At 67.1% G+C, this 56,685-nt stretch carries 52 protein-coding genes, 2 tRNA genes and 1 pseudogene (2 of these 55 only partly in view); 34 read left to right on the forward strand and 21 right to left on the reverse strand.

Annotation, left to right across the window (positions count from 1 at the left end; translation table 11 throughout):
- Both crtI and MAAFP003_RS07945 read right to left on the reverse strand, forming a co-directional pair.
- Positions 1-47 carry the 5' end (the start) of a phytoene desaturase family protein gene (gene crtI, locus MAAFP003_RS07940; protein ID WP_096285880.1) on the reverse strand. 1,477 nt of this gene lie to the left of the window's left edge, so 47 of the gene's 1,524 nt are visible here — the first part of the coding sequence; the start codon lies at positions 45-47; the stop codon falls past the left edge of the window.
- Positions 44-1,135 carry a polyprenyl synthetase family protein gene (locus tag MAAFP003_RS07945; protein WP_096290965.1) on the reverse strand — a complete coding sequence of 364 codons (1,092 nt, stop codon included), beginning with the start codon at positions 1,133-1,135 and terminating at the stop codon, positions 44-46. The genes crtI and MAAFP003_RS07945 overlap by 4 nt, the downstream gene beginning before the upstream one ends.
- 346 nt (positions 1,136-1,481) lie before the next feature.
- Here MAAFP003_RS07945 and MAAFP003_RS07950 point away from each other — a divergent pair, with 346 nt between their 5' ends.
- Complete coding sequence (locus MAAFP003_RS07950) at positions 1,482-2,216, forward strand: catalase family protein (RefSeq protein ID WP_423790864.1); 735 nt, start codon at positions 1,482-1,484, stop codon at positions 2,214-2,216.
- On the opposite strand, the gene MAAFP003_RS07955 is transcribed toward MAAFP003_RS07950, so the two are convergent.
- A complete protein-coding gene (locus MAAFP003_RS07955) occupies positions 2,213-3,577 on the reverse strand; it encodes a TIGR01777 family oxidoreductase (protein ID WP_096285884.1) in 1,365 nt (454 codons plus the stop codon). The genes MAAFP003_RS07950 and MAAFP003_RS07955 overlap by 4 nt on opposite strands.
- A gap of 64 nt (positions 3,578-3,641) precedes the next feature.
- Here MAAFP003_RS07955 and MAAFP003_RS07960 point away from each other — a divergent pair, with 64 nt between their 5' ends.
- Positions 3,642-4,616, forward strand: coding sequence for an SDR family NAD(P)-dependent oxidoreductase (locus tag MAAFP003_RS07960; RefSeq protein ID WP_096290966.1), 975 nt, complete (start codon positions 3,642-3,644; stop codon positions 4,614-4,616).
- 3 nt (positions 4,617-4,619) lie between these two features.
- Here MAAFP003_RS07960 and MAAFP003_RS07965 read toward each other — a convergent pair whose 3' ends face one another.
- The 3 genes from MAAFP003_RS07965 to MAAFP003_RS07975 all read right to left on the reverse strand — a co-directional run bounded on the left by MAAFP003_RS07965 (position 4,620) and on the right by MAAFP003_RS07975 (position 8,381).
- On the reverse strand, positions 4,620-5,864 hold the full coding sequence (locus MAAFP003_RS07965) for a glycosyltransferase family 4 protein (protein WP_096285886.1): 1,245 nt from the start codon (positions 5,862-5,864) through the stop codon (positions 4,620-4,622).
- Positions 5,865-5,970: 106 nt separating this feature from the next.
- A complete protein-coding gene (locus tag MAAFP003_RS07970) occupies positions 5,971-7,545 on the reverse strand; it encodes a 1,4-alpha-glucan branching protein domain-containing protein (RefSeq protein WP_096285888.1) in 1,575 nt (524 codons plus the stop codon).
- Positions 7,542-8,381, reverse strand: coding sequence for a class I SAM-dependent methyltransferase (locus tag MAAFP003_RS07975; RefSeq protein WP_096285890.1), 840 nt, complete (start codon positions 8,379-8,381; stop codon positions 7,542-7,544). The genes MAAFP003_RS07970 and MAAFP003_RS07975 overlap by 4 nt, the downstream gene beginning before the upstream one ends.
- 229 nt (positions 8,382-8,610) lie before the next feature.
- On the opposite strand from MAAFP003_RS07975, the gene MAAFP003_RS07980 reads away from it, so the two are divergent.
- Together MAAFP003_RS07980 and MAAFP003_RS07985 are read left to right on the forward strand one after the other, a co-directional pair.
- Positions 8,611-9,402 carry an electron transfer flavoprotein subunit beta/FixA family protein gene (locus MAAFP003_RS07980; RefSeq protein WP_096285892.1) on the forward strand — a complete coding sequence of 264 codons (792 nt, stop codon included), beginning with the start codon at positions 8,611-8,613 and terminating at the stop codon, positions 9,400-9,402.
- Between the two features lie 41 nt (positions 9,403-9,443).
- Entirely contained in the window at positions 9,444-10,400 is a 957-nt protein-coding gene (locus MAAFP003_RS07985) for an electron transfer flavoprotein subunit alpha/FixB family protein (RefSeq protein WP_096285894.1), read from the forward strand.
- A gap of 61 nt (positions 10,401-10,461) precedes the next feature.
- Here the strand turns inward: MAAFP003_RS07985 and MAAFP003_RS07990 are convergent, their stop codons facing one another.
- From MAAFP003_RS07990 to MAAFP003_RS08010, 5 genes are read right to left on the reverse strand one after another with little or no spacing between them, the layout of a single operon-like run.
- Positions 10,462-10,839 (reverse strand): SRPBCC family protein, encoded by a 378-nt coding sequence (locus MAAFP003_RS07990; RefSeq protein WP_243393825.1) that lies wholly within the window; start codon positions 10,837-10,839, stop codon positions 10,462-10,464.
- A gap of 1 nt (position 10,840) precedes the next feature.
- Positions 10,841-12,331 (reverse strand): cryptochrome/photolyase family protein, encoded by a 1,491-nt coding sequence (locus MAAFP003_RS07995; protein WP_096285898.1) that lies wholly within the window; start codon positions 12,329-12,331, stop codon positions 10,841-10,843.
- A gap of 29 nt (positions 12,332-12,360) precedes the next feature.
- The gene (locus tag MAAFP003_RS08000) at positions 12,361-12,597 is read right to left on the reverse strand and encodes an acyl carrier protein (RefSeq protein ID WP_096285900.1); all 237 of its coding nucleotides are present in this window, start codon (positions 12,595-12,597) and stop codon (positions 12,361-12,363) included.
- Positions 12,594-14,291 carry a fatty acyl-AMP ligase gene (locus MAAFP003_RS08005; protein ID WP_096285902.1) on the reverse strand — a complete coding sequence of 566 codons (1,698 nt, stop codon included), beginning with the start codon at positions 14,289-14,291 and terminating at the stop codon, positions 12,594-12,596. Before MAAFP003_RS08005 ends, MAAFP003_RS08000 begins: the two co-directional genes overlap by 4 nt.
- A gap of 5 nt (positions 14,292-14,296) precedes the next feature.
- The gene (locus MAAFP003_RS08010) at positions 14,297-15,571 is read right to left on the reverse strand and encodes an aminotransferase class I/II-fold pyridoxal phosphate-dependent enzyme (RefSeq protein WP_243393828.1); all 1,275 of its coding nucleotides are present in this window, start codon (positions 15,569-15,571) and stop codon (positions 14,297-14,299) included.
- 278 nt (positions 15,572-15,849) lie between these two features.
- Here MAAFP003_RS08010 and MAAFP003_RS08015 point away from each other — a divergent pair, with 278 nt between their 5' ends.
- The 5 genes from MAAFP003_RS08015 (at position 15,850) to MAAFP003_RS08035 (ending at position 20,227) form a co-directional block, all read left to right on the forward strand.
- Positions 15,850-16,710 (forward strand): GNAT family N-acetyltransferase, encoded by an 861-nt coding sequence (locus MAAFP003_RS08015; protein ID WP_096285906.1) that lies wholly within the window; start codon positions 15,850-15,852, stop codon positions 16,708-16,710.
- On the forward strand, positions 16,707-17,549 hold the full coding sequence (locus MAAFP003_RS08020; protein ID WP_096285908.1) for a lysophospholipid acyltransferase family protein: 843 nt from the start codon (positions 16,707-16,709) through the stop codon (positions 17,547-17,549). Before MAAFP003_RS08015 ends, MAAFP003_RS08020 begins: the two co-directional genes overlap by 4 nt.
- Before the next feature lie 34 nt (positions 17,550-17,583).
- Positions 17,584-18,762, forward strand: coding sequence for a cysteine desulfurase family protein (locus MAAFP003_RS08025; protein WP_096285910.1), 1,179 nt, complete (start codon positions 17,584-17,586; stop codon positions 18,760-18,762).
- Positions 18,759-19,835 carry a tRNA 2-thiouridine(34) synthase MnmA gene (gene mnmA / locus MAAFP003_RS08030; protein WP_096285912.1) on the forward strand — a complete coding sequence of 359 codons (1,077 nt, stop codon included), beginning with the start codon at positions 18,759-18,761 and terminating at the stop codon, positions 19,833-19,835. Before MAAFP003_RS08025 ends, mnmA begins: the two co-directional genes overlap by 4 nt.
- 104 nt (positions 19,836-19,939) lie before the next feature.
- On the forward strand, positions 19,940-20,227 hold the full coding sequence (locus MAAFP003_RS08035) for a DUF4190 domain-containing protein (RefSeq protein WP_096285914.1): 288 nt from the start codon (positions 19,940-19,942) through the stop codon (positions 20,225-20,227).
- Positions 20,228-20,259: 32 nt separating this feature from the next.
- Here the strand turns inward: MAAFP003_RS08035 and MAAFP003_RS08040 are convergent, their stop codons facing one another.
- Positions 20,260-20,868, reverse strand: coding sequence for a sensor domain-containing protein (locus tag MAAFP003_RS08040; protein ID WP_096290967.1), 609 nt, complete (start codon positions 20,866-20,868; stop codon positions 20,260-20,262).
- A gap of 136 nt (positions 20,869-21,004) precedes the next feature.
- Here MAAFP003_RS08040 and MAAFP003_RS08045 point away from each other — a divergent pair, with 136 nt between their 5' ends.
- The 5 genes from MAAFP003_RS08045 (at position 21,005) to MAAFP003_RS08065 (ending at position 28,507) form a co-directional block, all read left to right on the forward strand.
- A complete protein-coding gene (locus tag MAAFP003_RS08045) occupies positions 21,005-22,030 on the forward strand; it encodes a uroporphyrinogen decarboxylase/cobalamine-independent methonine synthase family protein (protein ID WP_096285916.1) in 1,026 nt (341 codons plus the stop codon).
- A gap of 223 nt (positions 22,031-22,253) precedes the next feature.
- Positions 22,254-24,338: an NAD-dependent DNA ligase LigA gene (gene ligA / locus MAAFP003_RS08050; RefSeq protein WP_096285918.1), complete on the forward strand. Its 2,085-nt coding sequence runs from the start codon at positions 22,254-22,256 to the stop codon at positions 24,336-24,338.
- Positions 24,339-24,374: 36 nt separating this feature from the next.
- Positions 24,375-24,983, forward strand: a complete 609-nt coding sequence (locus MAAFP003_RS08055) for a TetR/AcrR family transcriptional regulator (RefSeq protein ID WP_207768484.1) — start codon at positions 24,375-24,377, stop codon at positions 24,981-24,983.
- A gap of 180 nt (positions 24,984-25,163) precedes the next feature.
- A complete protein-coding gene (locus MAAFP003_RS08060) occupies positions 25,164-25,595 on the forward strand; it encodes an MmpS family transport accessory protein (RefSeq protein ID WP_207768485.1) in 432 nt (143 codons plus the stop codon).
- Positions 25,592-28,507: an MMPL/RND family transporter gene (locus MAAFP003_RS08065; RefSeq protein ID WP_096285922.1), complete on the forward strand. Its 2,916-nt coding sequence runs from the start codon at positions 25,592-25,594 to the stop codon at positions 28,505-28,507. The genes MAAFP003_RS08060 and MAAFP003_RS08065 overlap by 4 nt, the downstream gene beginning before the upstream one ends.
- 1 nt (position 28,508) lies before the next feature.
- Here MAAFP003_RS08065 and MAAFP003_RS08070 read toward each other — a convergent pair whose 3' ends face one another.
- Positions 28,509-29,165 carry an ACT domain-containing protein gene (locus MAAFP003_RS08070; protein ID WP_096285924.1) on the reverse strand — a complete coding sequence of 219 codons (657 nt, stop codon included), beginning with the start codon at positions 29,163-29,165 and terminating at the stop codon, positions 28,509-28,511.
- 95 nt (positions 29,166-29,260) lie between these two features.
- Here MAAFP003_RS08070 and gatC point away from each other — a divergent pair, with 95 nt between their 5' ends.
- From gatC to gatB, 7 genes are all read left to right on the forward strand, one after another.
- Positions 29,261-29,572 (forward strand): Asp-tRNA(Asn)/Glu-tRNA(Gln) amidotransferase subunit GatC, encoded by a 312-nt coding sequence (gatC, locus tag MAAFP003_RS08075; protein ID WP_096285926.1) that lies wholly within the window; start codon positions 29,261-29,263, stop codon positions 29,570-29,572.
- On the forward strand, positions 29,569-31,056 hold the full coding sequence (gene gatA / locus MAAFP003_RS08080; RefSeq protein WP_096285928.1) for an Asp-tRNA(Asn)/Glu-tRNA(Gln) amidotransferase subunit GatA: 1,488 nt from the start codon (positions 29,569-29,571) through the stop codon (positions 31,054-31,056). The genes gatC and gatA overlap by 4 nt, the downstream gene beginning before the upstream one ends.
- Positions 31,057-31,110: 54 nt before the next feature.
- On the forward strand, positions 31,111-32,142 hold the full coding sequence (locus MAAFP003_RS08085) for an ATP-dependent 6-phosphofructokinase (RefSeq protein ID WP_096285930.1): 1,032 nt from the start codon (positions 31,111-31,113) through the stop codon (positions 32,140-32,142).
- Positions 32,143-32,214: 72 nt separating this feature from the next.
- A complete protein-coding gene (locus MAAFP003_RS08090; RefSeq protein WP_096285932.1) occupies positions 32,215-33,255 on the forward strand; it encodes an AraC-like ligand-binding domain-containing protein in 1,041 nt (346 codons plus the stop codon).
- 29 nt (positions 33,256-33,284) lie between these two features.
- Positions 33,285-34,910, forward strand: a complete 1,626-nt coding sequence (locus tag MAAFP003_RS08095; protein ID WP_096285934.1) for a GMC family oxidoreductase — start codon at positions 33,285-33,287, stop codon at positions 34,908-34,910.
- Positions 34,911-35,047: 137 nt separating this feature from the next.
- Entirely contained in the window at positions 35,048-36,223 is a 1,176-nt protein-coding gene (locus tag MAAFP003_RS08100; protein WP_096285936.1) for a MinD/ParA family ATP-binding protein, read from the forward strand.
- A 61-nt stretch (positions 36,224-36,284) separates the two neighbouring features.
- Entirely contained in the window at positions 36,285-37,799 is a 1,515-nt protein-coding gene (gatB, locus tag MAAFP003_RS08105; protein WP_096285938.1) for an Asp-tRNA(Asn)/Glu-tRNA(Gln) amidotransferase subunit GatB, read from the forward strand.
- Between the two features lie 28 nt (positions 37,800-37,827).
- Here gatB and MAAFP003_RS08110 read toward each other — a convergent pair whose 3' ends face one another.
- A complete protein-coding gene (locus tag MAAFP003_RS08110) occupies positions 37,828-38,907 on the reverse strand; it encodes a PQQ-dependent sugar dehydrogenase (RefSeq protein ID WP_096285940.1) in 1,080 nt (359 codons plus the stop codon).
- A 238-nt stretch (positions 38,908-39,145) separates the two neighbouring features.
- Between MAAFP003_RS08110 and MAAFP003_RS08115 the strand changes: the two genes are divergently transcribed.
- On the forward strand, positions 39,146-39,988 hold the full coding sequence (locus MAAFP003_RS08115) for a DoxX family protein (RefSeq protein WP_096285942.1): 843 nt from the start codon (positions 39,146-39,148) through the stop codon (positions 39,986-39,988).
- Between the two features lie 16 nt (positions 39,989-40,004).
- Here the strand turns inward: MAAFP003_RS08115 and MAAFP003_RS08120 are convergent, their stop codons facing one another.
- Positions 40,005-40,343 (reverse strand): PH domain-containing protein, encoded by a 339-nt coding sequence (locus MAAFP003_RS08120; protein WP_096290969.1) that lies wholly within the window; start codon positions 40,341-40,343, stop codon positions 40,005-40,007.
- 379 nt (positions 40,344-40,722) lie between these two features.
- Between MAAFP003_RS08120 and MAAFP003_RS08125 the strand changes: the two genes are divergently transcribed.
- The 3 genes from MAAFP003_RS08125 to ilvC are packed head-to-tail and all read left to right on the forward strand — an operon-like array spanning position 40,723 to position 44,165.
- Positions 40,723-42,600 carry an acetolactate synthase large subunit gene (locus tag MAAFP003_RS08125; protein ID WP_096285944.1) on the forward strand — a complete coding sequence of 626 codons (1,878 nt, stop codon included), beginning with the start codon at positions 40,723-40,725 and terminating at the stop codon, positions 42,598-42,600.
- A 1-nt stretch (position 42,601) separates the two neighbouring features.
- The gene (gene ilvN / locus MAAFP003_RS08130) at positions 42,602-43,108 is read left to right on the forward strand and encodes an acetolactate synthase small subunit (RefSeq protein WP_090601096.1); all 507 of its coding nucleotides are present in this window, start codon (positions 42,602-42,604) and stop codon (positions 43,106-43,108) included.
- 55 nt (positions 43,109-43,163) lie between these two features.
- Positions 43,164-44,165, forward strand: coding sequence for a ketol-acid reductoisomerase (ilvC, locus tag MAAFP003_RS08135; RefSeq protein WP_096285946.1), 1,002 nt, complete (start codon positions 43,164-43,166; stop codon positions 44,163-44,165).
- A 70-nt stretch (positions 44,166-44,235) separates the two neighbouring features.
- Here the strand turns inward: ilvC and wrbA are convergent, their stop codons facing one another.
- Positions 44,236-44,835: an NAD(P)H:quinone oxidoreductase gene (gene wrbA / locus MAAFP003_RS08140; protein ID WP_096285948.1), complete on the reverse strand. Its 600-nt coding sequence runs from the start codon at positions 44,833-44,835 to the stop codon at positions 44,236-44,238.
- A gap of 205 nt (positions 44,836-45,040) precedes the next feature.
- Positions 45,041-45,764: pseudogene (locus MAAFP003_RS30095) on the reverse strand (phytoene desaturase family protein); the annotation flags it as partial.
- A gap of 41 nt (positions 45,765-45,805) precedes the next feature.
- Between MAAFP003_RS30095 and serA the strand changes: the two are divergent.
- Both serA and MAAFP003_RS08155 read left to right on the forward strand, forming a co-directional pair.
- Positions 45,806-47,392 carry a phosphoglycerate dehydrogenase gene (serA, locus tag MAAFP003_RS08150; RefSeq protein ID WP_096285950.1) on the forward strand — a complete coding sequence of 529 codons (1,587 nt, stop codon included), beginning with the start codon at positions 45,806-45,808 and terminating at the stop codon, positions 47,390-47,392.
- Positions 47,389-48,399, forward strand: coding sequence for a 3-isopropylmalate dehydrogenase (locus tag MAAFP003_RS08155; RefSeq protein WP_096285952.1), 1,011 nt, complete (start codon positions 47,389-47,391; stop codon positions 48,397-48,399). Before serA ends, MAAFP003_RS08155 begins: the two co-directional genes overlap by 4 nt.
- Here the strand turns inward: MAAFP003_RS08155 and MAAFP003_RS08160 are convergent.
- Positions 48,299-49,612, reverse strand: a complete 1,314-nt coding sequence (locus tag MAAFP003_RS08160) for an MFS transporter (protein ID WP_096285954.1) — start codon at positions 49,610-49,612, stop codon at positions 48,299-48,301. The two genes, MAAFP003_RS08155 and MAAFP003_RS08160, sit on opposite strands and share 101 nt — an antisense overlap.
- A gap of 71 nt (positions 49,613-49,683) precedes the next feature.
- Between MAAFP003_RS08160 and MAAFP003_RS08165 the strand changes: the two genes are divergently transcribed.
- From MAAFP003_RS08165 to MAAFP003_RS08180, 4 genes are all read left to right on the forward strand, one after another.
- Complete coding sequence (locus MAAFP003_RS08165) at positions 49,684-50,484, forward strand: fumarylacetoacetate hydrolase family protein (RefSeq protein WP_096285956.1); 801 nt, start codon at positions 49,684-49,686, stop codon at positions 50,482-50,484.
- Positions 50,481-51,947: a glutamate--tRNA ligase gene (gltX, locus tag MAAFP003_RS08170; RefSeq protein WP_096285958.1), complete on the forward strand. Its 1,467-nt coding sequence runs from the start codon at positions 50,481-50,483 to the stop codon at positions 51,945-51,947. The genes MAAFP003_RS08165 and gltX overlap by 4 nt, the downstream gene beginning before the upstream one ends.
- 126 nt (positions 51,948-52,073) lie before the next feature.
- Positions 52,074-52,145, forward strand: a tRNA-Gln gene (locus MAAFP003_RS08175).
- A 72-nt stretch (positions 52,146-52,217) separates the two neighbouring features.
- Positions 52,218-52,290, forward strand: a tRNA-Glu gene (locus tag MAAFP003_RS08180).
- A gap of 5 nt (positions 52,291-52,295) precedes the next feature.
- Here the strand turns inward: MAAFP003_RS08180 and MAAFP003_RS08185 are convergent.
- The gene (locus MAAFP003_RS08185) at positions 52,296-52,808 is read right to left on the reverse strand and encodes a pyridoxamine 5'-phosphate oxidase family protein (protein WP_096285960.1); all 513 of its coding nucleotides are present in this window, start codon (positions 52,806-52,808) and stop codon (positions 52,296-52,298) included.
- 78 nt (positions 52,809-52,886) lie between these two features.
- The gene (locus tag MAAFP003_RS08190) at positions 52,887-53,588 is read right to left on the reverse strand and encodes an IclR family transcriptional regulator (RefSeq protein WP_096285962.1); all 702 of its coding nucleotides are present in this window, start codon (positions 53,586-53,588) and stop codon (positions 52,887-52,889) included.
- An 81-nt stretch (positions 53,589-53,669) separates the two neighbouring features.
- On the opposite strand from MAAFP003_RS08190, the gene leuC reads away from it, so the two are divergent.
- The 3 genes from leuC (at position 53,670) to MAAFP003_RS08205 (ending at position 56,557) form a co-directional block, all read left to right on the forward strand.
- On the forward strand, positions 53,670-55,100 hold the full coding sequence (gene leuC, locus MAAFP003_RS08195) for a 3-isopropylmalate dehydratase large subunit (RefSeq protein WP_096290970.1): 1,431 nt from the start codon (positions 53,670-53,672) through the stop codon (positions 55,098-55,100).
- A gap of 20 nt (positions 55,101-55,120) precedes the next feature.
- Positions 55,121-55,717 carry a 3-isopropylmalate dehydratase small subunit gene (leuD, locus tag MAAFP003_RS08200; protein WP_096285964.1) on the forward strand — a complete coding sequence of 199 codons (597 nt, stop codon included), beginning with the start codon at positions 55,121-55,123 and terminating at the stop codon, positions 55,715-55,717.
- A 213-nt stretch (positions 55,718-55,930) separates the two neighbouring features.
- Positions 55,931-56,557, forward strand: coding sequence for an HU family DNA-binding protein (locus MAAFP003_RS08205; protein ID WP_096285966.1), 627 nt, complete (start codon positions 55,931-55,933; stop codon positions 56,555-56,557).
- A 66-nt stretch (positions 56,558-56,623) separates the two neighbouring features.
- Here MAAFP003_RS08205 and mutT1 read toward each other — a convergent pair whose 3' ends face one another.
- Positions 56,624-56,685, reverse strand: partial view of an 8-oxo-(d)GTP phosphatase MutT1 gene (mutT1, locus tag MAAFP003_RS08210; protein WP_096290971.1) — the 3' end only. The gene runs 886 nt beyond the window's last position; 62 of the gene's 948 nt are visible here — the last part of the coding sequence; its start codon lies beyond the right edge, outside the window; it ends in the stop codon at positions 56,624-56,626.

Below are 56,685 nucleotides of genomic sequence, written 5' to 3' on the forward strand. Positions count from 1 at the left end.
GCGAATCCGGCTCCGACCACGACGACGCGGTCGCTTCGTGCGCTCACGCGGCCCGCCTGGTGCAGACGCTGGCCATGTCGACCAGTGCGCTCATGATCAGATCGTCGATCGATCCACCGGTTAGGGCGTTACACGCGGTGGCGACGCTGTCATCGATCAAACCCTCGATGAATTGCACCGCCCCGGTGGCCAAGATCATGTTGCGCCAGTATTCCACCGCGGCCTCGTCAAGGCACTCGCAATTCATCAGCTCGCTGAACTGCCGTCGGGTGGCGGCATCGGCGAGTTGGTAAGCAGCCACCACGACGCTGGTCGCTTTGCGTTCGCTGAGATCGCCCCCGTTGGGCTTGCCCGTGACGGTGGGAGAGCCGAAGACGCCGAGGATGTCGTCGCGCAACTGGAACGCCTCGCCGATGGCCGCACCGTACTGGCCAAGGCTGGTCAATACCCGTTCGTCGCAGCCCGCCATCGCCGCACCGATCTCCAACGGTCGTCGTACCGTGTAGTTGCCGGACTTCATCCGGGCCACCCGCAGGACCGAATCCATCGTCGGCAGATCGCGCAGATCGGTTGCCAGGTCGGCGAATTGGCCTACCGCCAGCTCGGTACGCATGGCGTCGTAGCGCGGCCAGGCGCGCTGCAGCGGCTCGGCCGCCAGCCCGCTGTCGCGAAGCATCTGTTCGGCCCAGACCAGGCACAGGTCGCCGAGCAAGATCGCCGCGGATTCACCGAACCGCAGCGACGAACCGGCAAGGCCGCGCTGTCGATGCCAGTCGGCGAACTGGACGTGCGCCGCCGGACGGCCGCGCCGCGACGGCGAACAGTCCATCACGTCGTCCTGCAGTAAGGCGAACGCCTGCAGCAACTCTAGACTGGCTGTCGCCGACAGCGCCGCGCTGTCCGGCCCTGCGCCACACAGCCAGCCCAGATACATGAACGTCGAACGCAGGCATTTTCCGTCTGTGACGAATTCCAGCAAAACATCGCCGGCGACGTCGACGCCGGAGGGGGCCAAGTCGTCGGCGCAGCGCACGGCGACGAACCGCGTCAGCTCGGCGAGGACGGCTTCTCTCAGGCCGGTCCGCCACGCTCGCAGTTGACCCGGCTGGGGTGGCAGTAGAGCAATCGACGGCAGCGCTTCGACCGGTCGTACTTGCGGAAACGAACGCACCGTGCCCACCGAAGCACCCCCAGCACGGTTGGTCGGCCGCTGTTGCGAACGGCTCAGATTCACGCGTTGGTACCCCTTCGACGAGACAACAAACGGGCGACTGACGGTTCTAGGGCGAGGTCTGTCCACCGGTCAGTTGCATATGAGTTCTGGTTCATCTGCTTAAACATTAAATTATTGAACGACCGAGCGCATCCCCCACCCTACGGGTTTGATCGGCTTTAGGCCGGGTACCTGCAGCGACACGGCAATCACACGCACCGCAGGGCGTTATTCGCACAGCTCAGGCACTGTTTGTGTGGTTCCTTAGATGTTTCTAACAACCGAAAAAAGGAGTCCGCCGGTGAGTGTTTCCGACGTTGTCGCGCTGCCGTTCCGATTGGGATCGGCGGTGCGCGGTCGCCGGTTCTTTCATCCCGCCGGGGTACTGGCCAAAGGCCACGCGGAGCGGGTCGCACCGGCCCAATGCGGTCTGCCATTCCCGTCGGGTGACGTTGTCGTGCGCTGGTCTAAGGCCGTGGGCACACCCGGGTCTCTCCCCGATTTCATCGGCTTGGCCATCCGCATCGCGGACCCGCAGCCACGCGCCGGACTGTGGGACATTCTGCTCGTCTCGGCCGGTTCCGGAGTAGTGACGCGTGCGGTGGCGTTGCGGCCGGTCGCATCGTGGACTGGGCAGACGATGACCAATCTCATGCCCCTGCGCTACCGGGAAAGGCCCTGGTGGTTGCGCGCCCGCATCGATACCGAGATCGGTGGCACCGGCCTGTCCCTCACGGACGTGGCCGGCCGGATCCAGTCCGGCGGAATCGATGTCACCCTGGACCAGGCCGGGGGCAGAGGTGATTTCACACCGTTGGCACGGCTGCACGTGTCCGATCTCGTCGACGCGGGGCGCGCGGATGTCTCGTTCGATCCCGTCCTTAATACCGCGCCCGGCGTGACGCTGTATCCGGGCTGGCTTGCCGATCTTCGTGGCCGGGCTTACCAGCGCAGCCGGGAAGGCCGGTTCTCCGGGCTGTTCGCGGCACGCCGCGAGTCCTAATTGCGCACAGTTTCGCGACCGAGCAGGTGGCGTAGGGCGCCGTCCAGCTCGGGTTGGCGGAAGCGGTGCCCGGCGCGGTCCAGCTTCTCTGGCGCAACCCGCTGATTGGCCAGGGCGAGTTCCCGGGCCCCCTGCTCGCCGAGCAAGATTCGCGGCCCCAGCGGCGGAACCGGCAGTACCGCGGGCCGCCGCAGCACGTGGGCCAGCGTGCGGGTGTACTCACTGTTGCGAACCGGTTGCGGCGCAACAGCATTCACCGGACCAGAAAGCTTGGTGTCCCACAGTGCCCGGTGATAAACATCGATCAGGTCGTCGATCCCTATCCAGGACAACCACTGCCGGCCATTGCCGAGCCGGCCACCGAGACCGGCGCTGAACAGCGGACGCATCAGTTTCAGTGTGCCGCCGCGGGGCGATTGCACGATGCCGGTGCGCACCTGCACCACCCGCGCCCCGGCCTGGGCGGCCGGCGCGGTCGCATCCTCCCAGTCCGCGACGACGTCGGCCAGAAATCCGTCGCCACGCTCGCTTGCCTCGGTGAGGTTCTCGTCGTCGCGGTCGTATCCGTAGTAGCCAATGGCCGAAGCCGAGATCAGCATCGGGGGGCCGGCGGTTATGCTCGCCACCAGTTCGGCCAGCCGACGGGTTGGACCAATCCTGCTGTCGTGCACCGCTTTCCGGTGTTCTTCGGTGAACCGCCCGGCGATCGATGCGCCGGCCAGATGGATCACCGCGTCGACCCCGGTCAACAGATCCGGGTTGGGGTCGTCGGGATTCCACTGTCGTTCGTCGTCGCCACGCGCCCGGTGGCGGACGAGTCGCAGGACGCGATGGCCGCCGGTACTCAGGAACGCGCACAGCGCCGACCCGACCAGTCCCGACGACCCGGTGACCGCCACGGTCAGCGGGTTGAGCCCGCGCCGGGCCGCCAGCCGATGAGCCGCCAAATCGTCGGCCAGCTGGCGGTGCCGATAGACGAACATGGGCCGCAAAGCGGCGCCGGGCACCGGAGTCTGGACGCGGTCGATCACCTCGGTCCGGTTGTCGCCGAGGTCTTCGAATTCGTGGATGTGTCGCCACCGCACGGCGACGCGGGCGGGCAGCGAGGCCAGCCCGTCACTGCCGATGGAGTCGACGAACCGCCGTGGCGGGTCGTAGCCGTCGGCCTGGTGCTGGGCCACCCAGCGCAGCCCACCCGGCAGGGCGAGTTCGGCCCTTCCGTCTTCGAGTGAGGCCGCCTCGGTGACCAATCGCATCGGCGACCATGGGGGCGACAGCCGCTCGAAGGCGCCCGGGCGTGCGTACCAGGCGAACACGTCCTCGCGCGGCGCATCCACCACGCTTGAATATTCGAGTCCCATCGTTCGATTCTTACCCGATGACGACGAAGGCATGCCTTGCGCCGTGGTGGGTAACTCAGACGGCATGAGTATTAACGGCGCCCTGCGGTCCCTGCTCGACACCGCTCTGGACCGGTCGATCGTCGGAGGCTATACCCGTGTCGGCTATCAACTGCGCAGCCTGGGATGGCCAGACGACCCAGCGCCGCACGCGCTGAAGGGAAAAACGGCGCTCGTCACCGGGGCCAACCGGGGCATCGGCAAGGCGATTGCGACAGGCCTGGCGGAGTTGGGAGCGAGCGTGCTGTTGACGGTGCGCGACGAGACGAGCGGTGAGCTGGCCCGAAATGAGATCGTCGACGCCAACCCCGAGGCCGACGTGCAGGTGGAGGTGTGCGACGTCGCCGACCTCTCCGCAGTGCGTGCCTTCGCGGCTGAGTTGTCCGCGCGGGTGTGGGAATTGGACGTGCTGATCCACAACGCCGGGGTGTTGCCGCCGCAGCGGGCCGAGACCGCCGATCGCCATGAGGTCACCCTGGCCACCCACGTGCTGGGGCCGGTGCTGTTGACCGAGTGCTTGCTTCCGGTCCTGCGCGGCGCCGAGAACCCGCGGGTGATCTTCATGTCCTCGGGCGGGATGTACACGCAGTCGCTGCCCGCCGACGACCCCGAGTACTCCGACGAGCCGTACAGCGGGGTCACCGCGTACGCACGGACCAAGCGGATGCAGGTGGCGTTGACGCCGATCCTGTCCCGCCACTGGGCCGACGACGGCATCCGCGTCTATTCGATGCACCCCGGGTGGGCCGATACGCCCGGGGTGGCCACGTCGCTTCCCGGTTTCCGGGCGCTCACCGGTCCGCTGCTGCGCACGCCCGAACAGGGAGCCGACACCGCGATCTGGCTGGCCGCCACCGAACCGGCGCCACCCAGCGGTGGTTTCTGGCATGACCGGCGGCCCCGCCCTGAGCACTATCTGCCGTTGACCAGACACGGCGAGCGTGAGCGCGAACGCCTTTGGCGCTATTGCGCCTATTCGATCGGCATCGACAACGCGTGAGACTCAGCGGTCGGGCAGCGCGTGCTCGGAGATCGGCAGCCGGGGCAACGGCTGACGCTCGCCGCGCTTGGCCGCCACATACACCTGCGCGGTGTGCCCGGCGACGGTGCGCCAGTCGAAGTCTGAGGTGAGCCGCTCGCGGGCGGCGCGAGCACGCTGCTGCGCGGCGGCCGGATCGTCGAGCACCGTGCGCACCGCCGCGGCCAGTCCGGTCACGTCGCGCGGCGCGCACGACACCCCGGTCTGCCCGTTGATCACCGCTTCACCCAGGCCGCCGATGTTGGAGGTCACCAAGGGCGCGCCGGCCGCGGCGGCCTCCAAGGCCACGAGCCCGAACGGCTCGTAATGGCTTGGGAACACCGCGGCGTCGGCCCGGTGCAGCGCCGCCAACAGTTCATCGTGGTGCAGGTGCCCGACGAAGCGAGTTGCCTTGAGTACCCGGTGTTTACGGGCCTGCTCGACGAGCCAGTCCTGCTGGGTTCCGTCGCCGGCGATGGTCAGCGTGGTGCCCGGGTTGGTGCGCCTGATCCGCGGCAGCGCGGCGATCAGGTCGTGCACACCCTTCTCGTACTCCAGCCGCCCCACGTAGAGGAGTTCGGCGGGCCCGGTGCGGGGGCGCCGCAGCGCGAATGGCCAACGGGCCGCGTCGATTCCGTTGGGGATCACCGTAGTTTCGGCCAGGCCGGGTCCGAACAGTTCGGTGATCTCGTCGCTCATCGACGCCGAACATGTGATCAGCGAATCGGATTCACGCACCAGCCACGATTCGACCGCGTGCACCTGACGGCTGATCGCTCCGGAAACCCAGCCCGAATGCCTGCCGGCCTCGGTCGCGTGGATCGTGGAAACCATTGGTACGTCGTAGTATTGGGCGAGCGTGATGGCGGGATGGGCAACCAGCCAATCGTGCGCATGCACCACGTCGGGTTGCCACAATCGCTGCGTGCCCGGTTTCTTGAGTGCGAGCCCGGCGCGGATCATCGCGTGCCCCATCGCCAGGGTCCAGGCCATCATGTCTGTGCCGAAAGCGAATTCGTGCGGATCCTGGGCGGCGGCGATCACCCGTACACCCTCGCTGATCTCGTCGGAGGACGGGTGCGTGCTGGGGTCGGTGCCGGTCGGGCGGCGCGACAGCACCACCACGTCGTGGCCGGCGGCGGCCAGCGCGGTCGACAGGTGATGCACGTGACGGCCCAGGCCGCCTATCACGACCGGCGGGTACTCCCAGGACACCATCAGGACTTTCACGCGCAGCCCCCTTGTCGCCGAGACTGCGCCCACGGCGTGGATTTGGCTCCGAAGCACACCGTGGCCGCAGTCTCGGCGCCACCGCTGCAGACTCGGCGCCGGGCTGTCATCGCGGCAGCCTTCGGGCATCCAGCGCGCCGAATAGACCGTCGGCGCGGTTCCATCCGTCGGCCAGCCGTTGCGCGGTGTCGCGGCGGCCCGAGGCCAGCGCCCCGGCGATCTCGCGGGTGGCGTGCGCGTGCAGATGGGCGCGGTAGCGGGCGTAGTCGGCGGCGGAGTCCTTGCTGACCATGAACGGCCAGTCGCTGGACACCGTCAGCAGCGTCTCCCGCAGGATCTGGTCGGCGACGCGGTCGCGCGGGGTCGGGCCGTCGCAGTTCTGCGACAGTGCCTTGTCCACGGTGCTCAGGGCGGTGTCGACGACCTCGGTGTTGAGCTGGACCAGGTCGGCCACCTGCTCCCCGGCCCACACCTGCCAGTCCTTGCCCGAGCCCCACGAACTGGGCGGCAGCGCCACCGACTCGCCGACGAATCCGCCGTCCAGCGCATCGGACAGCGTGCCGACCCGCACTCCGGCGGCGGGCAACGCCCGCAGCACCCGGGCCAGCCACGTCGGGCCCTCGTACCACCAGTGGCCGAACAGTTCGGTGTCGAAGGCGGCGATGACGTGAGCCGGGCGCCCGATGCGCTCGGACTCGCTGCGCAGCCGGTTGCGCACGACGTCGACAAAGTCGGCGACATGCACGTCCACCGCGCGCTCGGCGCGCTCGGGGTCATACGGCGCCTTGGCATCCGAGGACACGTTGCGTCCGGTGACCCGCGCCGGCTTGAGCCCGGTGAGGTGGTCGTAGGTGTGGAAGTCGCGGTACGCGGCGTGGCCGGGGTAGCCGGATTTCGGCGACCACACCCGGTAGCTGACCTGCAGGTCGCGCCCGAACGCCACGACATTCGTGTCACCGACGGGTCGTCCCAGCGCCGTGTCGCCGTGCAGCGAGGGACCGTCGACCATGAAGTGGGTGATCCCGGCGCCGGCGTAGTCGCGTTCCATCCTCGGGGCGTAGGCGCACTCGGGCGCCCAGATGCCGCCGGGGCGGTATGCCAGCCGTTGCTGCGCGTCGGCCAGGCCCTCGCGCAACGCGAATTCACGCAACCGCGGGGCGAGCAGCGGCTGGAAGGGGTGGGCCAGCGGGCCGCCGAGCAACTCCACGGTTCCGGCGTCGATCAGGCTGCGCAGTAGCGGGCTGGCGCCGTGCTGCCACAGCGTGGCGTAATCCTCGAGCGCCCGATCCGCCTCCGCGCACTCGCGAATTCCGAACTCCCGCAACGCTTCCGGTGTGCAGGATTGGTAGCCGGCCGACTTCGACTTGGGGATCGACCGCACGCTGGCGGCCTCGGCCGCCCGCAGCCTCCAGTTCGCCAGCCAGTGATGCATGCCGTCGAGGCAGTACGGGTCGTCGAGTTGCGCGTTGACCACCGGGGTGACCCCGAGGGTGACCAACCGGTGGCGATCCTCGTCGGCCAGGGTGCGCAGCACGCGCAGCAGCGGCAGGTAAGCCGCGGCCCACGATTGGTACAGCCATTCCTCGCCGACCGGCCAGCGGCCGTGGTGGGCCAGCCACGGCAGGTGGGTATGCAGCACCAGAGTGAACATGCCGGGCACCGGTGTCGCGGAATTGCTCACGGCCGCACCGCAATCGCGACCAGATCCAGGCTGTCGTCAATAGGATGCGTGTCCCGGTCCCCGGCGCCGACGAGCTCGAAGTCGTCGATGGTGACCGCGGCGACGTCGGCGGCCAGCTGCGGCGGCCATGGCACTCCCTCGTCGCCGGCCACCGCCAGTGCGATCTGCGCCTCGATAATCGAACCGCCGTGACGCAAATCCATTTCGCGCAGGCGGGCGCCGTGGAACAGGCCGCTGACCGCCACCCGGGTGAACCCGGCGTCGACCAGCAACTCGGTCAGCTCGTCGGCGTTCAATTCCCTGGTATGGAACGGGTTGATCGGGGTGTCGCGGCCGGGGGAGAAGGTGATGCGGTTGGGCGTCGACATCATCAGCAACCCGGACGGCCGCAGCACCCGCGCGCATTCCTTGACGAACTGGGTCTGGTCCCACAGGTGTTCGATGACCTGGAAATTCACCACGACGTCCATCGAGGCGTCCGGCAACGGGAGCTCGGCCAGGTTGGCCTGCATGACGTCCACCCTGGGGTAGCGGCTGCGGACGTGAGCCACCGCTGCCTCGTCATAGTCCACCGCGATCACCCGGCGGGCGACGTCGGCGATCAAATCCGCGCCGTAACCTTCGCCACATCCGGCCTCGAGCACGTCACGGTCCACACAGTGCTTAGCCAGCCGCTGATAAACCACTTGATGGCGGCGGAACCAATAGTTCTCGATGTCCAGGTCAGGAATCGTGCGCTCGCCCGTCAGCGTCAACACCCCCGGATTAGCAGGCAAGACCTCCGGCGCTGTGCCGGCGGGCGGGTGCTGGGGGGCGTCGGGGACGAATGCGCTCATTGCATAGGGAGGCTAACGCGAAGTGCCGGATTCGCGAACCGCTCAGCGGGTAGGCCAGGGTCGCGGGGGGAGGCGGGCCTGCAAGAACCTGCAGTACGACCCGCTATGGTGTGAGAGCAGGCCGCACAAAGTTACCCAGTAGTAACACCCGTGTGCGTTGCGAAACACGTACTGAAAAGTCTCGTTGCTCACTGCCGCGGGACTCCTTCGAGGAGGACGAACCACACTCATGACGAACATCGTGGTCCTGATCAAGCAGGTCCCTGACACCTGGTCGGAGCGCAAGCTGAGCGACGGCGATTTCACGCTGGATCGAGAGGCCGCCGACGCCGTGCTGGACGAGATCAACGAGCGCGCCGTCGAAGAGGCCCTGCAGATCCGCGAGCGTGAGGGCGGTGAGGGTTCGGTGACGGTGCTGACCGCCGGACCCGAGCGCGCCACCGAGGCGATCCGCAAGGCGCTGTCCATGGGTGCCGACAAGGCCGTGCACCTCAAGGACGACGGCCTGCACGGATCGGACGTCATCCAGACCGGGTGGGCCCTGGCGCGCGCGCTGGGCACCATCGAGGGCACCGAACTGGTCATCGCCGGTAACGAGGCCACCGACGGTACGGGCGGCGCGGTTCCGGCGGTCATCGCCGAGTACCTGGGCCTGCCGCAGCTGACCCACCTGCGCAAGCTGTCCATCGAGGGCGACAAGGTCACCGGAGAGCGCGAGACCGACGACGGCGTCTTCACGCTGGAGGCCACCCTGCCCGCGGTGGTCAGCGTCACCGAGAAGATCAACGAACCGCGCTTCCCGTCCTTCAAGGGCATCATGGCCGCCAAGAAGAAAGAGGTCACGGTGCTGACCCTGGCCGAGATCGGCGTCGAGAGCGACGAGGTCGGGCTGGCCAACGCCGGGTCCACCGTGCTGTCCTCGACGCCGAAGCCCCCCAAGACCGCGGGTGAGAAGGTCACCGACGAGGGCGAGGGCGGCAACGACATCGCCAAGTACCTGGTCGGCCAGAAGATCATCTGACACGAGCACCCACCCAAGACACGAGAAGAGCGAGATAACCCATGGCTGAAGTTCTGGTGCTCGTTGAGCACGCCGAAGGTGCGGTCAAGAAAGTCACCGCCGAATTGATCACCGCCGCCCGCGCGCTGGGCGAGCCGTCCGCCGTCGTCGTCGGCGCGCCGGGCACCGCCGCGCCGCTGGCCGACGGACTCAAGGAGGCCGGCGCCGCCAAGATCTACGTCGCCGAGTCCGACGACGTCGACAAGTACCTGCTCACCCCGGTCGTCGACGTGCTGGCCTCGCTGGTCGAATCCGCTTCTCCGGCAGCGGTTTTGCTCGCCGCCAACGCTGACGGCAAGGAGATCGCCGGCCGGCTCGCGGCTCGGCTCGGGTCCGGCCTGCTCGTCGACGTGGTCGAGGTCAAGGAAGGCAACAAGGCGACCTACTCCATCTTCGGTGGCGCGTTCACCGTCGAGGCGCAGGCCAACGGCGACACCCCGATCATCACCGTCCGTGCCGGTGCGGTCGACGCGGAGCCGCAGGCCGGCGCCGGCGAAGAGGTCAAGGTCGAGGTCCCGGCGCCCGCCGAGAACGCCACCAAGGTCACCTCGCGTGAGCCCGCCGTCGCCGGCGACCGCCCGGAGCTGACCGAGGCCACGATCGTGGTATCCGGGGGCCGCGGTGTCGGCAGTGCGGAGAACTTCGAGGTCGTCGAGAAGCTGGCCGACTCGCTCGGCGCGGCCGTCGGCGCGTCGCGTGCGGCCGTCGACTCCGGCTACTACCCGGGCCAGTTCCAGGTGGGCCAGACCGGCAAGACGGTGTCGCCGCAGCTGTACATCGCGCTGGGCATCTCGGGCGCCATCCAGCACCGCGCGGGCATGCAGACCTCCAAGACGATCATCGCGGTCAACAAGGACGAAGAGGCGCCGATCTTCGAGATCGCCGACTACGGCGTGGTGGGCGACCTGTTCAAGGTCGCGCCGCAGCTGACCGACGCGGTCAAGACCCGCAAGGGCTGATTCTTTCGTCACGCAAACGCCCCCGCACGCACGTCGCGTCGGGGGGTTTTGCGTGCCCGGTCTACCCGCGCGTCAGCATCTCGTCGATGCGCCGCAACGCGATCGCGCACACCGTCGCATAAGGCGCCGCCCACCACGGCACCTCCATGCTGGCCCGGGTGCCGTCGGTAGCCGGGTCCACCCGATGCCGCGTCGCGGGGATCCCGGCCACCCGCCACGCCCAGGAACGGCCCGGCTCGAATTCGGTGATCACAAACGGCGCCGCAACCAGCAACGACGTCTGCACCGTGCCGGTGGCATGCAGCGCCAGTTCTGCGTACGGCTCGTCAAGCCGGGCCCGGCGGATCGTCGGGCCCCAGCGTGGCCACGCGTCGAGGTCGGCCAGCAACTCCCATACCACCGGCGGCGGCGCGGCGATCGTTCTGTCGACGGTGAGCACGCTAGGGCGCCGCTTGCCCGAGCCGGCGCTGCTGCGCGACGACCTCGTCGACATCCTTCAACCGCCGCAGCCCGGCCAGGGGTTGGTTCATTCGCCGGTTGCCTTCCAGGCGTCGCCGGTTGCGGTGCAGGAACCACCAGTAGCCGGCGGTGTACGGGCAGGCGAGTTCGCCGACGCGCTCGGAGGGGTGATACCGGCATTGGCCGCAGTAGTCGCTCATCCGGTTGATGTAGGCGCCGCCGGCGGCATACGGCTTGGTGGCCATCAGCCCGCCGTCGGCGTGCTGGGACATGCCGACGACGTTGGCGACCATCACCCAGTCGTAGCCGTCGACGAAACAGCGGTGGAACCAATCGGTGACGGCGGCGGGATGCCATCCGCGCTGCAGCGCGTAATTGGACAACACCATCAACCGCGGAATGTGATGGACCCAGCCATGATCGCGGACCTGCGCCAGTACATCCCTCAGGCACCGGGCTTGTACCGCGTCGGCGTCCAGATCGCTGAACCAGTCCGGCAAGCCGGCTTGCGCCTGCAGTGCATTGCGACGGCGATAGTCGGCACCGAAGTGCCAATACACGTGCCAGATGTAGTCACGCCAGCCGATCAGCTGGCGGACATAACCCTCCACACTCCCGAGTGAGGCATGCCCGCCACGGTAGGCATCTTCGGCCGCATACGCGCACTCCAGCGGGTCGAGCAGACCGAGGTTCATCGGAGCGGACAGCAAACTATGAGCCATCAGGCGGTCCCCGCTGAGCATTGCGTCCTCGTGAGGGCCGAAGTGCGGCAAGCGATCTCGCAGAAAGATCTGCAACGCCGACTGGGCCTCTGTTGCGGTGACCGGGAATTCGCGCGGCCCATCGCATCCGACGAAGGCCACTGCACCCTCGCGCTCCCAGCGATCGAGATCCGCGCGCACCTGCTCGTCGATCTCGTCCTCTTCGGCTTGCCACGGCGCGGTGATGCCCAAGGTGTCGGTGTTCTTCGGGGCCGGCTCGCGATTGTCGGCGTCGAAATTCCACCGTCCCTGCGCGGGTTCGTCCCCGTCCATCAGCAGATCGAACCGGCGGCGTGCATCGCGATAGAAATTCTCCAGTAACAGCGTGCGCTGTCCGCGTGCCCACTCGTCGAACTGCGCACGGTCGGTGCAGAATCCGCGCGCAGGCAACACCTCGACTCCCGGCATCGAGCGCACGAAGCTGTCCGCGGCCCGGGAGGTCGGCTGGCAGACGCTGAGCGGACCGGTGACCGTGTCCAGCGCCTCCCGATAGGTGCGGGTCTGCAGAAACACGGCCTGATCGCCGAGCTCCGCGGCCCGATGACGCAGTGCGGACAGCACGAGGTGAGCCTTGCGACGGTGGAATCGGCGGCGGCCGAACGCCGCTCGGGATTCGATCAGCAGCACCGGTTGGTCGGGGTGGTCGAGGAAATGCGGGCCGAGCTGATCGGCGAAACACCACCTTCGCCCGGTCTCCGCGACGTTGTTCACCGCAACGGCCTACCCGCGGCCGGATCCGGCTAATCGCCGATGTTGGCGTTGACCCAGTCGACGACTTCGCCCACGGTGTCCAGCGGCGTCTCGGGGTCTTTGAGCCGCATCTTGAGGTGACTTTCCAGGGTTGCTACCAGTTCCATCTTGCGGGGCGAGTCGTAGCCCAGGTCGTCGACGAGATGCGAGTCGCCGGTGACCTGAGCCATCCGGTCCGGCGCCAGCCGGGTGACGATCGACACGACGGAATCATTGACGCTACTCACAGTGCTTCGACCTCTCCTAAGACCTCTCCTAAGACCTCTCCTAAGACCTCTCCCAAGACCTCTCCGAACATTTCTTTGGCCGCGACGTGGCGGATCTTGCCCGACGGTGTCTTCGGAACCTTGCCCTTGCCGACCAGCAGCACCGTCGGGCTCAATCCCGTTGCGCTGCGGACCTTTCGGCCGATTTGACGACGGATCTCGTGCGCGGCTTCGCCCGGATCCTCCTGGACCGTCTCGGCGACGATCCGGATCTCCTCGCGCTGATCGGCGAGCGTGACCCCGAACGCGACAACGCCACCGCGCCTGATGCCGTCGACCGAGGCGGCCAGTCGCTCGATGTCGGACGGGAAGATGTTGCGGCCGGCGACGATGATGACGTTCTTGCGGCGCCCACACACCACGATCTCGCCGTCGTCGGTGAGGTAGCCGAGGTCGCCGGTGTAGAACCAGCCGTACGCATCGACGGCGGCCACCTCGCCGTGCGCCGTCAGGTAGTGCCGGGTCACCGCGTCGCCCCGGATGGCGACCTCGCCCAGGTGCCGAGCCGGCCGGGTGCCCCGGTCCTCGTCGGCGATGCGGACCTGAACCCCGGACATCGGACGACCCAGCAGGACGAATTCCTTCTTGGGCGCCCCGCAGACGCAGCCGGTGACCGCGCGGCCGTGGGTTTCCAGTTCGTCGGCGCACACGTTCTCGACCGCCAGCGGTCGATCCACCCGCGAGAAGGACACCGCGACCGTCGCTTCGGCCAGACCGTAGGCCGCGCCGATCGCCGAAACCCGCATCCCGAACCGCGCGGCCTGCTGGGCGAACTCGTACATCGTGACCGGGTCGATGGGTTCGGCACCGGAGACCACGCAGCGCAGCGCGCTCAGGTCGTAGGCGCCGTCGCTGACCGCCCGCAGCCTGCGGCTGACGATCGAATAGGCGAAGTTGGGTGCCGCGGTGACGGTGGCCCGCTGCTCGGTGAGGATTTGCAGCCAGGCCAGCGGTGACTTGACGAACTCCGTGGGCGGTATGTACACGGCCGCGTTGCCGGCGAACATCGGCGAGAGCAGATAGGCGATCAGGCCCATGTCATGGGAGAGCGGAAGCCAGCTCATCGTGACGTCGACGCACGCGTCGATGCGGACTTCGGCCACCATGGCGGCGATATCGGCATACAGGTTGCCGTGCGTGATCGCCACGGCCTTGGGATCCCCGGTCGATCCCGAGGTGAGCTGGTAGATGGCGACGTCGTCCTCGCCGGTGGGCTCCTCGGCCGCGTCGGCCCCGGCCCACGTGTCGGGCACCTCGATGACCCGGTATCCCGAGGCCCGCAGGGCGTCCGCGACCGCGACGAACGGCCGCCCCACCAGCACGCAGTGCGCTTCGAGCAGGCTCAGCGCCCGCAGGGTTCCCTCGTGCCACTCGCTGAGGTCGGCTTGCGACGTGGGTTGCTGCAGCATCGTCATCGCCGCACCCAGTTTCCAGATGCCCTGGACGACGGGTGCGACATCTTCGGCGTTGGCGGCCAGCACGCCCACCCTGGCCCCGCGCGTGACTCCCTCGGCGGCCAGCCGGCCCGCGACCTTGCCCGCCGACTGATTGATGTCATGCCAGCTCGCGAAATGCAGATTGCCGGCGGTGCCGAAGCGAAGGCCCAACGCGGAATCCGCGGCCACCTTTGCGATGCGGTCAGTGAATTTACTCATATCCCTTATGCGCCAGAATTATTCGTGTCTTCAGCATTGAGCACGGCCGAGGCGATGACGTCGACGGCACGGTCGATCTGCGCCGGCGAGTGGGTGGCGGACACGCAGCAGCGCATCAGGGCGTCGTTCTCGCCGACCGCGGGTGCGACCGCCAGTGAGCAGAAGACGCCGTTGTCGAATGCGTCATTCCAGGCCGCGATCGCGCGCGCTTCCGGACCGATCCACACCGATACATGCGGGGCCACGACGTGGGAGCCGTCCGCACGAACGATGCCCGCCCGCACCTGCAGGCCGTGCGACATCAGGCCGTCGCGCAGGGCGCGGGCGTTGGCCAGCACCGCTTCGGCGCGCTGGGAGCCCTCCGGGCTGCGAATGATGTCGATCCCGGCGATGCTGGCCGCCATCGCCGCCGGCGCCCCGGTCGCGGTGAACATGTGCTGGCTGGAACGTAATCGGAGCACATCGATCAGGTCGCGCGAGCCGACGATGAAACCACCGGTGGACGCGATCGCTTTCGACATGCTGCCCATCAACACGTCGACGTCCTTGGCGCAACCGTATTCTTCGGCGATCCCGGTTCGGTTGGGCCCGAAGACGCCGAGGCTGTGCGCCTCGTCGACGTAGAGGGCGACATTGTATTTGTTGGCCAGCGCGACAATGCTTTCCATCGGCGCCACGTCGCCCTGCATCGAGTAGAGGCCGTCGATCACGATCAACTTGGTGCCGCCGCGCTCCGCGGTGCGGATCAGGTTGCGTTCCAGCGAATTCAGGTCGTTGTGCGCGAAGTATCGGGAACTGGCGCCCGAAAGCCGGATGCCGTCGTGCAGCGACGTGTGGGCCTCGCTATCGGGGAACGCGAGATCGGCCGCGCCCAATAGGGCAGTGATGGCACCGACATTGGCCAAGTAGCCGCTGTTGAAGACCAGCGCCGCTTCGGTGCCGTACCAGTCGGCCAACAACTCCTCGAGCTCGACCTTGACCCGCAGCGTGCCGCAGTGCGGAGGCGCGCCGCCACAGGCCGGCCCATACAGTTCGGTCGCCCGATTGGCCGCATCGACCAATCGCCGATCGCCGCACAAGCCCAGAGAATTGTTCGACCCGAACATGATTCGAGTCTTTCCTTCGATGACCGACGTCGGACCGGGAGCGGATTCGACGCGCCTGAAGAACGGCAGTCGGTTGCACGCGGCGTAGTAACGCAGGCTGGCCAGTCGGCTATCTTCTTGTGCCCGCGCTTGGATATTCAACTTCGAGGTCTGCAGCACGCCTACATCAAACATGGCGCGCTGCACTCGGGTATCCGATTCGCTCGAAATTGGCGAGCACGTTAATAGCGACCGACGTGCGAGTGTTTATTGCGTTGCCGCTCTTACGAATACGCGGACAAATCCGCCTGGCGCGGCATTGTATTGGCGCTATCTCGGGCGCTTGCGTACGGTGAGCGTCAGCGTTACGTACGCCACACTTCACCGTGGGCACACATTTCGTCATCTTGCGTGCACCAACACGTCATAGCGCCGATGCCGATTCGCTCCTCGATTACGCCACGTTGTTTCCCATGAGCATTGCTTCTGTCCTGATACCGAGTGATACGCCGGACGGAGCCGCGACCAGCTCGTCTGGGCCGCGTTACTCGCTGTTGCTGTCCACAGACCCCAGTTTGGTCGAGGCGGCGCAGCGGCTCCGGTACGACGTATTCACCAGCACGCCAGGTTTCGCGTTGCCGGAATCGGGTGCGGGGGACCGGGACGTGGACCGCTTCGACGAGTTCTGTGATCACCTGCTGGTTCGTGACGACGACACCGGCGAGCTGGTGGGGTGTTACCGGATGCTGGCGCCGGCGGGCGCGATCGCGGCCGGGGGCCTGTACACGGCGACGGAATTCGATCTCGGCGCGCTCGACCCGCTGCGGCCGTCGCTGGTGGAGATGGGCCGTGCGGTGGTGCGTGACGGGCACCGCAACGGCGGTGTCGTGCTGTTGATGTGGGCAGGGATTCTGGCCTACCTGGACCGCTACGGCTACGACTACGTGATCGGGTGTGTGTCGGTGCCGATCGGCAGCGAAGCCGATTCCGAAACGGGGCAGGACGCGCCGGGCAGCCAGCTTCGGGGTGTGCGCGACTTCGTGCGCAGCCGGCATGCGGCGCCCCCGGAGTATCGGGTGTACCCGCACCGGCCGGTCGTCGTGGACGGCAAGTCCCTTGACGAGATCGCGCCGCCGCAACGGCCTTCGGTTCCGGCGCTGATGCGCGGCTATCTGCGGCTGGGCGCCAAATCCTGCGGCGAGCCGGCGCTTGACCCCGACTTCGGTGTCGGCGATTTCTGCGTGCTGCTGAACAAACGCCAGGCCGATACCCGATATCTGCGACGACTGCGGTCGGTCTCGGCGGCTTCGGAGATGGCGGGCGGCGACCGATGAACGCTCCCGCAGTCACCACCGACCACGCCTGGCTGCCGCGCGCGACGTGCGACAGCAGCTGTGTAGGGGTCGCCCCCGCCTCGTCGAGGTTGGTGGTGGTGCTGCGGGTGACCCTTCGCGTCATGCTGGTGGTGTTGCTGCTGCTGGGGGCGCCGATGGCGCTGGTGCCCTGGCGGGGGCAAATGCGGGTGCGGCAGTTCTACTGCCGGATGGTGCTGCGCGTTTTCGGGGTCCGGATCAGCGTGTCGGGTGCCCCGATCCGAAACCTGCGTGGCGTCCTGGTGGTAGGTCCGCACATGTCCTGGCTGGACGTCTTCTCCATCGGCGCGGTGCTGCCCGGCTGGTACGTCGCACGCGCTGACATGTTCGGCGAGCTCACGCAGCGGCTGCTGAAGATCATTCCGATCGAACGGTCCAGCCTGCGGCAGTTGCCCGCCGTGGTGGAAACCGTCGCGGACCGGCTGCGCGGCGGTGAAACCGTGGTGGCCTTTCCCGAGGGCACCACGTGGTGCGGGGTGGCCTGCGGCTCGTTCTACCCGGCGATGTTCCAGGCCGCGATCGACGCCGGCCGCCCGGTTCAGCCGCTGCGGTTGACATATCACCACGTCGACGGCCTGATTTCGACCGCTCCGGCCTTCGTCGGGGACGACACCCTGGCGGCGGCGATGCGCCGGCTGATCACCCAGCGCCGCACCCTGGCGCACGTCCACGTGGAGTCTCTGCAGCTACCGGGCGCCGACCGGCGGGGGCTGGCGCGCCGCTGCCAGTCGGCGGTGGGCGTCGGCGTGGGGCGGCGCCCAGGTCAGCGCTCAGATCGAGGCCACGTGCTGGCCGCTTAGGGTATCCGGGCGGCCCGGTATCCTGGGGCGCGTCATGGTCTACCTCGATCACGCTGCCACCACCCCGATGCACCCCGCTGCCATCGAGGCGATGACGGCCGTGTTCGGCATGGTCGGCAACGCCTCGTCGCTGCACACCAGCGGTCGCACGGCGCGGCGCCGCATCGAGGAGTCCCGCGAGCTGATCGCGGACAAGTTGGGCGCGCGGCCGTCCGAGGTGATTTTCACGGCGGGCGGCACCGAGAGCGACAACCTGGCCGTCAAGGGCATCTACCGCGCCCGCCGCGAGGCCGATCCGCGTCAGTTGCGCATCATCACCAGCCAGGTGGAACACCACGCGGTGCTGGATTCGGTCGACTGGCTCGTCGAGCATGAGGGCGCCCAGGTGAGCTGGCTGCCCACGGCCGCCGACGGCTCGGTGTCGGCTGCCGCGCTGCGGGAGCTGCTGGAGAGTCAGGACGACGTCGCGCTGGTCTCGGTGATGTGGGCCAACAACGAAGTCGGCACCATCATGCCCATCGCCGAACTCGCCGCGGTCGCAGCCGAATTCGGCGTTCCGATGCACAGCGACGCCGTGCAGGCCGTTGGGCAGCTGCCCGTCGACTTCGCCGCGAGTGGGCTGTCGGCGATGAGCGTCGCCGCGCACAAGTTCGGGGGGCCGCAGGCGGTCGGTGCGCTGTTGTTGCGCCGAGACGTGGCCTGTGCGCCACTACTGCACGGCGGCGGACAGGAGCGCGACATCCGTTCCGGCACGCCGGATGTCGCCGGTGCCGTCGGAATGGCCGCCGCGATGCGGCTCGCCGTGGACGGCCTCGAGGCCAACAGCGCACGGCTGCGCGCCCTGCGTGATCGGCTGGTCGAGGGGGTGCTGGCCGAGATCGACGACGTCGGCTTCAACGGATCCCGTGATTCGCGACTTCCCGGCAACGCCCACTTCACTTTTCGTGGCTGTGAAGGCGACGCTCTGTTGATGTTGTTGGATGCCAACGGAATCGAATGCTCGACCGGTTCTGCGTGCACCGCCGGAGTTCCGCAGGCCTCACATGTGCTGATCGCGATGGGTGCCGACGCCGCGACCGCGCGGGGATCGCTGCGGTTGTCGCTGGGCCACACCAGTGTCGATGCCGACGTCGACGAGGTGCTGCGGGTACTGCCGGCCGCGGTGGATCGGGCCCGGCGCGCGGCGCTTGCCGCCGCGGGGGCGTCGGGGTGAAAGTTCTTGCCGCAATGAGCGGCGGCGTCGATTCGTCGGTCGCCGCGGCTCGGATGGTCGATGCCGGACATGACGTGGTCGGCGTGCACCTCGCGCTGTCGTCGGCGCCCGGCACGCTGCGCACCGGCTCGCGGGGTTGCTGCTCGAAAGAGGACGCTTCGGATGCGCGCCGCGTGGCCGATGTACTCGGAATCCCCTTCTACGTTTGGGATTTCGCGGAGAAGTTCGCCGAAGACGTGGTCGACGACTTCGTGTCGTCCTACGCGCGTGGCGAGACGCCCAACCCGTGTGTGCGCTGCAATCAGCGCATCAAGTTCGCCGCACTGTCGGCGCGTGCCCTGGCCCTGGGCTTCGATACGGTCGTCACCGGCCACTACGCGCGTTTGTCGCAAGGCCGGCTGCGCCGCGCCGTCGACCACGACAAGGATCAGTCCTACGTGCTGGCGGTGCTGAGCGCAGAGCAGTTGCGCCATGCCGCTTTTCCGATCGGGGATACCCCCAAGCCGCAGATCCGGGCCGAGGCGGCTCGTCGCGGTCTGGCCGTCGCCGACAAGCCGGACAGCCATGACATCTGCTTCATCCCGTCGGGGGACACCCGGGCGTTTCTGGGGGAGCGCATCGCGGTGCGCCGCGGCAACGTCGTGGGTTCCGACGGCTCGGTGCTGGCCAATCACGACGGCGTGCACGGTTTCACGATCGGTCAGCGCAAGGGCCTGGGCATCGCCGGGCCGGGGCCGGACGGTCTGCCGCGCTACGTGACGGCAATCGACGCCGACACCGCGACGGTGCAGGTGGGCAGTGCCGCCGATCTCGAAGTGCATGCGCTGACGGGACGGGACCCGGTCTTCACCGCGGGAGCCGCACCGGCGGGGCCGATCGAGTGCGCCGTGCAGGTGCGGGCCCACGGCGAAACCGCGAGTGCGGTGGCCGAATTGGTCGGCGACGAGCTCTGCGTGCGGTTGCGCGTCCCGCTGCGCGGGGTGGCGCGCGGTCAGACCGTCGTGCTGTATCGCCCGGATCCGGCCGGCGACGAGGTGCTCGGCAGCGCCACCATTGCCGGCACCTCGCGCTGATTCCCCTGCTCAGCGGCCATCGCTGCGGCTTCCAAGGATTTTCCAAGAGCTTGCGGAGAACATTCGTCTCGTAATTGATCGACCCCTGAGCGGGGAAGGAACGAATGACGATGAACGACAACCACATCACCGCGCAGGCGCAGGCAGTACAGACCAACGGCCTTGCCATTGCGGCGTTCGTGCTCAGCATCATGGGCATGTACGGCAGCCCGATCCTGAGCAGCGTTCTCGCTCTTGCCGGCATCTGGCAGGTCAGGCGCCGTGCGGAGCAAGGCTTTGCGCTGGCGATCACCGCTTTGGCGGTCTCCGCGGCTGTCACGGCCCTGCATGTCGCGATGTGGGTCCAGTGCGGCCACCAGAACTTCGCGTTGGAGACCACGGCGCACTGGTGAAAACCCCTGTCGCATAAGCAGGTTAGCGAAATCTACCGCGGGAAGTTGGCGACAATGTTGGTCATCACGATGTCGGAGACCGACTGCGGGAAGCCGCAGAAGGTGACTTCCACCAACGCCACCGACTGGACCCGGTAGTCGCGGCCGCAGCCGCCCGGACCCAGGTGCAGCGAGCTGGCATCGGATTTCCAGTCGCCGACGAATGCTTCGCCGGCCGAGCCGTTCGCGCAGTCGGTGACCGTCGACACCAGTGCGGCGAAGGCGTGCTGCGCGGTCGCGCCATCGCGATAGGCCGCGGCGCCTTCAGAGATCAGGGCGCCGTCAGGCGGATCCTGGAACGTGGTCTTGTGGAACTCCTCGATGTCGGGCCCGAACGTCGCGGTCTCGGCGAACAGGAACCGGCAGGCGCGCGGCGTGGTGTCGGCGAGCGTGTCGATGTCGACCGGGGTGCGTCCGTCCATCGACGGAATGATCGACAGGTGCTCGCCGGCGCCGGTGATCGCCTGCATCCTCGCCTGGTCCAGCAGGATCGTGTCGACATTGACCCCGTTGATGCCCTTGGCGCCGCCGGTGAACCCCGGCACTGCCGCGCCGTCCACCACCCGGGTGCACGCCGCATTCAGCACCACCGCGCCACACATCAGCAGCGGCCACGCGAATCTTGCCTTGCGCCACACCGTTTTGCACCCCTCTAAACCCCCGAGCCTAGCCGTGTTGGCCGGCCACAACACACCCCTGGCCGCCCGCTCGTGATGCGACGTCGAATACGGTTGCCGGGTGAGTGTTTTCGCCTCTCCGTTCGCGACGGCCAGCGGCGTCGGTTCATGGCCCGGCATCGCGATACGGCCGGCGACGGAGGTCGTCGTCGGTGAGTTGGCGGCCGCGATGGCTCACCTGGTCGAGCTGCCCGCCAGGGGAGTGGGCGCCGACCTGCTGGGGCGGGCCGGCGCGCTGCTCGTCGATGTGGCGATCGACACCGTGCCGCGTGGTTACCGCATCGCCGGTCGGCCCGGCGCGGTGACCCGCCGGGCCGTCAGCCTCCTCGATGAGGACATGGATGCCCTCGAGGAAGCCTGGGAGACGGCGGGCCTGCGTGGTGGCGGACGGGTGGTCAAGGTGCAAGCGCCGGGCCCGATCACACTGGCCGCCGGGCTGGAGCTGTCCAACGGCCACCGGGCGATCACCGACCCGGGGGCGGTGCGCGACCTGACGGCGTCGCTGGCCGAGGGTGTTGCCGACCATCGTGCCGCGCTGTCGCGCCGCCTCGACACACCGGTGGTCGTGCAACTCGACGAGCCGTCGTTGCCGGCGGCGCTGGGTGGCCAGCTGAGCGGAGTCACCGCACTGAGTCCGGTTGCCGCGCTCGACGAGTCGGTGGCTCAAGGGCTGCTCGACCATTGCGCGCAGGCGGTGGGCGCCGAGGTGGTGGTGCACAGTTGCGCGGCCGGATTGCCGTGGGATCTGTTGGCGCGCAGTGCGACTAGCGCAATATCGGTCGACGCCGCAACGCTGCGGCCCGCGGACCTGGACGGGATCGCGGCGTTCGTCGAATCGGGTCGCGCGGTGATGCTGGGCGTGGTGGCCGCCACCGCTCCGCAACGCCGGCCCGCGGCCGAGGAGGTGGCCGCGGCCCTCGTCGCGGTGACCGATCGGCTCGGCTTCGGCCGCTCGGCGCTGCGCGAGCGCATCGGCGTCACCCCGGCATGTGGTCTGGCCAATGCGACGCCACAGTGGGCCCGCACCGCGATCGAGCTGGCCCGCAAGGCCGCCGAGGCGTTCGCCGAGGACCCCGACGCCATCTAGGTGGCGAGCCGCTTGTCACATCCGCCGCACCCGTCGCGGTAACCGGACCTGTACCTTTTTGCCCGCCTCCGAGCGACAACTCTCGCGGCGACCGCCCGCGTGCTCCGATTGTCGCTGTGAGGCGGGCACAAAGGACACGTCGGCTTTTCCTGGTTGCTGGTACGGCAGACGCGACCGGGCGTCACCGGCGGGCACTGTCCCCACCCTTCGATAGCCTGCCAAGGTGAGTTCGCCAGAAGCTGACCCTGTCGCGCCCGAGGTCCGGCGTCAATGGCGTGAATTGGCCGACGAGGTGCGTGAGCACCAGTTTCGCTACTACGTGCGCGATGCGCCGGTCATTTCCGACGCCGATTTCGACGACATGCTGCGCCGGCTGGGCGCTCTCGAGGAGCAATACCCCGAGCTGCGCACCCCCGATTCACCGACACAGCTGGTCGGTGGCGCGGGATTTGCCACCGATTTCACCTCGGCCGAGCATCTGGAACGGATGCTCTCGTTGGACAACGTGTTCAGCACTGAGGAATTCGACGTGTGGGCCACCCGCATCCACGCCGAGGTCGGCCATGACGTGCCCTTCCTCTGTGAGCTCAAGATCGACGGCGTCGCACTGGCTCTGGTGTACCGCGGTGGCCGCCTGGTCCGCGCGGCCACCCGCGGTGACGGCCGCACCGGCGAGGACGTCACGAACAACGCGCGCACCATCGAGGATGTCCCGGAACGGCTGACGCCCAGCGACGACTACCCGATTCCCGACGTCCTCGAGGTCCGCGGCGAGGTGTTCTTCCGGGTCGCCGACTTCGAGGCGCTCAACGCCGCCCTGGTCGAAGACAACAAGGTCCCGTTCGCCAACCCGCGCAACAGCGCCGCGGGCTCGCTGCGGCAGAAGGATCCCGCGGTGACCGCTCGCCGCAAACTGCGGATGATCTGCCACGGCGTCGGGCATGCCGAGGGATTTCGGCCGGCCAGTCTGCACGACGCCTACCTGGCGCTGGGCGCCTGGGGGCTGCCCGTCTCCGGCCACACCGCCCGGGTCCCCGACGCCGGGGGTGCGCTGGAACGGATCTCCTACTGGGGAGAGCACCGCCACGACGTCGATCACGAAATCGACGGTGTCGTCGTCAAAATCGACGACTTCGCACTGCAGCGCAGGCTGGGGTCGACCTCGCGAGCGCCGCGCTGGGCGATCGCGTACAAGTACCCGCCGCAAGAGGTGCAGACCAAGCTGCTGGATATCCGGGTCAACGTCGGGCGGACGGGACGCGTCACACCGTTCGCGGTCATGGTGCCCGTCAAGGTCGCGGGTTCGACGGTCGAAATGGCCACCCTGCACAACGCCTCCGAGGTCAAACGCAAGGGCGTGCTGATCGGCGACACCGTGGTGATCCGCAAGGCCGGCGACGTGATTCCCGAAGTGCTGGGCCCGGTCGCCGATCTGCGCGACGGCACCGAACGCGAATTCCTGATGCCCACCCACTGTCCCGAATGCGCCACCCTGCTGGCCCCGGCCAAGGAGGGCGACGCCGACATCCGCTGCCCCAACTCCCGATCCTGCCCAGCGCAGTTGCGGGAGAGGGTATTTCACGTCGCCGGCCGCGGCGCCTTCGACATCGAGGGGCTGGGCTACGAGGCCGCCATCGCGTTGCTGCAGGCCGAAGTGATCACCGACGAGGGAGACCTGTTCACCCTCACCGAGGACGACCTGTTGCGCACCGAATTGTTCACCACCAAGGCCGGCACGCTGTCGGCCAACGGTAAGCGGCTGCTGGCCAACCTCGACAAGGCCAAGGCGCAGCCGCTGTGGCGAGTGCTGGTGGCGCTGTCGATCCGGCACGTCGGCCCGACCGCGGCGCGTGCCCTGGCAACCGAATTCGGCAGCCTCGACGCGATCACGTCGGCGTCGACCGACGAGCTGGCCGCGGTCGAGGGCGTCGGGCCGACCATCGCCGCCGCGGTCACCGAATGGTTCACCGTCGACTGGCACCGCGCGATCGTCGACAAGTGGCGGGCGGCGGGCGTGCGGATGGCCGACGAGCGCGACGCGAGCACCCCGCGGACGCTGGCCGGGCTGAGCATCGTGGTCACCGGGTCGCTGACCGGGTTCTCCCGCGACGAGGCCAAGGAGGCGATTGTGTCCCGTGGCGGCAAGGCCGCGGGTTCGGTGTCGAAGAACACCGCCTATCTGGTCGCCGGCGATTCGCCGGGCTCGAAGTACGACAAAGCGGTCGAGTTGGGTGTGCCCATCCTCGACGAGGACGGCTTTCGCCGGCTGCTGACCGACGGGCCCGCGGCCGACAACACAGCCGATTAACAGCGCAGTACTGGTCCGTACCGGTGTTCCGGCTTTATGGTGGGCGCTATGACCCAGACGGCCGATCAGTGCACGGAGCCATCGCCGTGGTCTCCGCGCGAGGCCGAACTGTTGGCGGTGACGTTGCAGCTACTACAAGAACACGGCTATGACCAATTGACGATCGACGCGGTCGCCAGTGCTGCCCACGCCAGCAAGGCCACGGTGTACCGGCGATGGCCCTCGAAGGCCGAACTGGTGCTGGCCGCCTTCATCGAAGGTGTCCGCCAGGTCGCGGTCGCGCCGAATACCGGTAGCCTGCGCGACGATTTGATCAATCTCGGCGAGGTGTGCGGCGAGCACGGACGTCAGCACGCCAGCACCATCCGCGCGGTGATGGTCGAGGTATCGCGCCATCCGGCGCTCAACGAGGCCCTGCAGGATCAATTCCTCAAGCAGCGCAAGGCCTTGATCAAGCACGTGATGCAGCGGGCCGTCGATCGTGGCGAGATCGCCAAAGATGCTTTCGTTGACGAACTTTGGGACCTGCTACCCGGCTATCTCATCTTCCGGTCCCTCATTCCCGACCGGCCGCCCACGCGCCAGACGGTGCAGCTGCTGGTCGACCAGTTCCTGATGCCGGGTCTGACGCGGACCGCCGGGTAACGCGGCCGCCTGCACGTCGTCCGGCTGTTGAAAATGTGTACGCGCGCGTCTCTTGTCACAGTACGGTCCAGTACCGTACTGTGAGATCCGTCCGTTCGCCCTTGCGCGGGGCAGCGGTCGTAGTCATAGAGTGATCGAGAACGCCCGACCATCGAAAGGCCGAGGGTGAAGGCGATTTCAATGTCCAACCTGCTTCGGCAGGGCTGGATAGTCTTGGTCGCGATACTCGTCGTCGCCGTCGCGGGATTCGGCATCTACCGCCTGCACGGGATCTTCGGCTCGAACTACAAGACCTCGGCCAACAGCGGCCTGTCCAACGAGATCGTCCCGTTCAACCCCAAGCAGGTGGTGCTCGAGGTCTTCGGTGCGCCGGGTGCGGTGGCGACGATCAACTACCTGGACGTCAATGCCCAGCCGCAGCAAGTCAAGAACGCGCCGCTGCCCTGGTCGTTCACGATCACCACGACGGAGCCCGCGGTCGTGGCCAACGTCGTGGCGCAAGGCAACGGCGACACCCTCGGTTGCCGCATCACCGTCAACGGTCAAGTCAAAGACGAACGCACCGTCAACAAGGTCGACGCCTACACCTTCTGTCTGGATAAGTCGGGATGAGCAACCAAACCAACGAACAGCAGACGCGGCCTGCGGTGCCGCGCAACATCCGACGGCTCGCGCTGCCGATCCTGCTTTTCTGGGTGGCGCTGGCCGCCATCACCAACATCGCGGTACCGCAGCTGGAAGAGGTGGGCAAGACCCACAACGTGGCGCTGAACTCTCCGGATGCCCCGTCGCTCAAGGCAATTAAGCGCATCGGCCAGGCGTTCCATGAGTTCGACACCGACAGCTCGGCGATGATCGTGCTGGAAGGCGACAAACCGCTCGGCGCGGACGCCCATCGTTTCTACGACGAGATGATTCGCAAGCTCGAGCAGGACAAAAAGCACGTCGAGCACGTTCAGGACTACTGGGGCGACACGCTCACCGCGGCGGGATCGCAGAGCACCGACGGCAAGGCCGCTTATGTCCAGGTGAACCTCGCGGGTAATCAGGGCTCCGCGTTGGCCAACGAGGGTGTCGGCGCCATCCGCGACATCATCGACCACATGAAGCCGCCACCGGGCGTCAAGACCTATGTGACCGGCGCCGCGCCGCTGATCTCCGACCAGTTCGACGTGGGCAGCAAGGGCACCGCGAAGGTCACCACGATCACCATCGGGGTGATCGCACTGATGTTGTTCTTCGTTTACCGCTCGGTACTGACCACGCTGCTGGTTCTCGCCACGGTGCTGATCGAAATGTCAGCTGCCCGAGGCCTTGTCGCGTTCCTCGGCAACGAGGGAATCATCGGCCTGTCGACCTACGCGACAAATATCCTGACGCTGTTGGTGATCGCCGCCGGAACGGACTACGCGATATTTTTCGTGGGCCGCTACCAGGAAGCGCGCGGGACCGGTGAAGACCGCGAAAAAGCCTTTTACACGATGTATCACGGCACCACGCACGTCGTGTTGGGATCCGGGCTCACCGTCGCCGGCGCGGTGGCCTGTCTGAGCTTCACCCGGCTGCCGTACTTCCAAAGTCTGGGAATCCCAGCAGCATTGGGTATCCTGGTGGCGCTGTTCGCCGCGCTGACACTGGGGCCCGCGATTCTCACCTTGGGTGCCAAGGCCGGCATCTTCGACCCGAAGCGAGCGATACAGACGCGCGGTTGGCGGCGGATCGGCACGGCCATCGTCCGCTGGCCCGGCGCCGTTCTCGCGGCCGCGAGTGCGCTGGCCCTGGTCGGTCTGATCGCCCTGCCCGGATACAAGACCAGCTACGACACCCGTCCCTACATGCCCGCCGACGCTCCGGCCAATATCGGTTACACCGCCGCCGAGAAGCACTTCTCGCGAGCCCGGCTGGAGCCGGAACTGCTGATGGTCGAATCGGATCACGACATGCGTAATCCGGCCAGCATGCTCATCCTGGACAAGGTGGCCAAGGCCGTGTTCCACGTCCCCGGGGTCGCCCAGGTGCAGACCATCACCCGGCCGTTGGGAACCCCGCTGGTCCACAGCTCGCTCGCGTTCGTGGTGAGCAATCAGAGTGCCGCCCAGCAGCAGAACCTGACCTACCAACGAGATCGGGCCGACGACGCCCTCAAGCAAGCCAACGAACTATCGAAGACGATCGACATCCTGCGACAGCAGTTCGTCCTGCAGCAGCAGTTGGCCGGCACCACCCACGACGAGACCGAAAGCTTTCGCGATACGCTCGCGACGATCAAAGACCTACGCGACAAGATCGCGAATTTCGACGACTTCTTCCGGCCGATTCGCAGCTATTTCTATTGGGAGAAGCACTGTTACGACATTCCTGCCTGCTTCGCGTTCAGGTCGCTGTTCGACGCCCTCGACGGCATCGACCAGCTGACCGAAAAATTCGAGAACCTGACGGCTTCGCTGGACAAACTCGACGCACTGCAACCAAAGCTGGTGGCGTTGATACCGCCCCAGATTCAAAGCCAGGAGACCAATCGCGATCTGACACTGGCGAATTACGCCACGCTGTCCGGCATCTACGCCCAGAACGCGCGTGCGCTGGAGAACTCGACGGCGCTGGGGCAGGCGTTTGACGCCGCCAAGAACGACGACACCTTCTATCTGCCGCCAGAGGTGTTCGACAACCCCGACTTCAAACGCGGGCTCAAACTGTTCCTCTCACCCGACGGTAAGGCCGCCCGCATGATCGTCACGCATGACGGCGATCCCGCTACCACCGAAGGTATTTCGCACATCGACCCGATCGCGAAGGCCGCGCACGAGGCCTTGAAGGGCACGCCGATGGCGAACTCGGGGATCTATCTCGGCGGCACCGCCGCGACGTACAAGGACATCCAAGAGGGCGCCAAGTACGACCTGATGATCGTGGCATTCGCCGCGTTGAGCCTCATCCTGCTGATCATGATGATCATCACGCGCAGCCTGATCGCCGCGCTGGTCATCGTCGGCACCGTCGCGCTATCCCTGGGCGCTTCGTTCGGGCTGTCAGTTCTGGTGTGGCAATACATGTTTGGTATCGAGCTGTATTGGGTCGTGCTGGCACTGGCGGTGATCTTGCTGCTGGCGGTCGGTTCGGACTACAACCTGCTGTTGATCTCCCGGTTCAAAGAAGAAATCCATGCCGGTCTCAATACCGGCATCATCCGGGCGATGGCCGGCTCCGGGTCGGTGGTCACCTCGGCCGGCATCGTCTTCGCCGTCACGATGTGTGCGTTTGTTTTCAGTGGTTTCCAGGTGCTCGGTCAGATCGGGACTACGATCGGGCTGGGCTTGTTGTTCGACACGCTGATCGTGCGCTCATTCATGACGCCTTCTGTCGCAAGGATTCTCGGGCGCTGGTTCTGGTGGCCGCAACGGGTGCGTCCGCGTCCGGCCAGCACGATGCTGCGGCCCTACGGTCCGCGTCCGGCGGTTCGTCAGCTGCTGCTGTGGGAAGACGGCGATGCCGCGGCACCCAAACCCCCGGTGGCCGCGCGCTGATTCAGCGCAACATGGTGGCCACGATGCCGGACAGGTAACCCAGGCGGGCCACCTCCGACGGCCGGAATTCGGGGCCCGGACGGCCCAGCACCACCGCGGTCTGCGGGTCACCCAGTGGCGCGGCGACCATCGTGATGTCCATGTCGCGCCAGGCCTGCGGCACCCACTCGGCGGTGCCGTCCAGCGTCGCGGCCTCCTGGATCGGCAGCCAGGGGGCCGATACCGCACGGGTCTCGGGCGCCCCCGGGCTGGCGGCGAGGCGCCGCAGCTCACCCTCGGCGCCCTGCAACACCGTGCACCAGCTCACCCGCAGCACCCGGGGTGCCTCGTCGGCCAGCACCTGCAGCCGCGCCGCCTTGTCCTTGGCCGCGGCGACGTGGTCAAGAAGTTCCAGCTCGCGATGCGCTTCCAGCAGACCGGTGTGCGGGCGCACGCTGTCCACCCGGACGCCGTTGAGGGACTCGGCCGCCGTGATCAGCGTGTCGGGCATCGCGCCGGCGGGCAGTTCGATGACCAGGTCGTCGGTGGCATACCCCGCGCTGCGGTCGACGACGTCGAGCGACAGGATGTCGGCGCCCACCGAACCGAGTGCAACCGCCAGCGCGCCCAGGCTTCCCGGGCGGTCGACGAGCTCGATGCGCAACAGATACGACGGCACGCGCCCACTGTCGCACAGAGCCGCGCGTCCGGCATTTCCGCAGGGTGGGTGCCAGCTGCACGCGCGTGACCGCAGCACCGATAGGCTTTTCGCTCGTGTCCCAGATCTCCCGCGACGAGGTCGCGCACCTGGCCAGGCTGGCCCGGCTGGCATTGACCGATACCGAGTTGGACAGCTACGCCGGCCAACTCGACGCCATCCTGACCCACGTCAGCCAGATCCAGGCGGTCGACGTCACCGGCGTCGAGCCGACCGACAACCCGCTCAAGGACGTCTTGAAAGACGCCACTGGCACCCGCCCCGACGAGACCAGGCCCAGCCTGACGCAGCAGGAGGCGCTGGCCGCGGCGCCCGCGGCCGTCGACGGCCGCTTCGCCGTCCCGCAGATCCTCGGAGACAGCGAGTGAACGAGATCATCCGTTCCGACGCCGCGACGCTGGCTGCCAAGGTCGCCGCCAAGGAGCTGTCGTCGGTCGAGGTCACCCAGGCATACCTGGACCGGATCGCGGCGTCCGATGACCGGTACGGCGCGTTTCTGCACGTCGCGGCTGACGAGGCGCTGTCGGCGGCGGCCGCGGTCGACGAGGCGGTGGCGGCCGGGGAGCAGCTGCCCTCGGCGCTGGCCGGCGTTCCGCTGGCGCTCAAAGACGTGTTCACGACCGTCGATATGCCCACCACCTGCGGATCCAAGATCCTTCAGGGCTGGCGCTCGCCCTACGACGCCACCGTCACCGCCCGGCTGCGTGCGGCGGGCATCCCGATCCTGGGCAAGACCAACATGGACGAGTTCGCGATGGGCTCGTCGACGGAGAACTCCGCCTATGGCCCCACCCGCAACCCGTGGGACCTCGAGCGGGTGCCCGGCGGCTCCGGCGGGGGCAGCGCCGCGGCGCTGGCCTCCTTCCAGGCGCCGCTGGCCATCGGCACCGACACCGGGGGCTCGATCCGTCAGCCGGCCGCGCTGACCGCGACCGTCGGGGTCAAGCCCACCTACGGCACGGTGTCGCGCTACGGCCTGGTGGCCTGCGCGTCGTCGCTGGATCAGGGCGGCCCCTGCGCGCGCACCGTGCTCGACACGGCGCTGCTGCATCGGGTGATCGCCGGCCACGACCAGATGGACTCGACCTCGGTCGATGCCGCGGTGCCCGACGTGGTCGGCGCCGCTAACGCCGGTGCCGCAGGCGATCTGAGCGGCGTGCGAATCGGTGTGGTCTCGCAGCTGCGCGGCGAAGGCTATCAGCCCGGAGTGCTGTCGTCGTTCGAGGAGGCGGTCAAACAGCTGACCGCGCTGGGTGCCGAGGTGAGCGAAGTCGACTGTCCGCATTTCGATCACGCGCTGGCCGCCTACTACCTGATCCTGCCGTCGGAGGTGTCGAGCAACCTGGCGCGCTTCGACGCGATGCGTTACGGGCTGCGGGTCGGTGACGACGGCAGCCACAGCGCCGAGGAAGTGATGGCGCTGACCCGGGCGGCCGGCTTCGGTCCAGAAGTCAAGCGCCGCATCATGATTGGCGCCTACGCGCTCTCGGCGGGCTATTACGACGCCTACTACAACCAGGCGCAGAAAGTGCGCACCCTGATCGCCCGTGACCTCGACGAGGCCTACAAGTCCGTCGACGTGCTGGTGTCGCCGACGACCCCGACCACCGCGTTCCGGCTGGGGGAGAAGGTCGACGATCCGCTGGCCATGTACCTGTTCGACTTGTGCACGTTGCCGCTGAACCTGGCCGGGCACTGCGGAATGTCGGTGCCGTCGGGACTCTCGCCGGACGACCAGCTACCGGTGGGCCTGCAGATCATGGCGCCCGCGCTGGCCGACGATCGCCTTTATCGCGTCGGTGCCGCCTACGAAGCGGCGCGTGGACCGTTACCGGCCGCGCCGACCGTCTAGCCCGCACACCGCCCGATTTGCCCCGACGGCGGCCCAGACAGGCAAGATAAGAGGATGCGGATCGGAATTCTCACCGGGGGCGGCGACTGTCCGGGGCTCAACGCCGTCATCCGGGCGGTGGTGCGGACCTGCGACGCCCGGTACGGCTCGTCGGTGGTCGGCTTCCAGGACGGATGGCGCGGGTTGCTGGAGAACCGGCGCATCCAGCTGCAGAACGACGATCGCAATGACCGGCTGCTGGCCAAGGGCGGGACAGTGCTGGGCACCGCTCGCGTGCATCCCGACAAGTTGCGGGCCGGGCTGGATCAGATCAAGCAGACCCTGGACGACAACGGCATCGACGTGCTCATCCCGATCGGCGGCGAGGGCACGCTGACGGCCGCACACTGGCTCTCGGAGGAGAATGTCCCCGTCGTCGGCGTACCGAAGACGATCGACAACGACATCGACTGCACCGACGTCACTTTCGGGCACGACACCGCGCTGACCGTGGCCACCGACGCCATCGACCGTCTGCACAGCACCGCCGAGTCGCACCAGCGAGTGATGCTGGTGGAGGTGATGGGCCGCCACGCCGGCTGGATCGCGCTGAACGCCGGGCTGGCATCCGGCGCGCACATGACGCTGATTCCCGAGCAGCCCTTCGACATCGAGGATGTGTGCCGGCTCGTCAAACGCCGTTTCCAGCGCGGGGATTCGCACTTCATCTGCGTGGTGGCCGAAGGAGCCAAGCCGATCCCCGGGTCGATTCCCTTGCGGGAGGGCGGGATTGACGAATTCGGCCACGAGAAATTCACCGGCGTCGCTGCGCAGTTGGGCGTTGCCGTGGAGAAGCGGATCAACAAGGACGTGCGAGTGACCGTGTTGGGCCACGTCCAGCGGGGCGGCATCCCGACGGCCTACGATCGCGTACTGGCCACCCGGTTCGGCGTCAACGCCGCCGACGCCGCGCACGCCGGCGAATACGGGCAGATGGTGTCGCTGCGCGGGCAGGACATCGGCCGTGTCTCGCTGGCCGACGCCACCCGCCACCTCAAGCTGGTGCCCGACGCACGCCACGACGAGGCCGCCGCGTTCTTCGGCTGAGGCCGCCGCGGCGGGCAAAGCACCGGCCGCCAATGGTGAACAATTCCGCCGGTTGAGACGTTCCTAGCGAGCATGACCAGTAGCAAATCCGGACAACGCAGCGCCAAGGAGCGCTTCGATGTCTTTCACCAGCTGGTTCGCGACACGTTCGTCCCGGTGGTGCTCTCGGTTGAGGACACCGACTCCTTCCACGCCTCGCTGCAGACCTCGAGCCTCGGCACGTTGCGGATCAACCGGCTGCAATTCGACGGTGACATCGTGCTGCGCCGAACGCGTGGGCAGTTGCTGCGCGGGACGCCTCAGCTCATCGACCACCACAGCCGCGAATATCTGAAGGTCGGCGTGCACGTGGGGGGCCGCTGCGTGGTGCGGCAGGACGGCCGCGAAGCAAACCTGTCGCCTGGAGATTACGTCGTCTACGACACCACGCGACCGTTCGACTTCGCGGTCAGCGGCAAATTCCGGATGTACAGTGCGCTCCTTCCTCGCGAGTTACTGCGGATCCCGGCCGCACAGCTATCTCAGCTGACGGCCCGTCGCTTCGACGGTCGCCAGGGGATGGGCGCGCTGCTGGCACCGTTTCTTGTCGAGCTCGGCAGACAGGCCGCCAAGGGCCCCCAAGTGCTCAATCTCCACGTCGCCGACGCGGTATTCGACATGCTCGAGGCATCGTTGGGCGAGCAATTGGCGTGTGAACGCCCGCAGCGTCGCGATGTGAGCCATCAAATGCTCGCGATACTCGCATTCATCGAACGCAACCTCGGCGACCCGGACCTGGATGTGCCGGCGATCGCAGCGGCGCAGCACATCTCGCTGCGCCAACTGCAACGGTTGTTCGAAAACGACGGCCGCACCGTCACCGACTGGATCCGGAGCCGCAGGATCGAGCACTGTCGCAAGGACCTTGCGAACGCCGAACTCACGACGGTGCCGGTGAGTGTGATCGGTGCGCGGTGGGGTCTGGTGAACGCGGCGCATTTTTCCCGGCTGTTCAAGGCGGCGCACGGGAGAACTCCGCGAGAGTATCGGCTCTGGGCACAGAATTGCGCACGCCGGCAAGATCCCGGCGCGAACGGGCAAGACATGCATGACGGTCGCGCCGATAGTGGGTAGCGACATCAACTGCCCACTTGGGGGACCAAATGCAGGAAACAGCAATCGAATTCGATGTGGACCGGGAGTTCGCTGAGCGGGTGGCCGCGAATCAGGCTTCGCTGAGCGCTGTGCTCAAGCAGCGGTACGACTTCATCGTGTGCGGTTCGGGCTCGTCGGGGTCGGTAGTGGCTCGACGGTTGGCCGAAAACCCGGATGTCGACGTACTGCTGGTCGAGGCCGGCGGCGACGACAACGTCACCGAAGTCATCGACCCCGGGCAATGGGTGGCCAACTTGAATTCGCAGCGCGACTGGGGGTTTCGCAGTATGCCGAACCCCAGTATCAATAACCGCTCGATCGTGCATTCGATGGGCAAGGTGCTGGGAGGCAGCTCGAGCATCAACGTGATGGGATGGATCCGCGCCCACCGCGACGACTGGAATCACTTCGCCGCCGAAACGGGCGATCCGGCGTGGAATTACGAGTCCATCCTCGCCATTTATCGGGAGATCGAAGACTGGCACGGCGCACCGGATCCGGCATACCGGGGAACCGGTGGCCCGGTTTTCATCCAGCCGCCCCCGAACCCCCATCCGCTTGCGCTGGCGACGTTGGACGCGGCGCGGGCCAACGGCCTCGCGGTCTACCCGTCGGCCAACGGCTCAATGATGGAGACGACGAGCGGTGCTGCGCTGGGAGATCTCTGCATCCGAAATGGGCAGCGCCAGTCGATATTTCGCTCGTTCACCTTCCCGTTGATGGATCGGCCCAACCTCACCGTCCTCACTCACGCGGTCGTGCAGCGCGTGGTGATTCAGGACGGCAAAGCCGTCGGCGTCGAAATTCGTCATCGAGGAAGCACCCGCCGCATCGACGCCGACGCGGAGGTTGTCCTGTCGCTGGGCGCGAACCACACCCCCAAGGTCCTGATGCTGTCCGGCATAGGAGACCAAGACGAGCTCGGCCGGGTCGGGATTCCGATACATCAACATCTGCCCGGGGTGGGGCGCAACCTGCAGGATCACGTGGCCTTTGACTGCATGTGGGAATACCGCGACGCGCAGCCGCCGCGGAACAATGCGGCCGAAGTGGTGATAGTCGGGCAGAGCGAGTCCGGGCTGACACACCCCGACCTCTTCGCCTGGCAGGTAGAAGTTCCCTACGCCACCGACGAGACCGCCGCCCGGTTCGGGCTTCCCGAAGCCGGCTGGACGTTTCATGCCGCGCTGGCTCATCCGAAGAGCCGGGGCCGCATCCGGCTGAGCGGCCCCAACCCCACGGATCCGTTGTGCATCGACGCCAACACGCTGGGGGATCCCGACGATGTCCGAAAGGGAATCGCCTGCGTGCAGTGGTGCCGCGAAATCGCCAACAGCGCGCCCCTGCGGCCGTACGTGAAACGCGAGGTCATGCCGGGAAACCTGCGCCCAGCGGCGCTGGAAGAGTTCGTCCGGGACGCGGCGAACACCTTCTTTCACCAGGTCGGCACGGCCAAAATGGGCCGCGACGCGATGTCGGTGGTCGACGGCGACCTGAAGGTCTACGGAATCGACAGCCTCAGAGTGGCCGACGGCTCCGTGATGCCGGAGATCACCACCACCAACACGATGGCGCCGTGTGTGGTCATCGGGGAACGTGCGGGCCGGATGCTGAAGCAAGCACATCGGCTCTAGCTGACGCCGCGGCGGGCAAACGTCGGATGGCAGCAGCCTGACGACCGAATGAATTTGCCGGCTCAACCTGCCAGCACTCCTGGACGGGCCGAATTTCCGGGTTTAACCACCAGGTCGAAGTGGCTACACCTGCCGTTATGAGCAACCGCGAGGGAGTTCGCGGAGTCAACGCGCTGTCTGCTGCGCCGGCATATCCGTCGAGTTCCGCGGGTCCGGCGGCTTCGGTGCCGAGCTGGCGAGCCAACGCCGACCCGACGGCGGCCACGGTGCCCGAGCCGCGCCCGCCCGCGAAACCGGCCAGGTCAAGCGGCCCGGCTACGCCCAACCGGCTGGCGCGGGCTCGGCGAGCCGCCGTGCCGTACCGTCGCGATCTGACCCTGGGCGGGACCGCCCTGGACGGCCTGGACTTCCGGGAGGGCTCGGAGCCGAGCAGGTTCAACTGGCGAGCGGTGATCCACCGGGTGACCGGAATCGACCTCGGCCCCGGCAAACAGGCCGCCTACGAGCGGGAGCTGCGCGAGCGCATCGGTGTGCCGATCGGTGGGGCGTTTCCGATCGCGGTGCTGAACTTCAAAGGCGGCGTCGGCAAGACCGCGGTGGTCGAGGCGCTCGGCTCGACGCTGGCCGAGGCGCGCGGCGACCGGGTCATCGCCGTCGATATCGACGCCGGCGACCTGGCGGAGCGCCACGGTCGCCGCAACCCGCTGGGCCTGGCCGACCTGCTCGCGCGCGATTCGGTGACCCAGTATGCGGAGGTGCGCGCGCACACCCACATGAACAGCTTCGGCCTCGAAGTGCTGGGCCTGCCTGACTACGGCCGCACCGACTGGCGGCTGGAGCGCCAGGACATCGCCAAGACCTTTTCGATTCTGCGCAAGCACTATTCGCTGGTGCTGGTGGATTGCGTCAAGGCGATCAACTCCGGCGTGATGGACGCGGTGCTGCCCGAGGCACGCGCTCTGGTCGTGGTCTCCGGCACTTCGATCGATGCGGTGCGCAAGACCAGGACAACGCTGGAGTGGTTGTCCAACAACGGACATCGCCGCTTGTTGAAGGCGACGGTGCTTGCGATGAACTACACCGAACCGGCCAAGCTGGACGGCGTGGTCACCAAGGAGTTCGAGGCGCTGTCGGCGCGCGTCGCGGCCACGGTAACGCTGCCATTCGATCGGCACGTCCGCGAGGGCAAAGAGCTCGGGCTGGACCGGCTGAGCAAGGAAAGCCGGCGCGCCTACCTGGAGCTGGCCGCCGCGCTGGGCGACTTCGTCGCCGGCCGGCCGGAGCGCGAAGCCGCGCTGCGGTCCTGGCGCTGACGCGCCTTGTCCTGAGCCTGGGCTGTTATGCCCCCGCTGGGCCACCATTAGGATCGTTGCCATGACTGTTACCTCCGGAGCGGCCGAGCTGCTGGATTACGACGACGTCATCGCACGTTTCGATCCCGTGCTCGGGCTGGAAGTACACGTCGAGCTGTCCACCGCGACCAAGATGTTCTGCGGCTGCTCAACCACATTCGGTGCCGAACCCAACACCCAGGTGTGCCCGGTGTGCCTGGGGCTGCCCGGTTCACTGCCCGTGCTCAACCAGAAAGCGGTGGAGTCGGCGATCCGCATCGGACTCGCGCTCAATTGCGAGATCGTGCCGTGGTGCCGCTTCGCCCGGAAGAACTACTTCTATCCGGACATGCCGAAGAACTACCAGATCTCGCAGTACGACGAGCCCATCGCCATCAACGGCTACCTCGAGGCGCCGCTGGAAGACGGCACCACCTGGCGGGTCGAGATCGAACGCGCCCACATGGAAGAGGACACCGGCAAGCTCACCCACCTGGGCAGCGAGACCGGACGCATCCACGGTGCGACGACGTCGCTGATCGACTACAACCGCGCCGGCGTTCCCCTGATCGAGATCGTCACCAAGCCTATTGAGGGAGCCGGAGCCCGGGCGCCGCAGATCGCGCGGGCTTACGTGACCGCCTTGCGAGACTTGCTGCGCGCCTTGGAAGTATCCGATGTACGGATGGACCAGGGCTCGATGCGTTGTGATTCCAACGTCTCGCTGAAACCTACCGGCGCCACCGAATTCGGCACCCGGACCGAGACCAAGAACGTCAACTCGCTGAAAAGCGTCGAGGTCGCGGTGCGGTACGAAATGCAGCGCCAGGCCGCTGTTCTGCTTTCCGGCGGCTCAATCACGCAGGAAACCAGACACTTTCACGAGGCGGGGTACACCAGTCCCGGCCGCGCCAAAGAAACGGCGCAAGATTACCGCTATTTCCCCGAGCCCGACCTGGAACCCGTCGCGCCCAGCCGAGAGCTGGTCGAGCAATTGCGCCAGACGATCCCCGAGCTGCCCTGGTTGAGCCGCAAGCGGATTCAGGACGAGTGGGGCGTTTCCGACGAGGTGATGCGCGATCTCGTCAACGCCGGCGCGGTCGAATTGGTCACCGCCACCATCAAGCACGGCGCCTCCAGCAAGGACGCACGCTCCTGGTGGGGAAACTTCCTGGTGCAGAAGGCCAACGAGGCGAACATCGAGTTGGACGAGCTGGCCATCACGCCCGCTCAGGTCGCCGCGGTGATCGCACTTGTCGACGAGGGAAAGCTGTCCAACAAGCTGGCCCGCCAGGTCGTCGAAGGTGTGCTGGCCGGAGAAGGCGAACCCGAGCAGGTGATGACCGCACGTGGCCTGGCGCTGGTGCGCGACGACTCGGTCACCCAGGCGGCGGTGGACGAGGCCCTGGCCGCCAATCCCGATGTGGCGGAGAAGATCCGCGGTGGCAAGGTTCAAGCCGCCGGCGCGATCGTGGGCGCGGTCATGAAGGCCACCCGTGGCCAGGCCGACGCCGCCCGGGTGCGCGAGCTGGTGCTGGCCGCCTGCGGGCAGTCCTAGCGCTCCAGTTCTGCGCGCGGCCTTTTCGTCAGGCTTTGTCGTCGTTGTTACGCGGGAAGCCGCCACCCTGCGGGAACAGCGGGAACACCACGTCGTCAAGCTTTTCGGCATCGCCGGCGGTTTTGTTGATGGTGGCGCCCCAGATGTTTCCGTCCGGCGACATCCGCAGCGCCCACGCGTGGGCGTGGGTGTCCTTGCGGACGACGTCGGGTTCACCGGTGACCGCACCCGATTTCGGGTCGAGCCGCACCGCCACCGTCATCTTGGTGTTGACCAGGTTGACCATCACGGTGCCGTCCATCGCCGCGCATCCGGCCACGCCGGGTTTGTCCGGCCACGTCCACACCGTGGAGACCTCCGAGGCCTTGGTGATGCGCTGCAACCGGTCCGCGGTCGGCGTGCGGTCGGCGACATACAGCGAGCCGTCCACCGGGTCGACGCACAGTCCGCCGCCCGAGCCGACGCCGGACAGTGCGGTGGTCGGTGGCGCCTGACCGACCGTGGTCGGCTGCTCGATGCGCAGCACCTTGCCCGCCAACGACTTCGGATCGGCGGCCATGGCAGGGTTGCCCGCATCGCCGGTCAGCACCAGCAGCGTCGTCGGGCTGGTGAACAGCAGTGCCCCACTATTGCCGTTGGCGCCCTTGGGGATCCCGGTCAGGATGTCCTTGGGGATATCGCCGTCGGCGATGCGGATGACCCGGTTATCCGTGGGCGTGCTGATGTAGGCGTACATCAGCCGGTCCTGGGAGTAGGTCGGCGACAGCACGATGTCCATCAAGCCGCCATCCCCGGATCCGTCGACGGGGATGACCAGCTTCACCTTCGGCTCGGCGCTGACCGAGATCTCTTTGACCGCGCCGGTGGTGCGCTCGGCGACCAAGGCGGTTTTGCTGTCGGGCCCCATGATCAGGCCGCTGGTGCTCTCCAGGCATCCCTGCATCACCCCGGGGGCGGGGCAGGGCGTCGAGCTCGGCTGCGGCTTGAGTTCGGGGGCGGTGGTGAACGGCGCGGAGGCGGCGTCGTTGAACCGCGCGCAGCCCGTCGCGACCACCATCGCCGCGCACAGCGCAGCGAGCCCGCACCGAACCGGCCACCCCAAACGCATGATCGACAGGCTACGGACAGGGCGGGCACCGGCGCCACAGGCGGGCCTGCGTGGGCGCCGCGACGCCACTCCATCGGCCGGTGGCGAGCTGGTTTTCAGCACGCGTTCACCATTTCGGAACCCCGCCGAGTCCATTTGGAGTCAATCCGGGCCCATTTAATGGTCTAGCCGCCGATTACACGGCGAAAGCGCCGCTCAAATCCCCAATTCGGGCCTAAATGCCCTTACCCTGACACCCGTGACCGGTCAATCGAATGACGCATCTTGGCAGCGGCCCGGCGAAGTTCCCGGGCAGGTACCGGGGCGCCCCGCCGCGGCGCGGTTGGTCGACCCCGAAGATGACCTGACCCCCGTCGGGTATCCGGGCGACTTCGGAACCCCCTCCGTGATCCCCTACCAAGACCCGAATCAGGTCGCCGCCCCCGCCGGGCCGTCCTATAACGTCCTCGACCAGCAGGAGCCGCTGCCCTACGTGCAGCCGCAGCCGGCGCCGCGGCATTTGGCGGCCGAGCCCGCCGAGATCGACCCGAGCGAGGACTACGAACGGCAACGCGCGATCGGACGGCGCGGCACCCAGAGTCTGGGTTTGCTGGTGCTGCGGGTCGGCCTCGGGGTGGTGCTCGGCGCGCACGGGCTACAGAAGCTGTTCGGCTGGTGGGGCGGTCAGGGCCTGACCAGCTTCAAGAACTCACTGTCCGACGCGGGCTACCAGCACGCCGACATCCTGTCCTATGTCAGTGCCGGGGGCGAGATCGCCGCGGGTGTGCTGCTGGTGCTGGGTTTGTTCACCCCGGTGGCCGCCGCGGGCGCGCTGGCCTTTTTGATCAACGAGCTGCTGGTCAGCGTGTCGGCGCGACCACACACGTTCGCGTACTTCCTGCCGCAGGGGCACGAGTACCAGATCACGCTGATCGTCCTCGCGGTTGCGATTATTCTGGCCGGGCCTGGCCGTTATGGCCTGGACGCCAACAGGGGATGGGCGCACCGGCCCTTCATCGGGTCGTTTGTGGCCCTGCTTGCCGGCATCGCCGCCGGTATCGCGGTGTGGGTGCTGCTCAACGGCGTCAATCCGATCGCCTGAATCGCCCGTCAGCCGGTCATCGGTAGGGGTTGGGGACTCGCCCCGAACTGGCCGCCGTCAGCTGCGGGAGTGTCGCGAAAGTCACCGCCGGCAGGCGTAGTTCCGTTCCGCTCTTGAGCCTGGCGCGTGCCCACGAACCGCGGTGGAAGCGCAGCCCGTCGATGTCGTCCCAGCCGACCGTTTGGCTGCTCGTCAGGTTCCGCACCGTCACACCCTGGTTGTCGGCCACGGTGCGCAGCCGGATGATCAATGCGGACAACAGCACCGGGATCAGCAGCAGTGGGGTCGACAGCGGCCAGGCCAGCACCGGGATCAGCAATCCGAGCGTCAGAAATCCCACGGCGAGGTGCGCCATCGGTGAGATCTTGATCACTACGGGCACGGGTGTCGGGGCTGCAGAACCGGAGGCCACCCCAGCATCATTTCACCCCGGGTTGCGCCGGTGACTTCGTGGCGCCGCGGGTGGTGCCGGCGCGGCCATGACGGGGCCCCGTCGCACCGGATTTGACGGTTGAGCAGTGCGAAGGCTACCGTCGGGGGCTATGGAGACCACCGGAAAGCCCGGGATGCTCGTAGTAATTAGCCGCGCGTTGGTGCGTGACTAGTTCCTTCAGCATGTGAAGCGATCCGGCACCAACGCGCAACCCTCGATCAGCGAGAGCTGACGGGGGTTTTTTCTTGCGTATCAACGAAACTTCCCCAGCCAAATCAGGACTAAGAGGACAATCACCAGAGTGAGCGCACCCACCAGGTCACAGACACCCAAGTCGCACAATGGAGACGACTGGGCGCCGGACGCCACGGAAAGCACCGAAGACGCCGCAAAAGTTCCGGCCAAGCAAGCGAAACATGTTGCACCGCAGCAAGTTACCGGTGCTCAGTCGGTAATCCGGTCGTTGGAAGAACTCGACGTCGAGGTCATCTTCGGCATCCCGGGTGGCGCCGTGCTGCCGGTTTACGACCCGCTGTTCGACTCGAAAAAGCTGCGGCACGTGCTGGTTCGGCACGAGCAGGGTGCCGGTCACGCGGCAAGTGGCTATGCGCACGCCACCGGAAAGGTCGGCGTCATGATGGCCACGTCGGGTCCCGGTGCCACCAATCTGGTGACCCCGCTGGCGGATGCGCAGATGGACTCGATCCCCGTCGTCGCCGTCACGGGGCAGGTGGGGCGGTCACTGATCGGGACCGACGCCTTCCAGGAGGCCGACATCTCGGGTATCACAATGCCGATCACCAAGCACAACTTCCTGGTCCGCTCGGGTGACGAGATTCCGCGGGTGATGGCCGAGGCCTTCCACATCGCCGCTTCGGGGCGTCCGGGAGCGGTGCTCGTCGACATCCCGAAGGACGTGCTGCAGGGTCAATGCACGTTCAGCTGGCCGCCGAAAATGGATCTGCCCGGTTACAAGCCGAACACCAAGCCGCACAGCCGGCAGATCCGCGAAGCCGCCAAGCTGATCGCGCGTGCGCGCAAACCGGTGCTGTACGTCGGCGGCGGCGTGATCCGCGGCGAGGCGACCGAGCAGCTGCGGGATTTGGCTGAGCTGACCGGGATTCCGGTGGTCACCACGCTGATGGCGCGGGGCGCGTTCCCGGACAGCCACCGGCAGAACCTGGGGATGCCGGGCATGCACGGCACGGTCGCCGCGGTGGCCGCGCTGCAACGCAGCGATCTGCTGATCGCGCTGGGCACCCGCTTCGACGACCGGGTGACCGGAAAGCTCGATTCCTTTGCGCCCGAAGCGAAGGTCATCCACGCCGACATCGACCCGGCCGAGATCGGCAAGAACCGGGTCGCCGACGTGCCGATTGTGGGCGACGTCGAGAACGTCATCACCGACCTGATCGCGATGCTGCGCCAGTACGAAACCCCGGGCAAGATCGACATGACCGCCTGGTGGGGATATCTGGACGAGGTGCAGTCGACCTATCCGCTGAGTTACGGCCCGCAGAGCGACGGCAGCCTGAGCCCGGAATACGTGATCGAGCAGCTCGGCAAGATCGCCGGGCCCGACGCGATCTACGTGGCCGGCGTGGGGCAGCACCAGATGTGGGCGGCCCAGTTCATCTCTTATGAGAAGCCGCGCACCTGGCTCAACTCCGGCGGCCTGGGCACCATGGGCTTCGCCATCCCGGCGGCCATGGGCGCCAAGGTCGCTCGTCCCGAGGCCGAGGTCTGGGCGATCGACGGTGACGGGTGCTTCCAGATGACCAACCAGGAGTTGGCCACCTGCGCGATCGAGGGCGTGCCGATCAAGGTGGCGCTGATCAACAACGGCAACCTGGGCATGGTGCGGCAGTGGCAGAGCCTGTTCTACGAGGAGCGCTACTCGCAGACCGACCTGGCCACGCACTCTCACCGCATCCCGGACTTCGTCAAGCTGGCCGAGGCGCTGGGTTGTGTCGGAATCCGTTGTGAGCGTGAGGAAGACGTCGTCGAGGCGATCAAGGCGGCGCGCGCCATCAACGACCGCCCGGTGGTGATCGACTTCATCGTCGGCGCGGATGCACAGGTGTGGCCGATGGTGGCCGCCGGGACGAGCAATGACGAGATTCAGCACGCCCGCGGAATCCGGCCGCTGTTCGACGACGAAACCGAAGGGCACGCCTGATATGTACGCCAAAACGCACACACTTTCGGTGTTGGTCGAAGACAAGCCGGGTGTGCTCGCGCGCGTCGCGGCGCTGTTCTCGCGGCGTGGTTTCAACATCGAGTCGCTGGCTGTGGGTGCCACCGAGCAGAAGGACATGTCGCGGATGACCATCGTGGTTTCCGCCGAGGAGACTCCGCTCGAGCAGGTCACCAAGCAGCTCAACAAGCTGATCAATGTCATCAAAATTGTCGAGCAGGACGAGGACAACTCGGTGGCTCGCGAGCTGGCGCTGATCAAGGTGCGGGCCGATTCCGGTACCCGCAGCCAGGTAATCGAAGCGGCAAACCTGTTCCGCGCCAAGGTAGTCGACGTATCGCTGGATTCGCTGACCGTCGAGGCGACCGGTACCCGCGGCAAGCTCGAAGCGCTGCTGCGAGTGCTGGAACCGTTCGGTATCCGCGAGATCGTCCAATCGGGAGTGGTGTCGCTATCCCGTGGGCCGCGTGGAATCGGCACCGCCAAATAAGCGATACACATTCCAAAAGTCCAATAAGAAAGAGAGATTCACCGTGCCACTAGAGATGTTCTACGACGACGACGCCGACCTGTCGATTATCCAGGGTCGCAAGGTCGGCGTGATCGGATACGGCAGCCAGGGGCATGCGCATTCGCTGAGCCTGCGCGACTCCGGTGTGCAGGTGCGTGTCGGGCTCAAGGAGGGTTCGAAGTCGCGGGCCAAGGTTGAGGAGCAGGGCCTGGAGGTAGACACTCCCGCCGAGGTCGCCAAGTGGGCCGACGTCATCATGCTGCTGGCGCCCGACACCGCCCAGGCCGACATCTTCAAGAACGACATCGAGCCGAACCTGAACGACGGCGACGCACTGTTTTTCGGTCACGGTCTCAACATCCACTTCGATCTGATCAAGCCGCCCGGCAACGTCACGATCGCGATGGTCGCCCCGAAGGGGCCCGGGCACCTGGTGCGCCGTCAGTTCGTCGACGGCAAGGGCGTGCCGTGTCTGATCGCCGTCGACCAGGACCCGACCGGCGAGGGCGAGGCGCTGGCGCTGTCCTACGCCAAGGCCATCGGCGGCACCCGGGCCGGCGTCATCAAGACCACCTTCAAGGATGAGACCGAGACCGACCTGTTCGGCGAGCAGGCCGTGTTATGCGGTGGCACAGAGGAATTGGTGAAGACCGGTTTCGACGTGATGGTCGAGGCGGGCTACCCGCCGGAGATGGCGTACTTCGAGGTGCTGCACGAGCTGAAGCTGATCGTCGACCTGATGTACGAGGGCGGCATCGCCCGGATGAACTACTCGGTGTCCGACACCGCGGAGTTCGGCGGCTACCTGTCGGGCCCGCGGGTCATCGACGCCGGCACCAAGGAGCGGATGCGAGAGATCCTGCGCGACATCCAGAGTGGTGAATTCACCAAGAAGCTGGTCGCCAACGTCGAGGGCGGCAACAAGCAGCTCGAGCAGTTGCGCAAGGAGAACGCCGAGCACCCCATCGAGGTCACCGGTAAGAAGCTGCGCGACCTGATGAGCTGGGTCGACCGCCCGATCACCGAAACGGCTTAACCCTCTTACGCCGAACGCCCGGCTGGCCGGGCGGCCCGCGTCGGGTGCCCGGCTGGCCCGCGTACAGCTGCTACGACTCCAGACGATCGGCGATCGTTACGACGCGGCGGGCCAGATGATCCAGCGCGTTGCCGGTGGCGTCGTCGAATGCCTCGATGTTGTCGTGCGTGGTGAGCAGGCTGGCCCCGTAGGGGTTGCCGTCGACGAACTTGCTCGGATCGGTGTAGCCCGGCGGCACCAGGATGCCGCCGAAGTGCATCAGCGTGAGGTAGAGCGCGACGAGCGTGGTCTCCTGGCCGCCGTGCGCGGTGTTCGAGGACGTGAAGCCCGCGTACACCTTGTCGGCCAGCTTGCCTTCGGCCCACAGCCCGCCGAGTGAGTCCAGGAAGTTCCGCAGCTGCGACGCCGGAGAACCGAATCGGGTGGGCGAGCCGAAGATCACGGCGTCGGCCCACACGATGTCGTCGCCGGTGGCCGCGGGCAGGTCCTTGGTGGCGTTGTAGTTCGCCGCCCAGGCGGGGTTCTGCGCGAAGGATTCCGGATCACGCGTCTCGGCGACGGGACGTACCCGGACTTCCGCGCCGGCGGCCTGCGCCGCCGCGGCGACACGGTTGGCCATCGTGGTGCCGTGGCCGGTGGCCGAGTAGTAGATGATCGCGAGTTTGGTCATGGCGCCAGCCTAGGCATGTCCAACCCGAACTCGCGGCGCAGCAGGCTGCGCGCGGCGTAGTAGCCGGCCATACCGTGCACGCCGCCGCCCGGGGGTGTGGCCGCCGAACACAGAACGTCTTGGGAATCGTTGTGGGCTAGGGGTTTAGGCGCGGCGTGGGCCCGGCGATCGCGCCACGCGGAATTGCCGCCCATTCCCATGTCGCCGCCTTTGCGTAGTGTTCCGGTAGCGCTGCACCGTATATCCGCAGCGGTGCGGTGGGCGCGGTGTCGTAGGCGACAACTCCGGGCGACGGCCCGGGCGGCGCGCTGATTTCGATGCCGGTGGCCACCTCAGCGCCGTGTGCGCGCAGGTCGGCGAGCAGCGCGTGGGTGATCACCTGGCTGCCGCCCACCGGGATCGGCCAGCCGACCGCATGGCCGAGGGTCGCCAGCATCAACCCGGCACCGGCCGCCGTCAGGGACGGCATCCGCGAAAGCACATGGGCGGCAACGCCGGTGAACAACGCACCGCCGTCCCCTCCGCCCAACCCCCCACGCCGGCGTGCCCTGAGTCCGCATCCGCAGCCCAGGCGCAGCGCGTCGGACAGCTCGGCGCAGGTGCGCTCGAGGTCGCGGTAGGCGATCGCGGCGGGTCGGCCCGGCCGCGGGGTGCCGTAGGCGGTGTCGCAGACCTCCAGCCGCCCCCCGCGCGCGGGCAGTTCGAACTGCGCGAAGAACGGCGACGCCAGCGCCCGCGGATGCGCCGCCGAGCAGATGTCGTGTTCGACTCCGGGAAATTCTGGGTCGGCCGCGGTGCGCGCACCGCCGCCCCAACGTGGGCTGCGCCTCGACGACCTGCACTTTGAGTCCCGCGCGGGCGGAGATCACGGCCGTCGAAAGCCCGTTGGGTCCACTGCCGACTGTCGTCACATCGAAGGTGACGTCCATCGGACAATTACAGCCCAGACCCCGGCCTATAACCTGGTCGGGTGAACTTGCCTGTTGTGTTAATCGCCGACAAACTCGCTCAATCAACTGTCGCCGCCCTGGGCGACCAGGTCGAGGTGCGCTGGGTAGACGGTCCGGACCGGGAGAAGCTGCTGGCAGCGGTGCCCGAGGCCGACGCGCTGCTGGTGCGCTCCGCGACCACCGTCGACGCCGAGGTACTCGCGGCCGCCCCCAAACTCAAGATCGTCGCCCGCGCCGGGGTGGGTCTGGACAACGTCGACGTCGACGCGGCCACCGCGCGCGGCGTCCTGGTGGTCAACGCCCCGACGTCGAACATCCACAGCGCCGCCGAGCACGCTCTGGCGCTGTTGCTGTCGGCGGCCCGGCAGGTCCCCGCGGCCGACGCATCGCTGCGCGAACACACCTGGAAACGGTCGTCGTTCAACGGCACGGAGATATTCGGCAAGACCGTCGGGGTGGTGGGGCTGGGCCGGATCGGCCAGCTGGTCGCCCAGCGGATCGCCGCGTTCGGCACCCACATCGTGGCCTACGACCCCTACGTGTCGCCGGCCCGCGCGGCGCAGCTCGGCATCGAATTGCTCTCCCTCGACGACCTGCTGGCCCGTGCCGACTTCATCTCGGTGCACCTGCCCAAGACCGCCGAGACGGCCGGCCTGATCGACAAGGAGGCGCTGGCCAAGACCAAGCCCGGCGTCATCATCGTCAATGCCGCGCGCGGCGGGCTGGTCGACGAGGCCGCGCTGGCCGAGGCGATCACCAGCGGGCATGTGCGTGCGGCCGGTCTCGACGTGTACTCCAAGGAGCCGTGCACCGACAGCCCGCTGTTCGAGCTGTCGCAGGTGGTGGTGACACCGCACCTGGGCGCATCGACGTCCGAGGCGCAGGACCGGGCCGGCACCGACGTCGCCGAGAGCGTGCGGCTGGCGCTGGCGGGGGAGTTCGTGCCCGACGCGGTCAACGTCGGCGGCGGCGTGGTCAACGAGGAGGTGGCGCCCTGGCTGGACCTGGCGCGCAAACTCGGCGTGCTGGCCGCGGCACTGACCGATGGCCTGCCCGCGTCGCTGTCGGTCCAGGTGCGCGGCGAGTTGGCGTCCGAAGACGTTGAGGTGCTGAAGCTTTCGGCCCTGCGCGGTCTGTTCTCGGCGATCATCGAGGATCCGGTCACCTTCGTCAACGCGCCGGCGTTGGCGGCCGAGCGCGGCGTGACCGCCGAAATCAGCACGGCCACCGAGAGTCCCAACCATCGCAGCGTCCTGGACGTGCGTGCCGTCGCCCACGACGGCTCGAGCGTCAACGTCGCGGGCACGCTGTCGGGTCCGCAGTTGGTCGAGAAGGTCGTCCAGATCAACGGCCGCAACTTCGACCTGCGGGCGCAGGGCAAGAACCTGGTGATCAACTACATCGACCAGCCCGGAGCGCTGGGCAAGATCGGCACCCTGCTGGGGGCGGCGAGGGTCAATATCCAGGCCGCACAGCTCTCCGAGGACGCCGAGGGTCCGAGCGCGACGATCCTGCTGCGGCTCGACCAGGACGTGCCCGCCGACGTGCGCTCGGCGATCTCGCAGGCGGTCGGCGCCAACAAACTGGAAGTTGTTGACCTGTCATGAAATTGGCGATCATCGGTGGCGACGGCATCGGGCCCGAGGTAGTCGCCGAGGCGGTCAAGATATTGGATGCCGTCAAGCCGGGCGTCGAGAAGACCGAATACGACCTGGGCGCACGGCGTTTCCACGCCACCGGCGAGCTGCTGCCGGAGTCCGCGCTCGCCGAGCTGCGCCAGCACGACGCGATCCTGCTCGGCGCGATCGGTGACCCGTCGGTGCCCAGCGGCGTGCTGGAGCGAGGGCTGTTGTTGCGCTTGCGCTTCGAGTTGGACCATCACGTCAACTTGCGTCCGGCCCGGCTGTACAAAGGCGTCAGCAGCCCGCTGGCGGGCAACCCTGAAATCGATTTCGTGGTAGTGCGCGAGGGAACCGAAGGGCCGTATACGGGTAACGGCGGCGCGATCCGGGTCGGGACCCCGCATGAGGTCGCCACCGAGGTCAGCGTCAACACCGCGTTCGGGGTGCGTCGCGTCGTGGCCGACGCGTTCGAGCGGGCCCGGCAGCGTCGCAAGCATCTGACGTTGGTGCACAAGAACAACGTGCTGACCTTCGCCGGGAAACTGTGGTCGCGAGTCTTCGCCGAAGTCGGTGCGGGCTACCCCGACGTCGAGGTGGCGTATCAGCACGTCGACGCCGCCACCATCTTCCTGGTCACCGACCCCGGCCGCTTCGACGTGATCGTCACCGACAACCTGTTCGGCGACATCATCACCGATTTGGCCGCCGCGGTGACGGGCGGAATCGGCTTGGCCGCCAGTGGAAATATCGATGCCACACGGACCAACCCGTCGATGTTCGAGCCGGTGCACGGCAGCGCGCCCGACATCGCCGGCAAGGGCATCGCCGATCCGACCGCGGCCATCGTGTCGGTCGGGCTGCTGCTCGCTCACCTCGGTGAGACCGAAGCCGCTAGCCGGGTGGACCGAGCGGTCGAGACGTATCTGGCGTCTCGGGGGAACGAGCGGCGCTCCACCGCCGAAGTCGGGGAGCGGATCGCGGCCGCGCTGTAGCTGCGCTGGAATCCAAGCCCGGCGGCAACAGCTTGGCCGGCACCAATGGTATTGCCGCCAAAGGGAACAACCCACACAACGCCCAGGCCGTCGGATATTTGGCCGCGTCGATCAGCACACCGAACAGCGGGGCTCCCGCGGCCGCGAACAGCCGCTGGGTGGTGTTCTGGGTTCCCAGTGCGCGTCCGCTCCAGAACTGCCCGGCGAATTCGGTGATCGCGGTTGCCTCCAATCCGTTGTCGAGCACCGCGATCACCGAGACGACGATCATCACCGGCACTTCGAAACCCCAGTCGCCGTCGTCGGCGAGCGTGAGCAGCAACAAGCTCAGCGTCGCGGCGACGGCGATGATGCGCACCGGGCGCATCCGGGAGCCCACCCGGTCCGACCACCGGCCGACCTCGACACGGCCCAGCGCGCCAAGGGCCTGCGAGAGGGTAACCACACCGCCGGCTTCGGCGACGGTCCAGCCATGGTGCCTCATCAACCACACCAGCATGAACGTCACGGTCACGGTCTGCGGCATCATCAGCAGACCCGCCACCGCGTGAATTCGCCACAGCGTCAGCGACTTCCGGTAAGGGCTGGCCAATTCCTGCGCAGTGGCCACTTTACGGTGTTTGCGCGGCGGGTCGACGATTCCCACGGCGCTGGCCACCGCCGAGAAGGTGCATGCCAGTGCCGGGAACATCAGCCCGGCGTGCAGTCCCCGTTCGGCCAGCTCGGGCATTACCAATGCGCCCAGGGCGATTCCCAACGGCTGGGCGGTCTGGCGGATGCCCATCGCCAGGCCACGCTGGTGCACCGGGAACCACGCCGACACCAGCCGGCCGCCGGCGGCGTTACAACTCGCCGCGGCCATGCCACCCAGGAACAGGTAGGCACCCACCAACACCATCGACTGGGCCGACGCCGCGGCATAGGCCGCTGCCGCGGTGAGCGCCGAGCCCACGGTCAGCACGACCCGCTCGCCGACGCGGTCGAGCAGGTAGCCCCAACCGATCAGGGTCAGGACCATTCCCCAGCTCGGCATCGACGACAGCAGACTGGCTTCGGTCAGCGGAATCCCGCGTTTGGCCTGGAGCGAGGGAATCAAGAACGCGATGCCGTTGATGAAGAGGAACGAACTCGCCGTCACCCATAGCGAAATGACCATGATGGACCAGCGGGCGCCAGCACTCAGTTGGCCCGTGACTCCCGGGTCCGTGGGCATCCCTCATCGTGGCACACGCGTCGTCCCGCCCGGCTGCTGTCAGGCTCACGGCCGTCATTAGGCTCAACGAAATGCGCCTAGGTCGAATCGCCAGTCCGGATGGTGTCTCCTTCGTCAGCATCGAGGGTCCGCTGGAGGATCCCAGCGCGATGACTGCCCGTGAGATCGCCGAGCACCCGTTCGGCACCCCGACGTTCACCGGCCGCTCGTGGCCGGTGGCCGACGTCCGGCTGCTGGCCCCGATGCTGGCCGGCAAGGTGGTGTGCGTCGGCAAGAACTACACCGACCACATCGCCGAGATGGCGAACTTCGCAACGGGCCCGGCCGCGGCCGATCCGATCATCTTCCTCAAGCCCAACACCTCCATCATCGGACCGAACGTGCCGATTCGCTTGCCCGCCAACGCATCACCTGTGCACTTCGAAGGAGAGTTGGCTGTGGTGATCGGCCGGCCGTGTAAGGACGTGCCCGCCGCCCAGGCCGCCGACAACATCCTGGGGTACACGATCGCCAACGACGTGTCGGCGCGCGATCAGCAACAGGCCGACGGCCAGTGGACTCGCGCCAAGGGGCACGACACCTTCTGCCCGGTGGGGCCCTGGGTCGTCACCGATGTCGACCCGGCCGACCTCGCGTTGCGCACCGAGGTCAACGGCCAAGTCAAGCAGGACAGCCGCACCTCGCTGATGATTCACGACGTCGGCGCCATCGTCGAATGGATCTCCGCGGTGATGACCCTGCTGCCCGGTGACCTCATCCTCACCGGGACCCCGGCCGGCGTCGGCCCCATCGAGGACGGCGACACCGTCGCCATCTCCATCGAGGGGATCGGTACCCTGTCCAATCCCGTGGTCCGAAAGGGAAAGTCGTGACCGCGCCGGGGACTGTCCGGGTTCGGTTCTGCCCGTCGCCCACCGGCACCCCACACGTCGGGATGGTCCGCACCGCGCTGTTCAACTGGGCCTACGCGCGGCACACGGGCGGCACTTTCGTCTTTCGCATCGAGGACACCGACGCCGAGCGGGACAGCGAGGAAAGTTATCTGGCGCTGCTCGACGCGCTGCGTTGGCTCGGGCTGGATTGGGACGAAGGCCCCGAGGTCGGCGGACCCTATGATCCGTACCGGCAGTCGCAGCGCGGCGACATCTACCGCGAGGTGGTGGACAAGCTGCTCGCGGCGGGTGAGGCCTACCATGCCTTTTCGACACCGGAAGAGGTCGAGGCTCGCCATATCGCCGCCGGCCGCAATCCCAAACTGGGCTACGACAACTACGACCGCGAGCTGACCGAGGAGCAGCGTGCGGCGTATCTGGCGGAGGGCCGTAAGCCGGTGGTGCGGCTGCGCATGCCCGACGAAGACCTCGCGTGGGATGACCTGGTGCGCGGCAGGACCACCTTCGCGGCCGGCTCGGTGCCCGATTTCGCGCTGACCCGCGCCAGCGGAGATCCCTTATATACCTTGGTCAACCCCTGCGACGACGCACTGATGAAGATCACCCACGTGCTGCGCGGCGAGGACCTGCTGCCGTCGACGCCGCGTCAGATTGCCTTGTACCAGGCGTTGATGCGGATCGGGGTGGCCGAACGGGTCCCGGAATTCGCGCACCTGCCAACGGTATTGGGGGAGGGCACGAAAAAGCTGTCCAAGCGCGATCCGCAGTCGAATCTGTTCGCCCACCGCGATCGCGGCTTCATCCCCGAGGGGCTGCTGAATTACCTTGCGCTGCTGGGCTGGGCGATCGCCGACGATCACGACCTGTTCAGCCTCGGCGAAATGGTGGCCGCGTTCGACGTCGTCGACGTCAACTCCAATCCGGCCCGCTTCGATCAGAAGAAGGCCGACGCGCTCAACGCCGAACATATCCGGATGCTCGACGTGGCCGACTTCACTGGCCGGCTGCGCGACTACTTCGCCGTGCACGGGTATCGCCTGGAGCTCGACGAAGCGGATTTCGCTTTTGCGGCCGAGCTGGTGCAGACCCGCATCGTGGTGCTCGGTGACGCGTGGGACCTGCTGAAGTTCCTCAACGACGACAAATACGCGATCGACCCCAAGGCCGCGGCCAAGGAGCTGGGTCCGGAGGCGGGCGCGGTGCTGGACGCCGCGCTGACGGCGCTGGACGGCGTGCCGGACTGGAGCGTGGCGGCGATCGAGGAGGCCCTCAAGACCGCGCTGATCGACGGTCTGGCGCTCAAACCGCGCAAGGCGTTCGGCCCGATCCGGGTCGCCGCGACCGGGACGACGATCAGCCCGCCGCTGTTCGAGTCGCTGCAGCTGCTCGGTCGTGACCGTAGCCTGGAGCGGCTGGGGGCGGCGCGGCAAGAGGCGGTCTAAATCTTTGGTAGTCTGCACTGCGGTTTGCAAAGGCCGACAACGGCTGGCGGCGGCGGACTCCCAGGCTGGCAACAGCCCGTGAAGAAGTACGGGAAAACGCTCTGAACAGCGGTTTTAGGCAGCCAATGGGGTATGGTGTAATTGGCAACACAGCTGATTCTGGTTCAGCCATTCTAGGTTCGAGTCCTGGTACCCCAGCAAAGTCGGTTCACTGCAAGCGATTAGGTGGCCCCCGTCGGGTGAGCTATGCTGGCAGCTCGGATCGGTTCTGGCCCCGTCGTCTAGCGGCCTAGGACGCCGCCCTCTCACGGCGGTAGCGTGGGTTCGAATCCCATCGGGGCTACATATTTATTGGCCGGTCCCCAGCACGGCCGGTGCGGTGGAACCACCCACCGGCATCGGCGGCAATCCCAGTTTGCGGTGATCCCACGAGCGCGCACGCCGCGCGACGATGCGCACGCAGACGCGCTTGTTCATCATCTGCTCGACGAACGGCTTCATCTCGTCGGTGTAGGGGCCGGTGTAGCGCTCCCAGACACTGACGCCGACCCGGTGCGCGACGTCCGGATCGTCGACGATCTCGGCCACGCCTTCGAAGGCAACCCCGCGCAGCGTGTCATAGGTGTCACCGTCCTCGATCAGGAAGGTCACCCGGGGGTCGCGGGTCAGGTTGACCGCTTTCTGAGACTTGGCCTTCGTCTCCAGCCAGATCTCTCCGTCGACGACGGCGTACCACATGGCGGTCAAGTGCGGCTGGCCGTCCGAGCCAATGGTGGCCATTGTTCCGGTGCGGCTCTTGACGACGAAATCGGCGATCTCATCGTCGGACATGACGATGCTGGCGCGCTGGTTGGTTCCCATCGCGTCAGTCTGTCAGCGGCGGATTTTGAGTGTGCGCTCAGGGCGTCCTGGACGCACACTGACCGTCCTGGACGCACACTAGAGACGGCGAGCCATGGCGTCGGCGGCCGACAGCAGGTCGGCCGCCCAGCGCGCGCCCGGGCGCCGGCCGATGCGGTCGATGGGGCCCGATACCGAGATGGCGGCGACGACCACGCCGCGACCGTCGCGCACCGGCGCCGAGACGCTCGCGACCCCCGGTTCGCGCTCGGCAACGCTTTGCGCCCAACCGCGCCGGCGTACTTCGGCCAGCGTCCGGTCGGTGAACTTCGCCGTCGCCAGCACCGCTTTCTGAGTAGCGACATCGCTGTGTGCCAGCAGCACTTTGGCTCCCGAGCCCGCCGTCATCGGCAACCGCGCGCCGACCGGAACCGTATCCCGAAGGCCCGCAGACGGTTCCAGGGCGGCCACGCAAACCCGCGATGTGCCCTCACGCCGATACAGCTGCACGCTTTCGCCGGTGGTCTCGCGCAATTGGGGGAGTACCGCGGCACCGGCCGCCAGCAACGGATCGTTGACGTGCGCGGCCAGTTCGCTCAGCGCGGGACCCAGTTGCCAACGACCTTCGTCGTCACGGGCCAGCAGGCGATGTACCTCCAGCGCGGCCGCCAGCCGGTAGGTGGTGGCCCGCGGAAACCCGGTTCGCTCGCACAGTTCGGCTAACCCGCAGGAAGATTCCGCGACGGTATGCAGCACATCCACGGCTTTATCCAGGACGCCGATGCCGCTATGCTGTCTCATAGAGAGATACTAGCGTCTCGCATTCTGAGATCACCAGCCCTGTTGGTCATCGAGGCGCAACAAGTGATTGAGGTGACTCCGATGGCAGCTGCGCACCAGCCGCGCACCCTGGCCGAAAAGGTTTGGGACGACCACGTTGTGGTATCCGGCTCGACAGGCGACGGGGTCAGCGCGCCCGACTTGATTTACATCGACCTGCATTTGGTGCACGAGGTCACCAGCCCGCAGGCGTTTGACGGCCTGCGCCTGGCCGGCCGGCCGGTGCGCCGGCCCGATCTGACGCTGGCCACCGAGGACCACAACGTGCCGACCGTCGATATCGACCAGCCGATCGCGGACCCGGTATCGCGCACTCAGGTCGAGACATTGCGGCGCAACTGCGCCGAATTCGGTGTGCGGCTGCATCCGATGGGCGACATCGAGCAGGGCATCGTGCATGTGGTCGGACCCCAATTGGGGTTGACCCAACCGGGAATGACGATTGTCTGTGGGGACAGTCACACATCTACCCACGGCGCATTCGGCGCGCTCGCGATGGGCATCGGCACTTCGGAGGTCGAGCATGTGCTGGCCACTCAGACATTGCCGTTGCGCCCCTTCAAAACAATGGCGGTCAACGTCGACGGCGAATTGCGGCCCGGCGTTACGGCCAAAGACATCATCCTGGCGCTGATCGCCAAGATCGGCACCGGCGGCGGGCAAGGCCATGTCATCGAATACCGGGGCAGCGCGATCGAATCGCTGTCCATGGAAGGCCGGATGACGGTCTGCAACATGAGTATCGAAGCCGGGGCGCGGGCCGGAATGGTGGCACCGGACGAGACCACCTACGAATTCCTGCGGGGCCGCCCGCACGCGCCGACCGGTGCGCGGTGGGATGCCGCGTTGCAGTATTGGCAACAGCTGCGCACCGACGACGGTGCCGTCTTCGACACCGAGGTCTATCTGGATGCGGAGTCGTTGACCCCGTTCGTCACCTGGGGCACCAATCCGGGCCAGGGCGTGCCGCTGGGTGCGGCGGTGCCGGACCCCGAATTGATGACCAACGACGACGAGCGGCAGGCCGCCGAGAAAGCGTTGGCGTATATGGACCTTCGGCCCGGCATGCCGATGCGCGAGATCGCCGTCGACGCGGTGTTCGTCGGGTCTTGTACCAACGGTCGTATCGAAGATCTTCGGGTGGTGGCCGATGTGCTGCGTGGTCGCACAGTGGCCCAGGGCGTGCGGATGCTGGTCGTGCCGGGTTCGATGCGGGTGCGCGCACAAGCCGAAGCCGAAGGCCTCAGTGAGGTATTCGTCGCCGCCGGCGCCGAATGGCGGCAGGCCGGCTGCTCGATGTGCCTGGGCATGAACCCTGATCAGCTTGCGCCCGGCGAGCGTTGCGCCGCGACGTCCAACCGCAACTTCGAAGGGCGCCAGGGCAAAGGGGGCCGTACGCATTTGGTATCGCCGGCCGTCGCGGCGGCGACCGCGGTCCGCGGCACATTGTCTACCCCGGCCGACTTGAACTGAAAACGAAATCGAGGACGAAAATGGAAGCCTTTCACACCCACACCGGGATTGGCGTGCCGCTGCGGCGCTCCAATGTCGATACCGACCAGATCATTCCCGCGGTCTATTTGAAGCGGGTCACCCGAACCGGTTTCGAGGACGGCTTGTTCGCGACATGGCGCTCAGATCCGTCATTCGTGCTCAATCTCAGTCCATTTGACCGAGGTTCGGTCTTGGTCGCCGGACCCGACTTCGGGACCGGATCGTCGCGCGAGCACGCGGTGTGGGCGTTGATGGACTACGGGTTCCGGGTGGTCATCTCGTCTCGATTCGGTGACATTTTTCGGGGCAACGCGGGCAAGGCGGGGCTGCTGGCGGCCGAAGTCGGCCAAGACGGTGTCGAACTGCTTTGGAAGCTGATCGAGCAGAGTCCAGGACTGGAAATCACTGCCAATCTTCAAGATCGAAATATCACCGCGGGAACGACGGTGCTGCCGTTCAAGATTGACGACCACACCGCTTGGCGACTGCTCGAAGGGCTCGACGATATAGCCCTTACGCTGCAGAAACTCGACCAGATCGAATCTTTTGAGTCGGCCCGTCCGGACTGGAAACCGCGCACGCTGCCCGCCCCGTGAACGGTTGATCGGGGTGCCAATTACCCCGATCGCCTTAGCTAGCAAGGCTTATTTTTCGCCCGCGTCACCGGCCAAGGGCGGCAAGCAGATTCCGGAATTTCCTGTCGCATAGCCGTGAAATTGCGCGTGGCGCTTGGCAATTTGCTAGGTGAGGGTTTACCGTGTTCGCTAGTCGGTTCCCAAAATGGGACCACTGGCTTCGGAGGGTTTTGGATGAACAAAGCAGAGCTCATAGATGTGCTCACACAGAAATTGGGCTCGGACCGTCGGCAGGCGACCGCCGCCGTCGAGAATGTTGTCGACACCATTGTGCGTGCGGTACACAAGGGCGACAGCGTGACCATCACCGGGTTCGGTGTGTTCGAACAACGGCGCCGCGCAGCGCGTGTGGCCCGCAACCCGCGGACCGGTGAGACGGTGAAGGTAAAGCCGACGTCCGTCCCCGCGTTCCGCCCGGGTGCTCAATTCAAAGCGGTTGTTGCTGGCGCACAGCGCCTCCCGTCGGAAGGACCGGCCGTGAAACGTGGTGTTGTCGCAGGGGCAGCCAAGAAGGTTGCCAAGAAGGCTCCCGCCAAGAAGGCTGCGGTGAAGAAGGCCGCGACCAAGGCTCCCGCCAAGAAGGCCGCGACCAAGGCGCCGGCTAAGAAGGCCGCGACCAAGGCCCCGGTCAAGAAGGCCGCGACCAAGGCCCCGGTCAAGAAGGCCGCGACCAAGGCCCCGGTCAAGAAGGCCGCGACCAAGGCTCCGGTGCGTAAGGCCGCGACCAAGGCTCCGGCTAAGAAGACTGCTGCCAAGAAGGCGCCGGCCAAGAAGACGGCCGCCAAGCGCGGTCGCAAGTAACTCAACCGAGTTCAGACGCGAATACCCTTCGGGCGGCATTGCTGCCCCCGAAGGGTATTTCGTGTATCAGGCCCGAACGTTGGCGGCCAACGCGCCACCGATGTGATCGGCCGCCACCAGTCGGCCCT

The sequence above is a fragment of the Mycobacterium ahvazicum genome (genome assembly GCF_900176255.2).
Classification (GTDB): Bacteria; Actinomycetota; Actinomycetes; order Mycobacteriales; family Mycobacteriaceae; genus Mycobacterium; species Mycobacterium ahvazicum.

Bases quoted from the DNA above. Each gene is read 5' to 3' on its own strand.
- MAAFP003_RS08085 (WP_096285930.1), top strand. From the start codon at position 31,111: ATGCGGATCGGAATTCTCACCGGGGGCGGCGACTGTCCGGGGCTCAAC.
- MAAFP003_RS08100 (WP_096285936.1), top strand. From the start codon at position 35,048: ATGAGCAACCGCGAGGGAGTTCGCGGAGTCAACGCGCTGTCTGCTGCG.
- MAAFP003_RS08035 (WP_096285914.1), top strand. From the start codon at position 19,940: ATGACGATGAACGACAACCACATCACCGCGCAGGCGCAGGCAGTACAG.
- MAAFP003_RS07975 (WP_096285890.1), bottom strand. From the start codon at position 8,381: ATGAGCGCATTCGTCCCCGACGCCCCCCAGCACCCGCCCGCCGGCACA.
- MAAFP003_RS08190 (WP_096285962.1), bottom strand. From the start codon at position 53,588: ATGAGACAGCATAGCGGCATCGGCGTCCTGGATAAAGCCGTGGATGTG.
- MAAFP003_RS08040 (WP_096290967.1), bottom strand. From the start codon at position 20,868: ATGTGTGGCGCGGTGGTGCTGAATGCGGCGTGCACCCGGGTGGTGGAC.
- MAAFP003_RS08110 (WP_096285940.1), bottom strand. From the start codon at position 38,907: ATGCGTTTGGGGTGGCCGGTTCGGTGCGGGCTCGCTGCGCTGTGCGCG.
- MAAFP003_RS08065 (WP_096285922.1), top strand. From the start codon at position 25,592: ATGAGCAACCAAACCAACGAACAGCAGACGCGGCCTGCGGTGCCGCGC.
- MAAFP003_RS07955 (WP_096285884.1), bottom strand. From the start codon at position 3,577: ATGGGACTCGAATATTCAAGCGTGGTGGATGCGCCGCGCGAGGACGTG.
- ilvN (WP_090601096.1), top strand. From the start codon at position 42,602: ATGTACGCCAAAACGCACACACTTTCGGTGTTGGTCGAAGACAAGCCG.
- MAAFP003_RS08160 (WP_096285954.1), bottom strand. From the start codon at position 49,612: ATGCCCACGGACCCGGGAGTCACGGGCCAACTGAGTGCTGGCGCCCGC.
- MAAFP003_RS07960 (WP_096290966.1), top strand. From the start codon at position 3,642: ATGAGTATTAACGGCGCCCTGCGGTCCCTGCTCGACACCGCTCTGGAC.
- MAAFP003_RS08010 (WP_243393828.1), bottom strand. From the start codon at position 15,571: ATGTTTGATGTAGGCGTGCTGCAGACCTCGAAGTTGAATATCCAAGCG.
- MAAFP003_RS07950 (WP_423790864.1), top strand. From the start codon at position 1,482: ATGTTTCTAACAACCGAAAAAAGGAGTCCGCCGGTGAGTGTTTCCGAC.
- MAAFP003_RS08165 (WP_096285956.1), top strand. From the start codon at position 49,684: ATGCGCCTAGGTCGAATCGCCAGTCCGGATGGTGTCTCCTTCGTCAGC.
- MAAFP003_RS08155 (WP_096285952.1), top strand. From the start codon at position 47,389: ATGAAATTGGCGATCATCGGTGGCGACGGCATCGGGCCCGAGGTAGTC.
- wrbA (WP_096285948.1), bottom strand. From the start codon at position 44,835: ATGACCAAACTCGCGATCATCTACTACTCGGCCACCGGCCACGGCACC.
- MAAFP003_RS08205 (WP_096285966.1), top strand. From the start codon at position 55,931: ATGAACAAAGCAGAGCTCATAGATGTGCTCACACAGAAATTGGGCTCG.
- MAAFP003_RS08015 (WP_096285906.1), top strand. From the start codon at position 15,850: ATGAGCATTGCTTCTGTCCTGATACCGAGTGATACGCCGGACGGAGCC.
- MAAFP003_RS08090 (WP_096285932.1), top strand. From the start codon at position 32,215: ATGACCAGTAGCAAATCCGGACAACGCAGCGCCAAGGAGCGCTTCGAT.
- MAAFP003_RS07980 (WP_096285892.1), top strand. From the start codon at position 8,611: ATGACGAACATCGTGGTCCTGATCAAGCAGGTCCCTGACACCTGGTCG.
- MAAFP003_RS08005 (WP_096285902.1), bottom strand. From the start codon at position 14,291: ATGAGTAAATTCACTGACCGCATCGCAAAGGTGGCCGCGGATTCCGCG.
- MAAFP003_RS08060 (WP_207768485.1), top strand. From the start codon at position 25,164: ATGTCCAACCTGCTTCGGCAGGGCTGGATAGTCTTGGTCGCGATACTC.
- MAAFP003_RS08055 (WP_207768484.1), top strand. From the start codon at position 24,375: ATGGTGGGCGCTATGACCCAGACGGCCGATCAGTGCACGGAGCCATCG.
- MAAFP003_RS08095 (WP_096285934.1), top strand. From the start codon at position 33,285: ATGCAGGAAACAGCAATCGAATTCGATGTGGACCGGGAGTTCGCTGAG.
- MAAFP003_RS07985 (WP_096285894.1), top strand. From the start codon at position 9,444: ATGGCTGAAGTTCTGGTGCTCGTTGAGCACGCCGAAGGTGCGGTCAAG.
- ilvC (WP_096285946.1), top strand. From the start codon at position 43,164: ATGTTCTACGACGACGACGCCGACCTGTCGATTATCCAGGGTCGCAAG.
- MAAFP003_RS08020 (WP_096285908.1), top strand. From the start codon at position 16,707: ATGAACGCTCCCGCAGTCACCACCGACCACGCCTGGCTGCCGCGCGCG.
- gatB (WP_096285938.1), top strand. From the start codon at position 36,285: ATGACTGTTACCTCCGGAGCGGCCGAGCTGCTGGATTACGACGACGTC.
- leuC (WP_096290970.1), top strand. From the start codon at position 53,670: ATGGCAGCTGCGCACCAGCCGCGCACCCTGGCCGAAAAGGTTTGGGAC.
- MAAFP003_RS08185 (WP_096285960.1), bottom strand. From the start codon at position 52,808: ATGGGAACCAACCAGCGCGCCAGCATCGTCATGTCCGACGATGAGATC.
- MAAFP003_RS08120 (WP_096290969.1), bottom strand. From the start codon at position 40,343: ATGGCGCACCTCGCCGTGGGATTTCTGACGCTCGGATTGCTGATCCCG.
- MAAFP003_RS08025 (WP_096285910.1), top strand. From the start codon at position 17,584: ATGGTCTACCTCGATCACGCTGCCACCACCCCGATGCACCCCGCTGCC.
- leuD (WP_096285964.1), top strand. From the start codon at position 55,121: ATGGAAGCCTTTCACACCCACACCGGGATTGGCGTGCCGCTGCGGCGC.